Here is a 57671-nt window from a genome sequence, read left to right on the forward strand (position 1 = left end):
CGGTGACTCCTTCTTCAAATTTTAATAATCATTATCAATACCTTGTCCATTTCCTGTAGGTTGGGTTAAGCGACAGCGCAACCCAACGCATTTGTTGGGTTTCATGCTTCAACCCACGCTACAAATCAAGGCTTTTTTTAATTTGGACAAGGTATTGATTATGCTACCCATTTACAAAATACTATATCAGCAGGTATATTGGAAAGTTAAGCCTGAAATATAAAATTACGAACTCAGAATCAAATTAATAAAAAATGAATTCCAGCCCCCTATTGTCCAACATTTTAAACCCGCCAGTGTTATTCTTCTTTTTAGGAATGCTGGCGATTTTTCTGCAATCTGATTTGGAAATTCCCCAACCATTACCCAAATTATTTTCTCTTTACCTGCTACTCGCAATTGGTTTTAAGGGTGGATATGAAATTGAAGAAAGTGCCATTAATCCAGAAATTGTCCTCACTCTTTTAGCGGCTATATTCATGGCTAGTGTTGTTCCTATTTACTCATTTTTCATTTTAAAACTGAAACTAGATACCTATAATGCAGCCGCTATTGCTGCAACTTATGGCTCTATTAGTGCCGTTACTTTTATTACGGCTCAATCTTTTCTCAAAGTTCTCAATATTGATTCTAGTGGACACATGGTAGCTGCTTTAGCACTCATGGAATCTCCAGCAATTATTGTGGGAATTGTCTTAGTGAGATTCTTTGCTAAAAGTCAGTTAGAAGCAGGAGAAGGAGAAGGAAAAGCAGAAAAGTTTTCTTGGGGTGAAGTATTAAGAGAAGCCTTTTTAAATGGTTCTGTATTTCTCCTCATTGGTAGTGTAATAGTGGGAATTATCACAGGAGAAAAGGGTTGGGAAAAATTACATCCATTTACCCAAGATATATTCTATGGAGTGCTATCATTCTTTTTACTAGATATGGGTATGGTAGCTGCTAGAAGAATCAAAGACTTGAGAAATACAGGTCTTTTCTTAATTGCTTTTGGCATTTTTATGCCTGTATTTAATGCCATTATTGGTATCTTTATTAGTAAATTAATTGGGATGTCTGAAGGAAATGCTCTTTTGTTTGCCGTACTTTGTGCTAGTGCTTCTTATATTGCCGTACCGGCAGCAATGCGAATGACTGTTCCTGAAGCTAACCCCAGTTTATATGTATCTATGGCTTTAGCTATCACTTTTCCGTTTAATATTATTGTTGGTATACCTTTGTATTTCAACATTATTAAGACAATAGGAGTATAATCAGGTGCAAGTTTTCAAAAAAGTCGAAATAATTATCAATTCTTTAGAACTACAAAAGGTGTTAAAAATTCTAGATTATATAGGTGTTTCTGGATATACAATTATTGAGGATGTCACAGGTAAGGGATACAGAGGTCGAGTTATTGACGATTTAGAAGGTCATGCACTTACCAATGGTTATATAATGACTATTTGCAATGAAGAACAAGAACGGCAAATAGCTGAAGCTGTTCGACCAATCATCAAAAAATATGGTGGTGTATGTATTGCTGCTGATGTTAAATCAATCGTAGATTAATTAACTTTTGTAAATAACAATTAGCAAATAAAATCTAATTTTTCGATGAATTTTGGCGAATGCTCCGGTACAAAGGAAATAGATGCAGGATTACCCGGTAATAGGTTATAATCCTACATTACTATAATCATTGTACAGATTAGAGAATAATCTCTGGAGTGTACAAAATGAAATCTTTAATTGCAACTTTCACTCAAAATTTAGATTTTTCGGAATCGGAAATAGAAGCAATACTTTCCACACCCTTAAATGAGGTGCTGAATTCACCGGCTTTAAAACAAGAATTAGACAGTTTAGATATTAGCTTACTCAAAAAAACCTTACCCACAGCCGGTGCAGTTTTATCTGAACATTTACCACTTTTTTATGATTGGCTAAAAAATGAATTAGGTGTTCAGAATGTTCCTGATAGTCCAGACCATACAACAAAATGGGTAGTTGGTTTTCTTAATAATCAGGAAAGTATCAATCATTTGGTTGAATTACACCGTCCCGTTCCTCACGCAGCTTTAGAAAAAGCTGTTCCCCGGTTGGTAGGTTTGTTTGATGGTGTGGAAGATGAAAAGGTGCGTGAAGAATGGGAAAAAGCAGTTGCAGCACTTTGTTTAGTTTTGGTTGTTGATGCTCGTGAACAGGCAAAACTGGCTAGTTAAAATGTCTGAATCAGGATGCTCAGGATTGAAGGATTAACAGGATTGAATATGGAAATATTTGCCAACTTTCTGTTTTTTGAGATTATTTTATGGATAAGAGGATGTTTGAAAAGTCGTATCCCGTAATTTTCATCACATTGTTACCCCCCTTTCCCCTTACAAAGCTACGGTGTACACACAAGTTATCGAATCACCATTATTCCTCAATTTACCCCGGGGTAAAAAATATTTGATACATCAACCATAACTTTTCAAACACCCTCTAACAATCCTGTAAATCTTTAAATCCTGTAAATCTTTAAATCCTGTAAATCCTGATTCTGACTTAAGTAGGTGAACACAATAAAACCAAACTGTGTAAAGAAACGTAAAATCGCCCAAACCCTCTTCACTCTTGCCTCTTGCCTTTTGCCTTGCCATAACGACAATTTTCAACGCCAACCTACTTAAAGTGATGGCTGGTGTTGAATCCAAGGGTTAGCGGCTTCTAATTGGGCTGCTAGACTAATGAGGGTAGACTCAGCCGCAGGTTTACCAATTAGCTGTACACTCAGGGGTAAACCATTGCTATCAAAACCGACGGGAAGAGCGATCGCAGGTAATCCGGTAGCATTTGCGACAGGACAAGGCGCGACCCAGTGGACAATTTTGGCGAATGTCTCTTCTGGACTCAAATCTGCCCATTCACCGACGCGAATGGGAGAATGTAAATAAACTGGTAATACCAATACATCTACAGTATCAAAAAAGGTGATAATTTGCCGAGAGACAATTTGCATTTGGGAAAGTGCTTGCAGATATTCAGCCACAGAACCGGTTTTGGCGAATAACCATTGGTTCAAAGGTTGCAAAGCTGGTGACGGGATTCCCGCTGCTGCGATTCCCGCTTGCCAAACTACTTTAAATGGTTCGATTAAATTGCTAAAATCTGGGTATTTTTCCTCAATTTGATGTCCAAATTGTGCTAATAACTCGACGGTTTTAAATACTCCCTGTTGACAGTTAGCGTCAGCTTCTCCAAAGGGGAGAATATTGGTACTAAAAGCGATTTTTAAAGGATCTAATTTAACTTGAGTTGCAGACAGAAATGATGGTTGGGGATCTGGTAGCCAATAAGGATCACCAGTGACATAGCCAGAGATTACATCTAACATAGCGGCTGCATCCGCCACCGTGCGGGCAAGGGGACCATCAACAGCGATGCCCCCCAAGCGATCGCCTACAGGGGCTTTAGAGACCCTTCCCCTGGCTGGTTTGATGCCAACAACACCACAACAAGCCGCCGGACCACGCACCGAACCACCACCATCTGAACCTTGAGCGATCGCACTTAATCCTGCTGCTACCGATGCCGCTGCACCACCACTAGAACCACCTGGAGTATATGCCAAATTCCAAGGGTTTCTTGCTGGGGGAAATCCCATAGGTTCGCTGTAAGGATAAGAACCTAATTCAGAAGTTGCGGTTTTACCCAGAATAATAAATCCCGCTTGTTTAATTTTCGTCACCACGCCATCATCATGATTGGCAATATTGTTTAACAGTGCTGGATTTCCATAAGTACAAGTAACACCTGCAACTGCACTTAAGTCTTTAATAGAAATTGGCACACCAAAAAACGGCGGTAATTCTGAAGTTGTAGTTAGTAATTCTGTTTTATTTGTAGCATCAGCGATCGCTAAATCTGCCGTAACTGTAAAATAACTCCCCAATTGAGGATTCAAGCGTTCAATTCTTTCCAAATATACTTCCACCAACTCCAGCGGCGACACTTCCCGTAGACGGATTAATTGTGCTAACTCTAAAGCCGGAGTAAAAGCTAAATCATTGTTACTCATTTTAACTTGTTGCAAAAAAGGGAACAGGTAATGGGTAATGGGTAATAAACACTCATTTTCACCAGTTTAGAGCTTCAGTCAAAAAAAAGATGCTTAGTCTGAAAAAACAGTGCCATTATTTCCATCTTTTCAAAAACATGAGTTTTTTCTGTTCCCTCTGAATTTAGCAGGATTTTTGGGCGTTGCTGATTAAGGGTATGAATTTTAGTCTCACGCAAAGGCGCAAAGACGCAAAGGTAAGATTTTTAAAGTTTCAATTTGGAAATTTCATACCTCGATTCAGCAACGCCGATTTTTGAAGCTTTTGTTGCATCAACTTCATAGCAATAGGTGAAGGTTGAAAATGCCTATTTTCCCAACGGTTAACTGTTTGGCTCTGATGTATGGGCGATCGCTCAATTAAAATTAAGTAATTGGACAAAAATATTTACAGTCATTGCGAGCGAAGGGAAGCAATCACAACCCTGGCGATTGCTTCATTTCACTTCGTTCCCTTCCCAATGACATTGTGTAATTAATTCTGTCTCACTACGTATTGGTTAAATTGTATCTTCTAAGTATTGCAATCCCCATTGATACAAAGAGCGCATTAATAAATTATTCAAATTAGGAGGAGTGCTAATTTCTTTGAGTACATCTATCATCAAGTTTTTAATAATTGTTGGTGTTTCTGGCATTTTTACAGGAAAGTCATTATTAGCCCACAGATAACTAATACCTTTCAAAGTAATAAATTCACCTTCATGAATAATTTTGTTGCGCTTCTTTTTAATAGCATATATCAATTTTGACCGTTTATTATCTCTGTTAAAATTCTTGTATGAACACCAAGCTTGTATAAGTTCATCCAGTGATGGTTCATCATTTCTCTGCGTTACTCTCCAACTTTGTGCTATTGATTGAATGTATAGTAATTGTTCTAAAATTTGGACAAACTGAATAAATGCTGTTGTATAATTTTCCCGTTTCAAAGCTAATTCTAATATTAGTGTTGATTCCCAAAGTTTGGTAATATAATTATCTTGCATTTGTTGAAGTTGGGTTTTCCAAGTTCCAATTTGTGCAGAATCAACTACTTTACTAACATCATTAGAACCTACCCATTGTTTAAGCTTTCGATAAAAATCATCATTAGATTCCCAATTACTATATTTTGCTAAAAATCCAGCTAGTTTAAATAAAACAGGATGACGATGTTGATGAACTGCTAACCAAATTTGTGCTTCTGAAAAATCGCCTCTTTCCCAGGCTGAGACAATGCGTAAACGTTCCAGTGACCAAAAATATTCAGCCATAGAAATTAAACTGAAAGTTTGGGAATGATTAGCAGTAACTAAACCATTTTCTAAAGTAGTAAAAAATTCCTTTGGTTCATTAGGACTAGCATTAAATACTTGATATTGACGTACTAAAGCGGCTGCACAAATTTCTACATTAGAAGCAATGACAGGGGTACATCCTTTAGTTTGAATCCAGAGAATAAATTCTTGATTTTCGTTAATACTTATAGCTTCTTTTAAAACCAGTTGTTCTAATTCTTCTCGGATTTCATCACTATTACCAGCATTAATTTTTGGTGAGTGAATATCAACTCTAATATCAGGAAATAAACTTTTAATTTTTCCTTTCATTAATTCTGCTAACCATAAAGTATCTAATCGGCGAAAATTCCAAGTAATACTTTCTGGTTGGTCTGTTCCCCAAAGAATAATATGTTTTAAACCTTGTTTTACTCCTCCTTCAATGACAGTTTTATCTAACAATAATTCAACATTACTAAAATCACCACCTAACCATTCTTGACAGTAATCATAATATCTTTTACCTAAATCTCGACCACTCCAAGGATAGGTTTTACCATCTTCATCTTGATGTTTACCCCGTTCTATTCCTAGTTCTTGATAGAGTTCGTTAATATGTGGAGGATAACTAATATTACCATCTGCACCAAAGGAACGAATGATACCATCTTTACACCGCCATCCTATTTGTCGAGTTCCTACGGTGATGATGAGGGTGCTAACTTGATTTGTGTTATTTGTTGTTTTCATAGTGGGAAGATTTGAACTTTATTTTGTAATGTTTCTAAATATTTTTGACGAGGATCTGCATTAGCACCAAATACTGTTACTACTTGGTAATCACCTAAGTCTGTAATCCATATAGGCGAAGGTTTAACTTCTCTACCTACTTTTCCGCAAAGATTACCATCATAATTACCATTAAATTTGAATTGATCACTATGTAAAACTGATAAAGCATAAGGTTTACCAAAATCTTCGTTTCCAGAACAGACAATAATTCGAGAATTAGCATCAATAGCTTCTATCCATTGATTATTTCTAACTGTTCCACAATTTTTTAGTTGGCGATAATTGAAATTAACACCTAATGCTTTTAATGCTTGATAAAAAGCTTCTAATTTTTGTCTAAATAGTTGCTGAAATTCTTTAGAAGTTTCTGGTAATTTCCAAAATGAATCTTCACGATCAGGTATTAGTGTAGAACCACGCCACCAGGGTGCATATTGACGGTTTTTACGAGAATAATAGGGTCTTCTTGCACCTTGACCTATACCACCTAAATGAAACATTAACCAAGTGAGATTTTTGATTAGTTTTTGCAAATGATCTTTTTTATCAATGGTTATTTCTGGTGAGTAATTTAATGTTAAAATTCCTTCTTGTTTACCAACATTATCATTTCTGTTTTGGGCTTCCGGTTGGGTAATTCGACCTTCTAAAACTCTGAGCATCAACCAACCATATTCTTTACTAGGATTAATCCCTCCAAAGATTTTATTTTCCCATTCTTGAACTTGTGTAGGTTCTAAAATTCCCAATGTAAAGGTTCTAAACCAATAACGTAACATTGATTTAAAAGCAACTGGTCTAACTTCTCCATGATTAATTGTATCTGGTTTTAAATTTCCATTTTTAATTTTATAAGGATGATTAACATTTTGAAACTTTTGACGACCATGAATTAATTGACCTTTAACAATAAATTCAACTCGGAAAAATTCACTTTCAGGTTTATGATTACCTATACCTGCGGGATTTAATTGACCATAACCAGTGTTAACCTGAGAACCTACACCAGCTTGTAAACCCTTGATTAACCACTGTTTTACTTGTTCTAATATCTCTTTATCTTGACAGTTACTAGCTAACCGTAACCCAATCATAAACATGGATTTTTCTAAACTGAGAAACGGGTTAGGATTGGGGCTATATTTGGGTGAATTATTATCCCACTGCCAAATATTATTAGCCATGTCTACAGCTAGTATATTTTGATCACCTAAAGGATAAGCGTCTAGAAATACTACTTTACCTGCTTGATCTTTTTTATTATTAGTTTCTACTGAACCAAACCAAGCAGCAATTTGTTTTTCTGCATTTTTCCAGTCAGTATTTTGCTGTGCCATGATTTCCCGGATAGCTTGGGTTCTGGCCACACCACGCAGGGTGCTAGAAGGAATATAAGGAATACCCAAAGCATCAAAAGCAGGTAATAAAATACTTTCTGGTCCTCTATGTCCTCCCACTCTAATTCTCCAAGGACATTGCACTTTGAAACTATTTTGGGCGATTAATTCGGTGCGTCTTGTGAGTTCTTGTAATCGCTTGGAATAGTTTGCCCCCTGTTCTGCCATTTGCAATATTTGGACTTTGGTGGGGTCTTTGTATTTATTATCGGTATCTGGCGATAGCGAAGCGCTGCTGCAAGCAGTTCGCATCCAACGCAGATATTCTACAAAACTGGCTTCTGAATGTGGTTGAGGTGGGTTATCTGGGTTTAACCAGGGAGACGGGATAGGAGGTTGATTATTACCACCACCAGGATTACCATTACCACCACCATTACCACCATTACCACCATTACCACCATTACCACCATTACCACCCACAGGAACGTTAATTACTCTTCTGGGTCTGTTTACATCTGGTGTGGTAGGTGCAGGTGGTTGAGGTCTTCTAGGTTGATTGGTTTGAGGTCTTTCAAATACCATAATTTTAGTCTCCTTGAATATCTGAATAAACAGCAGTAGCCCAAAAACTAAACTCTTGGGATAAAGCTAGTCCTAAACCTGTGATACCTAAATATTCATCTGTACCAAGATTTTTTAGGGTTGTTAAACCTTGTTGACCTGATAAGTTTGGTATTCCTGATACTGCTTGTAAACATTCAAAGAATTTTTCCACCACTTGTTTTTTACCGAACATCCCATTAGGTAATGCCATTTCTTCAGCTTTTAATCGCATCATTCCCCAAGTAGAAAGATAAGTATATAGTTCTACCGCTTGACTTTTTTGTTGTTTTAAACGAGTGTCATCTTGATTGGGTAGTGAACGCAAATTATGTAAAGCTTCATAAATTGGTGTGGCAATTGTTCTAGGGTCAAAGCTCATATTGATTCATTCCTGTACTATTAATAATTACATCCATTGTTGGACAAATCCACGTCCTAAACTTTCTTGTCCACCAATCTGTAAGATTTCATTAGCGGCTAATAAACTTTTGAAATCATCGTAAGATTTTTGTGATGTACCATTAGCTTGTGATGTAATTCCCCAAGGTAAATACATGAGTGTATCTGGTGGAATTGCTTCTTCATAACGGAAACCCCCATCTACTGATTTATGTTCATCAAGTTTAATTTTTACTTGTCGCCATAAACTCATTTGAATTAATGTGGCACAATGTTTATCTGGTAAAACTAATAAACGATTTATAGAAGTTGTTGCTGATGATTGGGGTACAAATTCTTCTGAGTTTGTCCAAGATTTTAATTCATTACTTTTAATAATTGCATCTTTGAGATAAACAGCAGAACCATTAGCAAAGTTACAGCTATATTCAGGAGGTATAGTTAATTTACTACTTTGTAAACGTTGCCAACGTTGTAATAAGAGAGGACAACTAACCCAAACTATACTATGACTTAATGAAGGCACTGGCAACCATAATATAGAAGCATCACCAATCCAAATATTACCTTGTTCTAATTTGCCATCTTTTAAGTCATTGCCAAATAGTTGATATTGTGTATCTTTGTCTGTAACAGTTGACCGAACTTTACCACGAACTGTACTAGAAGGAATATAAGGTAAATTAGTATGTGATTCACGGGCAATTCCTAGCAAATTACCTTCTTGAGTTGTGCCGCCTGTATGTAATGGTGACAATAGATATAAATAGATGTATTCAATCATGAATTTTCCTCACTTTTTTCTTGATATTTAATCCACAACATTTCCGAATAACCCAGTTGTCTCCAGTTATTGATCCGAGAACCAGTATTATCCTGAAATAATCCTTGAGGTTTATTCAAATAGTATAAACTCCCCGGTGGTGCTGCAAAAACCTGGGGTGCAGGAATACTTTTTACATCATCTTTATCCCTGATTCTACAACTGATTGGGACTGGTCTATCTGTGGACATACTCACAAAATTACCATCTTTGATTTTCCATTCCCAAGGATAAGGACGACATAAATTCATTCTTTGTTGGTGCTTATCTGTATGTGGTCTTTCAAAAACCCCTGGGGTAACTAAATAAGCAATTGATTTATCATGATGATTAAAATTATCACTGGAAATCTTCTGTAATTCTTGCCATTGCTCCCCCAATTCTGGACAAGATTCTACAATTACTCTGTGTCCTTCTCCTCCTAATCTGATTGTAGCAGGTGTTGTAATTTCGTGATTAATTCCTATAGCAAAACTCCAATTTTGATGTAAACGAATGGCATTTTCTACAAAGTAACCATCGGCATCTTTGACTTGTTTAGTTCCGGGTTCGATACTATTATGAGAACGGGTTTCTATTGTCCAGGGTTTGTCTTCGTGAGTACCATCAACTACCTTCCAATTGTCTTTATTAATTTCTCCTGTTTCTAAATAGTTCTTAACAACACAATAAGGTAAATATTGTCTAAATTTTACCTCAGAACTTTCTTCACATTTCTGTAAACTATTTATTTTCTCCTCATCTTTCTCATCTTCCCCATCTTCATCTTTAGCATTATGAGGTTTAACTAAAGGACAAGGTTGAGTTTCATCCCACAAGGCATTATTTATATGAGATTTGGTTTCCCATTTCAAAGGGACAAGGGCTGTAGATTTCACAAACCCCAACGGACGCGGAAGATATAAGGTGTTTTCTGTATTTTCATAGCAGAGGAACGGACCAATTATATTAAATGTTTCTTTTCCTAATAAACCCCGTAATGCCCCAGCAATAGTATGACCATTGGGAGGAAATACACTACCTGCCCAAGCCCTTTCTTGTGGTGAAAATGGTTTGGCATCTCGTAACATCAATATATCTAGTGGTGTGAGTTTGTACCAGTGCATTAATTATCACCTCTTAGTTTGATATCACGGTTACGTTTCACAAATGCCGCAAGTTTCAGCCAACTTTGAATTTCGTTGTCTAGTTCTTTGCTTTGGGTGGTCAGGAATAACGCTTTGAGAAAATTAGCTAGGTTTTCTTGAAACTGTGTTTTCGCGGGTTTGTTGTTTTGGAATTGGTCACGGCGATCGCAAAATACTTGCGTCCAAGTTAGAATTGCCCCAAAAATCGGCGCTGGATGTTGACTCCACAGACTCGCTGCTTGTTCAAATATGGCGCTGTCTGATTCACACATGATTAATTGTTGCCACTGATAGAAAACATCGAATTTAGCGGTAGATTTTAAAGTATTACCGTTACCATATAATACCCGCACCTGTACAGCATCTTTTTTGTTAAAACAATCTTTTTGACCACAGTTTTCAATTGGTAATTCGCAACCATGATAATATTCGTGTTTTTTGGCTGCGTCTTCTGCTTCCCAGAGGCTTTCCAATGCGATCGCCAACGGTACTGAATGATGGGCAATTACGATACCAAAACTAATTGTAGCTGCGCTACCCATTGTAAATAATGGACGATCAACTAAACCAACTTTTTTACCATCATCTTTTAAATATTGCCAATAATCACCCTTATTACTAAACTCTTCATGGGGGTCTTTTGCACCTCTAAAACATTGGCGGATATCCCACAACCATTTATCCCATTCCCAGAGGTTCGTATAGGCTAAAACATCATCACCACCACCGTAAATTAGTTTACCTGCATAGCGGGTTTGAGTGAGGTAAGGAACTAATTGATTAGAGAAGTCTAATAATGCCCGACTTAATGCACTGTGGGTACTTGGTCCCATTCTTTTAGTGAGTTTTAGAAACTCTGGGAAGTTAGTTAATGGTAAATTAGCTGTTCTGACTTTTTCCTCAAAACCATCAGGAATATATTCCCGGTAGGGTTTCATTTTTGTCCCTTTTAACCATTCACTCATACTATCACCATCACCTGCTGCTAATACATACCAATCTGATGGGTTATTGTTGGGATAGCATTGACTGAGAATTTGATTAATTCCTTGGGTGTATTCTGCTTTTAATGCTTCACTATTTGGTAGATCTTCTAATATCCAACCTGCATTAAGTAAGCGGGGATGGTATTTTTTAAGATTCTGTTTTTTATCCATCCAAGGAATACCCCATTTACCTCTCATTTCTGTGAGTGTATTCTCGATATCAGGGTATTTCTCAATTATGGCTTGACAAGCTTTTTCAAAATTACGTTTATGTTCAGGATTACTTTGATTAACTTTCAAATATCCTGCAACTCCAGAAGTTAAATCTGGATAGGATATTTCTAAATCTACTCCTAATAATTCTGGTAAAACCTTATGTAAACCCCGCTTTAATACTTCCGTAGCATTTAACTGTTCTCTACCATCAAAAAACCCTGCTTTATGCTTCCAAAAATGTTGGGTTTCACCTTCCGTTATCCAGTCTTTTTTATCTTTATCTTTATTGCCAGGACTGACAACTGGACCAATACCAGAAATTGTCGAACGCGGTCCAAAGGCTGTGGGAAGTTCCCAATTTCTAGCATTTTTAACTGCTGCTAAACTAGCGCGGGTTGCGTCGAAAATATAACCCCACCATGAACCTATATTAGCACTAAATCCCCTTTTATATATCTGTTGACGAATTTTATAAGATTCTTGTAATAAATCTTTTTCTTGTTCTTTGAAAAGCCGATTTTCATTGTTGCTTAAATTGTAAGTTTCATTTTGTACTTTTGACCAGGTTTCAAATTCTTGATTTTTGTTTTCGTTAGCAGAACATTTAAATTCTTCTTCTGGTTTACCAATGGGTAATGCTGTCCAGTAGGTTTGCCACTGGGATTTTAACCAACCTTGCCATGTGGTATGATTGGGGTCTAAACTTTTCATCCAATAACGTTCTTTTTGTAATTCTTTTAATACCAATTCCCCCACTTTTAACCATTCTTCTAACAAGGTTTGTTGGGCTGTTTGCATTGCTGCTTGTACTTTAGCTTCAGGCAATACCAATACTATGACATTAGGAAAACCAGCAGTTAATAATGATTCTGGTGATGGTTGGTTTATATATGGCGAAAAATCTCGATATTGTTGTAATAACCAATGGTCAATTAATGGTTGTTCATATAAACTAGGATAAAGTAAGGTATCTGGTCCATATTGATTGGCTAGTTTCCAACAAACTCTAGCTGATAAATAATGTAATAACCAAGAACCCGCCCAAAAATCCCGCATTTTGCGACTAGATTTAATTAATTCCTGTACTGGGGTAAAGCTAAATACTGCTAAATAAGGATGAGAAACTGCTTTACCTCTTGGCCAGTTTTTAATTTCATCTAATGTTAAATCATATCCAGCAAAACCACCAGCTAAGGCTGATGTCATACTTACATGACTCCAAATTGAAGCATCAGGAATCCTGGTTTCTGCTGGCATTAACATTAAAGAACTATCTTCAAAGATATCACAGGTTACTTTAGGTAAACAACGCCATAGCCACCAATATAATTCTTTAATTTTGGGAATATTATCTTGAATTTCATCTTGAAATTTTTGTGGTGCTGTTTCTAGTATTTCTAATAATTTCTCTTCTTTTCTAGATAAAAAATCCGCACGTTTACCATTGATTAATTCTTTGTGAAAACTAACTTTAAAATCCTGTTTCGCACCAGATAGTAAATGTCTAATTTCTAATCCCTTTTCAGGGTCATAGTTTATAAATTCTGTAGTACCACCAATGGCGGATCTATCACTTGCTGAAGCTACATAGTCTGCTAATAGTATATTTGCTAATGCTTTACCACGAGAATCATCGGGGGTTTTGCCAATTTCAACCCAAGCTTTCATTACTTCTAGTTGTTTATAGAAGCTATTTTTACCCCGTCCTGTGTTGTCATGTAATGCCTTTAATACAGGGTCATGTAGTAACCCCCAAATCTTAGCCCGCCAATATTCTGCCGTCATCGGTAGATCCCCTGTGTAGCTTATAGATGAATTATAAGAGCGCGATTCAGTATTTGTCTAGGAATCTAAAATATCTCAAGATTTTTGTAAGGTTTTCTCTAACTCTTACTCTGTAAGCTTTTCCTCACTTTGAGAGTTTTATTACAAATATTTTCTTGTCTTTGACATGGGTTATTGTTTATGCAGCTATCAAGTTACAGCGTTTCCCTTACCAAACATTGATAGTTACAATTTACTGATTCTCAAAATATCAGTAAATATTTTATTATGTATTTATATATACTCCTGATGATCGCCTCCCTCCCCTGTTTCTATTCGATTAATATCCCCAGCGAGTGGGAATATATTTACAAAAACAGCAAGGTTTTAGTCGTGGTGGCGTTGTTTCCATTCAATTAATATCCCCGGCGAGTGGGAATAGTTTTAGTGTTTGGTTTTAGTTATGAAAGTAGTAAGTTTCCATTCAATTAATATCCCCAGCGAGTGGGAATTAATATGGACTTTGTGTTTTTGAAGTTCAGCCCTCACGTTTCCATTCAATTAATATCCCCAGCGAGTGGGAATTCCCCATTTTCATCCTGGACGGCAAGAAATACCATTAAGTTTCCATTCAATTAATATCCCCAGCGAGTGGGAATAATTATTTTATAAAAACATTTGACATTAAATATTGGACAGGTTTCCATTCAATTAATATCCCCAGCGAGTGGGAATTAAATTTTGGATCTGCTCCTACACTACAGACCACAAGTTTCCATTCAATTAATATCCCCAGCGAGTGGGAATATAATAATCGCTGCTTTTTGGCGTTTTGCATCAATTAAAGTTTCCATTCAATTAATATCCCCAGCGAGTGGGAATTGGATAGGTGAAGCAATAGAAGCTGGCTTGGATTTTGATTACTTAAGTTTCCATTCAATTAATATCCCCAGCGAGTGGGAATTGGTAGGCTACTGCATGGCAAATTTCCATATAGCGATCGTTTCCATTCAATTAATATCCCCAGCGAGTGGGAATAAAAACGTGGTTCACTCACTGTAGGTGAAGCATCCGCAATGTTTCCATTCAATTAATATCCCCAGCGAGTGGGAATGTAAAAGCAGGTGATGCAATCACAGGTACAGGTATTGTTTCCATTCAATTAATATCCCCAGCGAGTGGGAATCAATACCTGTCTTTGGTCAACATTCAAATTCTTCAGTTTCCATTCAATTAATATCCCCAGCGAGTGGGAATATAAACCACTTCTAATAGATGATAGTGCTGAATATCGTTTCCATTCAATTAATATCCCCAGCGAGTGGGAATTTAATCCTGCTGCATCTGAACCCGACAATGACGATGGCATTGACTGTTTCCATTCAATTAATATCCCCAGCGAGTGGGAATTACCGCAGGGATTTAAAGACTGGATTAGAAGTGGCGTTTCCATTCAATTAATATCCCCAGCGAGTGGGAATTCCAGATGACCGAGTCGGTGGCTGTCACTACGAGTTTCCATTCAATTAATATCCCCAGCGAGTGGGAATACCACCTCTCTGGTAAAGACCAGCCTTCCAGCGTTTCCATTCAATTAATATCCCCAGCGAGTGGGAATAGTCTCTACAACTCTTTGGGGAGAAACAAATCTACCGTTTCCATTCAATTAATATCCCCAGCGAGTGGGAATCTTAGAGGTAACAGACATTGATGCAGTATTTAGCGATGTTTCCATTCAATTAATATCCCCAGCGAGTGGGAATGATCATGAAGAGTTTGTGGCACAACTAGCAGCACATCTAGGTTTCCATTCAATTAATATCCCCAGCGAGTGGGAATTAGTAAATCATAATTTATATAAAACGTCAAATTTGTCTTGTTTCCATTCAATTAATATCCCCAGCGAGTGGGAATAATACTGGAACAGATAAAGCTAATTGTTGGTATCTCTGGTTTCCATTCAATTAATATCCCCAGCGAGTGGGAATATGAGGCTGGCAGAGAACTGGGATGTAGTAGAAGGTTTCCATTCAATTAATATCCCCAGCGAGTGGGAATGCAATGTATGTAGATCCTCCATACCAGCTTATGGTAACTGGTTTCCATTCAATTAATATCCCCAGCGAGTGGGAATACTCTGAGTTGCTACAGCTAACCTTAGCCTACAGAGGTTTCCATTCAATTAATATCCCCAGCGAGTGGGAATCCTCGATATGCCCGCTATTTTCACCACTCAACTAGAGAGTTTCCATTCAATTAATATCCCCAGCGAGTGGGAATTCTAGAACACTTCTCAAATATATTGTGCTGTTGGAGGTTTCCATTCAATTAATATCCCCAGCGAGTGGGAATCGGTCATCTGGAAGATGACATACAACGCTCCCACCTTTAAGTTTCCATTCAATTAATATCCCCAGCGAGTGGGAATATCAGGTGTACAGATAATTGAAGAAGTTAAAGGTCTGGTTTCCATTCAATTAATATCCCCAGCGAGTGGGAATAAGTTATTACCGTCTGCATCTACTAGACCATATTTAATAACTGTTTCCATTCAATTAATATCCCCAGCGAGTGGGAATCGGAATGGGAGGGTATGACTGGGGGTGAATTTTTAGTTTCCATTCAATTAATATCCCCAGCGAGTGGGAATTCATCAGATATAGACCTTGTGGTATGAAGGATGCCGGGACAGTTTCCATTCAATTAATATCCCCAGCGAGTGGGAATAACAAATTACGACAAACCAAAAGGTAACGGCACTTGTTTCCATTCAATTAATATCCCCAGCGAGTGGGAATCATATCTACCGGCGTGACCTGAAAACAGGTCTTGAGGTGGGTTTCCATTCAATTAATATCCCCAGCGAGTGGGAATAAAACCGTACAAACTGAATCAGGAAACTTCGTATTAGTAAGTTTCCATTCAATTAATATCCCCAGCGAGTGGGAATTCTACATTAGGCATTTTCTATCTCCTCATCTGACGTTTCCATTCAATTAATATCCCCAGCGAGTGGGAATGAAATTTACAGTTATTTCTGGCTTAGAAAATCTTTACCTGTTTCCATTCAATTAATATCCCCAGCGAGTGGGAATTCACTGCGTTCCACAGAGCCTTTGCAGAAGAAGGTTTAGGGTTTCCATTCAATTAATATCCCCAGCGAGTGGGAATCTATTCAAATTAAGAACTCACAGGGTAAAGCCTACGAGAACTGTTTCCATTCAATTAATATCCCCAGCGAGTGGGAATTTTAGTTGATGATCTCTGGTATGGCACGTTCCAAGATGACGTTTCCATTCAATTAATATCCCCAGCGAGTGGGAATGCGATACCAGTAAACTGGTTCAAGCTAAACCCTTACCTAAAAAGTTTCCATTCAATTAATATCCCCAGCGAGTGGGAATATTGTATAAAGTCAAGAAAAAACTATGGTAAGCGTAAAGTTTCCATTCAATTAATATCCCCAGCGAGTGGGAATTCTTCCCTCTCCCTAACTCATGGAGGTGAAAGACTTCGTTTCCATTCAATTAATATCCCCAGCGAGTGGGAATTCCCAGCATCAATCGCGTGTAGTCGCATGGGAGAAAGCCTACGAAGGTTTCCATTCAATTAATATCCCCAGCGAGTGGGAATCAGGATATGAAACGGGTGACATCTTTGATTATGTATTTGGTAGGTTTCCATTCAATTAATATCCCCAGCGAGTGGGAATCTGATAACCCCGCACCCTTGCGATTATGTTCAAATTGCGTTTCCATTCAATTAATATCCCCAGCGAGTGGGAATAGCTAAATACAGCAAAAAAGATGGCGCAAGCTGGTTCTAGAGTTTCCATTCAATTAATATCCCCAGCGAGTGGGAATTACAGATAAATTACAGCAAAGACAGCAGACATTAGTTTCCATTCAATTAATATCCCCAGCGAGTGGGAATAATCTAGATATTAACGCGATCGCTGATCTATGTTCGTTTCCATTCAATTAATATCCCCAGCGAGTGGGAATTTCAGCTATTCAGGTTTACTTCGAGTCTTAAAAGTTGAAGGTTTCCATTCAATTAATATCCCCAGCGAGTGGGAATAAAAGGCGTTATCACCACATCAGTTGATCCTGATTCGTTTCCATTCAATTAATATCCCCAGCGAGTGGGAATTGTCTTAGCTATTGTTTGTCTGACAGTATTTCTTATGTTTCCATTCAATTAATATCCCCAGCGAGTGGGAATAATTCGTAACAGCAGCAGGTGGTGATAACGGCGGATGTTTCCATTCAATTAATATCCCCAGCGAGTGGGAATCTCAGAAAACTCAACGACTTTGTACAAATTAATATGACACCGTTTCCATTCAATTAATATCCCCAGCGAGTGGGAATCGTAACATCTAATGAGGAAACAACTGTTAATGAGGGTTTCCATTCAATTAATATCCCCAGCGAGTGGGAATGTCTTAAAAGTTGAAGTCGTCACCGAGCAATGGGTGGGAGGTTTCCATTCAATTAATATCCCCAGCGAGTGGGAATGTTATTTGGATGATATCGAATATTTCTATGCCCGTCAGTTTCCATTCAATTAATATCCCCAGCGAGTGGGAATATTGACTCTGATGCTGACAGATTGTTTGAGTGTGTATGTTTCCATTCAATTAATATCCCCAGCGAGTGGGAATGAAATCTTATGAGGCAAGTGGGTTAAAGATTGTGTGCGAGTTTCCATTCAATTAATATCCCCAGCGAGTGGGAATGAAACTACACCCACAGCAGAAATTGTAGGATATTGCGAAGTTTCCATTCAATTAATATCCCCAGCGAGTGGGAATTAAAAGTTCATCTGCTTCAGATTCATAAACCTTTTGCTGGGTTTCCATTCAATTAATATCCCCAGCGAGTGGGAATCGTGGGCATTAGCCGGAGACGAAGAATTAAACGAAACAGTTTCCATTCAATTAATATCCCCAGCGAGTGGGAATGCGTTGTATTTAAAGTAATGGGTACTTTAGTGTCAGCTACTTTGTTTCCATTCAATTAATATCCCCAGCGAGTGGGAATCCAACCCTAACAATCACAAGTATGGAAAGAATGTTTGCAGGTTTCCATTCAATTAATATCCCCAGCGAGTGGGAATAAATCAAAAAAGTTGTGTCAGAAATAGCTTCTGAAGTTTCCATTCAATTAATATCCCCAGCGAGTGGGAATAAGAAATATTTGAATTGAGTCTTTTAGCCGATGCTTCTAGCAGTTTCCATTCAATTAATATCCCCAGCGAGTGGGAATCCGCGATCGCTTCATACCATCCAATCCAAGGCTTCATGTTTCCATTCAATTAATATCCCCAGCGAGTGGGAATTCCTATCATTGCTGATAAGACACAACCGCTAGATGCGATCGCTTGTTTCCATTCAATTAATATCCCCAGCGAGTGGGAATGACTGCCGTTGAAACTGAGATCGCCCATTCAGTTAACCGCGTGTTTCCATTCAATTAATATCCCCAGCGAGTGGGAATGCAGAAACGGGGCTTTTAACTTTGGGGCTAACGCCATAGTTTCCATTCAATTAATATCCCCAGCGAGTGGGAATCTATAACTTCCCGCCAAGCGTGTTGTACCGTGAGCTATGCCAGTTTCCATTCAATTAATATCCCCAGCGAGTGGGAATCTTTGGGGCTAACGCCATAGGATTAGTCTTAATATTGTTTCCATTCAATTAATATCCCCAGCGAGTGGGAATATAGGTGTGAGAAAGTTCGCAAAGCGCAAACTAAGGTTTCCATTCAATTAATATCCCCAGCGAGTGGGAATGAACAAGACATTCTTGACAGGCTCAACTCAACTATTGTGGTTTCCATTCAATTAATATCCCCAGCGAGTGGGAATAGATTCCAAGACTTTCTCACACCCCTATCTTTAGTGTTTCCATTCAATTAATATCCCCAGCGAGTGGGAATTATAGGAACTAAAGAGAATAAAGCTACACAGAAATGATATAGCCAGTTTCCATTCAATTAATATCCCCAGCGAGTGGGAATAGAATCATTAAGGATGCAGAGAACCTAGCAAGTTTCCATTCAATTAATATCCCCAGCGAGTGGGAATTCTGGTTAAAACTCGCGTTTGGGACGTTTACACCAACAGGTTTCCATTCAATTAATATCCCCAGCGAGTGGGAATCACGTAAATCATTTGAATCTAACCCAATTGGGTTCTTGAAGTTTCCATTCAATTAATATCCCCAGCGAGTGGGAATGTGTCAAGGCTGAGGTGCGGGGCTTTTGTAGTGCTAGTTTCCATTCAATTAATATCCCCAGCGAGTGGGAATGATATATGATTTACCAAGAGACAGGCTAGACGGAATAACAGAAGTTTCCATTCAATTAATATCCCCAGCGAGTGGGAATAAGCTGTCAGCATAAAGTATCCTAATCACCAGATAGCCGTTTCCATTCAATTAATATCCCCAGCGAGTGGGAATAAGCCAAGGTTGAGTAAGTTCTTCTGTGTCCAAGGTAAGTTTCCATTCAATTAATATCCCCAGCGAGTGGGAATTACCGTGCTAGTACCTTTAGAAGGTTGATGTTTAATGTTTCCATTCAATTAATATCCCCAGCGAGTGGGAATATTCTTTGTCATACCAGCAAACCCACCTTTTTGATGTTTCCATTCAATTAATATCCCCAGCGAGTGGGAATCCCTTCATTTTAACCCCTTGCTGTGCAAAGAGTCTAGACCCACTTTCCGAAGGTCAGCAAAAATCACCGCCAACCAGCCTACAAAACTACCATTAAAAACCGCGTAACCCTTATCCAATAAGCAACCGAAGTTCACAACCATAAAATCAACACTTCAGCTATTTTTCCCAAACATCGGCAACAACTAAATGATAATTGAACTAGGTGGTTCAATCACAGGTATTCCCACACCCCAAGTTTCCACTTGAGATAGAGTATGTCGAGACAAAGGATAAAACCTGACATTATCTTCTTCTAACTTCAGCTTTTTCCTCAACTGACGACGTAAATCTTGATATTTTTCTGTACTCAATTGACATTCAAACACAGAATACTGTACACGCTGTCCATAACCTTCCAATAAATCAGCTACTTTTTTGCGCCGTTTATTACAGGGAATATCATAAGCAATCACATACAAAAACATAAGTAGGTTAGCATTGAAAATTGTCGTTATGGCAAGGCAAGAGGCAAGAGGCAAGAGGCAAGAGTGAAGAAGCTTTGGGCGATTTTACTTTTCTTTACACACTTTGGTTTTATTGTGTTCACCTACTTAACATAATTTTAGTCAATTCGATAGGGTTGATAATGATGACTAGGATTGTAAACAAACTGCTTAAAAGCCCTCACCTGTTTAGTTAATAAATCCCATTTTGGTTGTTTAATTCCCTCATCAGTTTGTATTTCTTCAGACATCCGTTGTAAAAACGCCCGTAGAAATTTCTTCCTTCCCGCATTATTCAAATAACAGCCACCATTTTTAAACTCAAAATCAGCTTCAGCACTAACAATTTTGCGATTAATTAACCACATCACTAAAGAATCTATAAATGGGGCGCGAAACTCCTCAATTAAATCAGAAGCTAATGCTGCATGACCATCATGAGCTTGATGTAAACAGGCATAATAAGGGTCTAATCCTTGAATTTCAATTAACGCTAATAAATGATTCCAAAGAACTTGATAACCAAAACTTAGCATGGCATTCACTGGGTTTCCTGGAGGACGACGACTCCGACCAGAAAACACAAAATCAGGGTTTGTTAAACATTCACTAAAAGCCGAAAAATATTGAGCCGCACCCGCACCTTCAAACCCCATTAACCGTTCTAAATTATCAGCCTGTGCTACTTGGTCAGCTAGATAATCTAAACTTTGTAAAACCCGTTCTAAAAGCTCCGATTCCTTTTTTTTCCTTTGTCTTCGCAACAACACCCTACTATTTTTTAACTTACCTTTAATCATAGCCCTAGCAGTAATCAACTTTTCTACGGGAGATAATTGTTGTTGATAACGTGATAACTGCCGATATCCCCTAGAAATTGGTAAAATTCTGCCATAGCAATAACCCATGCGTGATAAGTAAGCAATGGGAATATCTCGCCATAAACAAGCACGAATAACTTGGGTGGTTAATTGGGATTTCCCAAAGATCAGAATTTGCTCTAACAGAGGTAACTGGACTTCAGCATATACAGTTTCCCCTTGCTTAACTAGCAAAGTTTCTTTTTGTAAACACACATAGCAATTCTGCTCAGAAACATAAAGAGTTTGCATGAAATTATCAATTATTAACTCAAGTTGCTAGTTATCTCGTTGAAGCTGGTAATGGGTAATTGGTAATAGGTAATTGGTGATGAAAACAGAAATTTCATCCTGTTCATCCTTTAATCCTGGACATTATCTCGACTTACTTCGACTTCGCTCAGTACAAGTCGCTCGATAACCACCTGGTTCTGACAATTTACCTAACTAGCAACTTACATTATTAACGCCACCAACGTTGTAAATTAGATTTCTTGGGAGAACGATATTCACCGTTTCCAGAAGATGTTAATTCTGCATTCTGTTCCGGTTCTAACCACAAAACAACTCTATCGGCTGCACTGGCAACTATATAAGTAGCAACAGCGACTAACATAGTATTAATAATTACTGCTGCTAAACCTAAAGGTGCAATCAACAAAATCACTAAAGTAATACCACCATTAACAGTAGATATAGAAACATTTCTGACAGTGGCAGAACGTCGGGAAATATACATGGTGCTAAAAAGACTGACTTCAAAGTAATGATATTGACTACCATAACCGCAGAATTAGCCAAAAGCTAGAAAAAGGTTATAAACTAAATTATTATAGTTATCTTCCCTAAAGCAATATTGACAATGCTTACAGCCAATTTTTATTAGCATTCTAAATATTTTCTTTTTGCACTGAGATTAATTTACTATAAATTCCTGCCAGTGATTCCTTTACCATGCCTAAAAAACCTACTCATCCTTACACAGAACGGTTAGCGTTTGAACGCTTACTGCTGTTAATTGCTACATTATTAAAACATCCAGGTATAGGTAGTCCTGATTTTTTTGATCTCAGTAACAATGAGAATCATGATGCAATTAGTTCTGTGAAAGTATATCTGCAAAAATTAGCAGCAGAATTGGATATAGAATTACCCGCAGAATATCCAGCAATTCCGACATTACGCAAAGATTTAGAAACCCTCAGACGTTACGCTATCCTTGATCGGCGGATGTATCGTTGGGGATATTATTTAGGTACTGGTGCGCTTTCTATCGCAGAATTAAAAGTAGCATTTAATGCTTTAGCCTCTCAAGCTCAATATCAAGGTGATGCCCAAGCTAGACGCATTCATGAAACTCTTAGTAAAAGATTACGTGGGTTAGATATGGAACTCAAGGGTGATTTTTTTTATCCTACTCGGCAACATCTTAACCGGGCTATTATTCATACCGACCCAGAGGAAATGGTAATTCAGGGAGAAACCCGCGATACACTATTTCATAAATTACCATTATTAGAAAAAGCTATTAGTAAGGGAGAAGCCATTGAAATTTCTCGGAGTAATGACTTTTATGGTTTTAATCGGATTGGACGGATACAGATTTTTCCCCTACAATTAATTTACCATGATATTGCTTGGTATTTACTGTATGAATATTGTGAAAATGGACATTTAGCCATAGGAAGATTAAACCGTTTTAATAATCATTGTATTTTTATTAAAATCCTGCCCAGGGGTTTAGAAAAACAAAAAGAAAGTTTAGTTAAAGCATATAAGTTACTAGAAAATGGCTGGGGTTTAAATTTAGGTGAACCAGAACCGCAAAAATTAGAATTAGATGGAACTCTCAACTTAATTAATGTGAAAGTCCGGTTTTTTCCGCCAGTATCAGCATTTATTTTGGAAGGAGAGCGTCGTCATCCTCATCAAAAAATCACCACTGGATTGATTGATAAAACTGGGCAACATACTTATATAGAATATGCTGTAGATTTACCACCTCGGTCTTTAAATGAATTTAGCCGCTGGGTTTATCGTTATATGGACAAAGCAGAAATGTTGTCCCCTCCTCAATTAGTGGAACAACACCGCCAATCTGCACAAGCTTTATTTGACCGCTATTTTCATGGAGATAGGTAGGTTGGCGTTGAAAATTGTCGTTATAGCAAGGCAAGAGGCAAGAGTAAAGAAGTTTGCAGCGATTTTACGTTTCTTTACACAGTTTGGTTTTATTGTGTTCACCTACTTAGAGAACTCCACAAAAAAGATAATCCAATCTCGTGGGATGGGCATCTTGCCCGTTCTTGTATTATTAGCGGGCAAGATGCCCGCACCACAATAAATTTTGGGATATTTTTTTAATTGGAGAACTCTTAGGTAAATCTCTTAGGGATCACCAAAAAATAAATTACCCAATTTTGTGGGATGGGCATCCTGCCTGTCCTTGGTAATTAGCGGGCAAGATGCCCGCACCACAAGAAACTTTTGGGGATTTTTTTAATTGGAAGTCCCTTAAGTAGATAAACCGGAAAAAACTGAAATATGTAACAAAAAGTAAAGTTGCCCAAAACCTCTTCCTTCTTCCTGATTGTGCTAAAAATATGGTTAATTATGGATGTCACCATTAAAACCCTGCTCGTTTAAAAATTTATGGTTAATTCTAGTCTTGTTGCCACACTCTATGTTAATCCTGTGACAGGAAACGATGCTAATACTGGTTCTCGTTCTGATCCCCTCAAAACCATTACCCGCGCCCTTAAACAAGCGAAAACATCAACAATTATTCAGTTAGCCAGTGGAACTTACAGCACAGCCAATGGTGAAGTATTTCCCTTAGTCATTGCACCGGGAGTATTAGTAGTAGGAAATGAAGCAAATAAAGGTCAGGAAACGATTATTGCCGGCAGTGGGGAATATCAAAGCTCTAGTTTTGGAATACAGAATATTACATTACTCTTACTAGGTGATGCTAGTCTTTTAGGTATGACAGTGATGAATCCTGCCGCTAAAGGGACTGGGGCGTGGATTGAATCATCAATACCGACTGTAGCTAATAGTACATTTAAGGACTGTACCAGAGAAGGCATCTTCATTACCGGCAATAGCAAACCGGGGATTGTGGATAATTTATTTATTAATAACAAAGTCTGTGGGTTGGTCATAGCCAAGAATAGCAAAGGAGAAGTGCTGCGGAATGTATTTCAAAATAATGCTTTAGGCATAGCCATTAGTGACTTTGCCGCCCCTTTAGTCGCCAATAACCAACTTTTAGCCAATGGGACAGCGATCGCCCTATCTCGTGATGCTAAACCAGTATTACGGCGAAATCTGATCACCAGCAATACCCAAGGCGGTCTGTTAATCGCCGGTAATGCCACTCCCGATTTAGGCAGTCCCCAAGACCCAGCCGACAACATTTTTCGAGAACAGGGTAAATTCGATTTACAAAATGTCACAGATCAAAAAATTATCTCCGTCGGTAATCAATTAAGTGTTCCCCAGGTAATTGGGGCGATAGATTTCATCGCTGCTACCGCTGATACCCCCAGTCAAATTGGAGTTAGCAGTAGATTTGCTGATTTAGAAGGAAATTGGGCGGCAGCCTTCGTCGAAGCCTTAGTCAGTAAAGATATTATTAACGGGTTTCCCGACGGCACTTTTCAACCAGCCACACCTGTTAACCGCGCCCAATACGCAGCTTTAATCACCAAAACATTCCAACTACCAGAAAGTAATCAACTAGATAAATTCAAAGATGTCAAATCCGACTTTTGGGCTGCCAAAGCCATAGCCAGTGCGTCCGATAGAGGCTTTTTGAAAGGCTTTCCCGATGGTACATTTCGACCCGGAAATAACATCACCAAAATTCAAGCAATAGTCTCCATTGTCAACGGTTTAAACTTGAGTGGTGGTAATCCTAACGTCTTAATGGTATACCGCGATCGCGCCCAAATTCCCAGCTATGCTACCAATGCCACCACCGTAGCTACGCAAAAACTATTAGTCGTCAATTATCCCCAACCAGATCAATTAGAACCACTGCGGGAAATTACCCGCGCGGAAATCGCAGTCCTAATTTATCAGGCATTAGTCGCCACCGGTCAAGAAAATCCCCTACCCTCCGCCTATATTGTCAAACCAGAGACAGAGATTCCCTCTTTTTCCGATATTGTTGGTCATTGGGCAGAACCATTTATTCGGGCATTAGTTAGTATGAACTTAACCCAGGGTTTTGCTGATGGCACATACCAACCAGATCAAGCCATGAGCCGCGCTCAATATACAGCTTTAATTGCTGCCGCCTTTAATCCCCCAGCCAAACGTCCGTCCCCAGAATTTACAGATATAGCCAAGGATTTTTGGGCAGCTAACGCCATTGAAATCGCAGCCAGAGGCGGTTTTGTGGGCGGATTTAGCGATCGCACCTTCCGTCCTACCCAAAACGTCCAACGGCTGCAAGTCATCGTCTCCCTAGTCAACGGACTGGGACTTGTGGCAAGTGATCAAAAAACCTTAACCTACATTGACCAAGAGAAAATTCCCGAATACGCCCGCACAGCCGTTACCATCGCCACCCAGCAAAAAATTATTCTTAATTATCCCGACCCCAATTTACTAGCACCAACCAGAGAAGCCACCCGTGCCGAAGTTGCTGCAATGGTGTATCAGGCATTAGTCACCAGTCAACGCACAAAAGTTATTAACTCACCTTATATTGTTTTGCATATCAGCAATTGACAAGTAGAATGGAAAACACTGCCTATGACTTTTGCTGCTGGTGAAAAAAAACACTAATGTAGCCAAAAGTACGTTAGACTAGATGCGATGGGTGCAATGTTTATACCTATTGCCTATAACTCACAGCCCATGTTAACAACAGCCCCGGTCACTCAAACTTTCGCACCTCCTGCGGAACTAGCAGCTAAGTTATTAACTCACTACAGCTTTGATCTCAACGGATACAATGCCAGTGAGTTGATTAACCAATGGCAATCTGAATATCCCCTGCATTGGTTACACTTAGCAGTTATCGAAGCTTTGTATCAAGGTCGTTATAAAGCCGTATCTGTACAGCAAATCTTGAACTTTTGGCGACGAAAGGGCGAGACAACCTACCATTTCAATATGGAATTTGAGCGCATGATTTGTAGCAAATTCCCTGAACGTCTCACTTCTGGGTCTCTACAAGTTTTACCACCCACTAAACAGGAAATCAGGATGGAAGAATATAAAAATCTTCGTTTATTACCTGCTCCAGTGAGTTATAAGTATCAAATAAATAAGAATTTACAGCCAATAGAAGAAAACCGAGACTATGCTCCAAAAAGCCTAGCCCCAGTGCCTTCTTTTGGGCAATTAACCGGAAATATCAGACAAAAGCAAGTTATTGAGGAAATTTCACCCCCACCCGCCCAACAGTTAATGCTCACAGCAACAGCCAATCATCCTCCTATTGGTCAGTTTATGCCCCAAAAGAGCGATCGCACCGAATCCTTCACCTCCAAACTCAAATCCATGACCAGTGAAAGATTGGAGTTGGCATTTTAGTCAGTTGTCAGTTGTCAGTTGTCAGTTGTCAGTTGTCAGTTGTCAGTGGTCAGTGGTCAGTTGTTACCCATTACCCATTACCCATTACCCATTACCCATTACCCATTACCCATTACTTCACAGTCTCAACCACTGATTTTAACCCTTTGCTATTAAAGAGGTTTACTGCTTTAGCGGCACTTTCTTGACTATTGAAAATTCCCACCTGCATCACCCTACGACCTTGCCAAACCTTGGGAAAAGCATCATTAACTAGAGAAACGACTAAATTCTCTTGCTGCTTATTGGCAACCATCACTAACACCCGGTAACTGACATTTTGACCAGTAGCCGTAGGCATTTCGGGGTTTGATACAATAGCTGCTTGAGGGGCGACAAATTCAATAGCGCCCGAATCAAGTTGGGTATAATTAAACCGAGGGGAATCCGCTAAATTATTGGGTAATGATGGTAATTGATTGGGATTGGCAACAGGTTGAACTTTTAAGGGTGTTACCGTTCTTTGAGGGGGAGTAAAAGTGATAGGTTTGCGGACTGAACTTGGTGTTAATGAAGGATTAGTACCAGAAATTCTGTCTGTAGATGCGGTTGTACCTTTCAAATCCACTTTACCGCTGATGCGATCGCTAACCAAATTATTTCCAGCCGCAGAAATTACCAACTTAGCAGCTTTGGCATTGATGTCAAGACGACCATTATTGCGAAAGATATTCTTGCCTGGGTCATAACTACTACCTAAATCTGGTTTAGCTTGGGCAATTACGACTAGACCATCTTCTCTGTTATTTTGAATAAAATTATTCCTTAACATCGGTGTAGCATTGGCTTGGATAATAATCCCTGATCTATTATTCTGAATTTGGTTAGCTACCACCACCGGAGACGCATTTTGGGCAATATTAATCCCAAAACCAGTTTCTTGAAAGATATTTTCCCTGATTTCGGGGCGAGCATTCCCAGAAATAGTTATGCCATTAGCACCATTGCGAACAAAAACATTTTTACTTACACTGGGTGTGCCATCACCAGCGATCGCAATTCCATCTTGGGTATTATTAGTAAAGGTACTTTCCCGAACTACAATGTTACTGGATTCAATCCATAGTCCATAACCACGAGGATTGGTATTAGTAACGGTGACACCACTCAAACTAGCTTGGTTAGCACCAACAATAGCCACATTTTGACCACCAAACTTGCGACTGAGAAATTCGCCACCACCAGTAATTGTCACAGTTTGGCCTTTATTGTTAATATTGCCCTGAATGGCTATACCTGGTTTCAAAATTAAAGGAAATACTTCTCCACTTTGGGCGCTATATGTACCAGAAGAGAGGATAATTACACTATTGGATGGTGATGCTTCCAAGGCTTGGCTAATTGTCCGCCAAGGTGCGCTGATACTACCATTACCTGTTTTGTCATTTCCTGTACTGGGGTTGACAAATGACTGGTTAATCTGAGAAATTGTTTTTTCACCTTGAAGTATTTGTTCGCCGACCGTCGGAACTTGAGCAAATACACTACTTACACTTGTCATCAAGAGTATTGTACTCGTCACTCCTAAACCAACTGTTAAACTCAGAATTGAGCAACTCAGGGAGTTATGCAGGGTGTTCACAGATTTTTGGGGGATTATCATTGTTTCTAAAACTCCTCTGAAACTTATAGTAACAACACTGAAAGTCTATTTGGATCTGAGACTGGATATCAACAGCTATCTGGCAACTGCTATACAATCAATTTTTATACTATTTATATAGTAGTATGTCCATGATGTTACTTATATCTTGACAAATTGACCGCGATTAGTTAGCAAATATTTAATAATCAAAATATTAAAATATGAATCAAGCTGGCTATTACTATAAAAACATTAAAAATGAGGTTTTGTAATGGTTTCAGCCCATAGTCACACACAACAAACTGTTTATCGCATTTTAGATGCTAATTTGGATCGCGCTCGTGAGGGTTTGCGAATTATTGAAGAATGGTGTCGGTTTGGTTTAAATAATGCCCAGTTTTCAGGTATATGTAAACACTTGCGCCAAGAGTTGGGCACTTGGCATACGGCAGAAATCCGCGCAGCCCGCGATACACCGGGTGATGCAGGAACAGATTTAACTCACCCCCAAGAGGAACAACGGGCTGATATTACATCGCTATTACAGGCTAATTTTTGCCGTGTGCAAGAAGCATTGCGTGTATTAGAAGAATATGGCAAACTTTATCATGGAAATATGGGGATAGCTTGTAAACAAATGCGTTATCAGGTTTATACCCTAGAAAGTAATTTGATGGGTTATCAGCGTCATCAGTTATTATGGCGATCGCATTTATATCTAGTAACATCTCCCACAGATAACTTATTCGCCATTGCCGAAGCGGCTCTTCAAGGTGGTTTAACTCTGTTACAGTATCGGGAAAAGACTGCTGATGATTTAGTCCGCCTAGAACGGGCGACAAGACTGCGGGAATTATGTCACCATTACGGTGCTTTATTCATTATTAATGATCGGGTGGATTTGGCTTTGGCTGTGGACGCTGATGGTGTCCATTTGGGACAACAGGATATGCCCATTGCTATAGCGCGTCAATTACTAGGAACTCAGCGTATTATCGGACGCTCTACCACAAATCCTCAAGAAATGCAAGGGGCAATTGCCGAAGGTGCGGATTATATTGGTGTGGGACCTGTGTATGAAACACCGACGAAAGCGGGTAAAGCCGCAGCAGGTTTAGAGTATGTGAAATATGTATCCCAAAATTGTCAAATTCCCTGGTTTGCGATTGGGGGAATAGATATGAGTAATTTGAATGATGTGATGAATGCAGGAGCGCAACGGGTAGCTGTAGTGCGATCGCTTATCGAATCAGATCAACCTACATTGTCAACTCAGTATTTTCTTTCGCAACTGCACCGAATTAAATAAATCAATAGAACCCCGACGATTAGAAATTGCGGCTATACAAACAAATTCCGCCTTCGTGGACTGGTTCTGAAACCCACGAAGGTGGGTTTTGCCTGTGTAGCTGCGAATTCCATTCGCTGTAGTGCTACGATCATATTTTCCTTGCACCTCATTTACCTTTCATACCTCTTCATGCGTTTGGGTTTTAGGTTTATATGGCTAACGCCACGCTATGCTATCAGCAAACCCTAAATAAAACTTGTATAAAAAAAGGAATACTATTAAGATATAATTGTCTTTGAGGATCACTCACCTAAAAAATTGAACTTCAAACCATGAAAATAAAAGTCATTATTCACAAAGAAGAAGCAGGTTATTGGGCAGAAGTTCCTGCTATTCCCGGTTGTGCTACTCAAGGTGATACTTTTGAAGAATTACTACAAAATATATATGAAGCCGTTGAAGGTTGTTTACTCGTTGATGTTGATTCATTAGAACTTGATGAATCTGCTCAAATATTAGAAATTGCCGTATGAAATCAATTTCAGGGAAAAATTTTGCTAAAGTATTAGAGTCTCACGGATGGCAACTTCTCCGCATTAATGGTAGCCATCATATCTACGGTAAATCCGATAATCCAGCCCGAATTTCTGTTCCTATTCATGGGAATCAATCACTAAAAACTGGACTATTACGGCATTTTCTAAAAGTGGCTAATCTCAGTGAAGATGATATTTAATATTCTAAGTAATGTAAGTTGCTAGTTAGGTAAATTGTCAGAAATGGCTAACGCCACGCTGCGCTATCAGGGTATCCAGGATTAAAGGATGAACAGGATGAAACCAGAGCTTTTATTATCAATTACCTATTACCAATTACCAGCCTTAACGAGATAACTAGCAACTTGAGTTAAGTAGGGCTTGCTGAAAAAGTTGTCTGTGAGGGCTAGAAGTATGGCTAACGCCACGCTGCGCTATCAGAAGGTAGGGGCGCAGGCCCTGCGCCCATTCGGGAGTATTGACAATTGGTGATACAATCCCTATTTTATCCTGTTTATCCTGGACATCCTGATTCTGACTACATTATTATTTTTATAAGTCCTAAATTCAAAATTTCTCGCAGCTTTATGTCAAATCAAATTAATCTCCAAGTCAACGGAGAAACGCGCAATTGTGTATCCCCAACTGCTTTACCAGAATTACTGCAACAGTTGGGTTTTAATCTTCGCTTAATCGCAGTAGAATACAACGGTGAAATCTTACATCGTCAATTTTGGACGGAAACCCACATCAAAAATGGCGATCGCTTGGAAGTAGTCACAATAGTTGGTGGTGGTTAATTCAACAAGCAGGAATAGATTCAGGACTATATAACCAGCAATGATAGGTTTTCCGTATTTTAAGGATTACAAATCGGCATATTCTCAGCTAATTAGTTCTTATTTGCGGGACACTCAATATTACAAAACAAAGTGCATAATGTGACAGACAAAAAATTGTTATGGGTAGGAATTGGTTGTCAAAAGGGAGTTTCTCAGAACCTAATTAATACTGCAATTAAACAAGTTTTTCAAGAATACCAACTTATATATAGTGAAATATCTGGAATTGCAACTATTGATAAAAAAGCCTCAGAAATTGGTTTAGTAGAATTTTGTAACTCAGAACAGTTACTTTTGAAAGTCTTTAGTGCTGAACTTTTAAATAGTGTCCTTGTTCCCCATCCTAATCATAGTATTACTAAGTTTGTGGAAACATCTAGCGTAGCTGAGGCTTCGGCTATGCTTGCAGTCTCGAAAATCACATCTGCGAAAATAATATTATTAGTTCCTAAACAGATTTTTCGATTATCAGGGGAAATAGGAGCAGTCACAGTAGCTGTGGCTAAAAGTGATTAGAGACTAAATATTTAGTCAAGCATATTAACTATTTGATTAATAATACCAGAGACAATTGATAAAACAATTGAACCTAAAAAAGCAGGAATAAAACCCCGAATTTCAAAACCATAACCGGGAGTTATCGCACTAGCAAACCATAGAGTTAAACCATTAATTACAAGGGTAAATAAACCTAAAGTTATTAAGGTGATGGGAAATGCTAAAATCTGCAAAATTGGCCGGACAATGGCATTTACTAAACCAATGACAACAGCGGCAATTAAGGCAGCAGTAAAACTCGTGAGAATAATTCCCGGGACAATTTTAGAGGTAATTAACAATGCTACCGCAGTACCAAGCCAAGTTAAAATAAAGTGCTTCATAGTTTAATGTTAAGTAGGTTGGCGTTGAAAATTGTCGTTATGGCAAGGCAAAAGGCAAGAGGCAAGAGGGTTTGGGCGATTTTACGTTTCTTTACACAGTTTGTTTTTATTGTGTTCACCTACTTATTGGGAAGTGCGTTTTAAGAAAACTTTCCATGTACCACCACCGACTACACCGTCAGGTTTTAAGCCATAACGAACTTGTGCAGCTTTAACTGCGGTTTCTGTGGATAGTCCGAAATATCCGTCTATTTTACCATTTAAGAACCCCAAGTTTTGTAGTTGTTTTTGCAATTTAATCACTTCTGTACCACTCATGGGTAAACGCAAAATTGGCCATCCTTCGTCAGTATATTGGATACCGGGCATTTGTTGATGGGGAGGAGTGGGTTGAATGCTGGTATTTTGTGGATTTTTGGTGGTTGGGCGTTTGGTAATTTGTGGTTTTGTAACTCTTACCGGTTGGGTGGGAACAGTTGTAAAACTACTGGCAGGTTTGGCTGTGGTAGCGGTAATAGTTGATGGGCTGGGAAATAGTTTTTGCCATGTGATATTATCTACATTACCAGTGGGGTTTAAACCGGCAGCTTGTTGAAATTGGGCAACAGCAATAACTGTACTTTGTTGATATTTACCATCTACAGCGCCCGCATAAAATCCTAAAAGCTTTAAAGCGGCTTGAAGTTCGGTAACTCCTTCACCTTGACTACCCATGTTCAGGGACGGACGATTAATTTTAATGTCTGTGTTAACTTGGACAATTTTGAGTGGTGTGGCTGTGGAAATGAACCCAGTAGAAGTAATTAAGGCGGGTGTTGTGGTTAACAAGATTAAGCAATACCAATGATTTGCGCTCATGTTGGGAATACTAGCTATCAAAGTATTTTTCATACAACTTTTGTATAATTTTCTGATGCTGATCTTACACCTATTGCGATCGCTTTGTTAGTTGTTAATTTTTTGGGGTTCTTTTTAGGAACTACGGTCAGAAACGGTAAGTTCTACCGAGATTGCCTGTGGAGCGGGCAAACAAGATTGGAAGTCATTCTAAGACCGCGATGAAGCAGGAAATAAACACTAAGATTATTGCTGTCCAGATGTGTCTAGACTTTGGTAATTTTGGGTAAGTTTTATAGAACGGATGAAGATCAAACATCACCGCATATTTCCAGGATTTTACTAGGTTGGGTTTTCTTGTGTCAACCCAACCTAGTAGTTCGTCAAATTTATTTTGACGGGTAATGATCGGAAAAAACTTCTGTTCTTCCCTCCCCTGCCCCCCCTGCCTCTCTTCTCCCCCTGCTTGCCTTCACCCGTCATTTTCGGGTTGACAGACTACTAGTAAATTTAAGGTTTCACAAAATAGCTGTCTGAATAGCTTCTTCTGGTCCAACTAAAGATAGGTATGGTGTTTGCAAATATTTACAAGCGGATGTAATTGCTTCCGTTGCAGTGACATTATTAATTAATTCGGGAAATTGTTGATCAAATTCAATCCCTAAACCCAAAATTTCATACCAACCATATATTTGAGCAATATGTCCATTAGTTTGTTTACCCAAAGCATATTGACCAATGATTTTATTTTTAGCAGTTTGTAATGCTTCTGCTGACAATTCGGTGCTACACAATAGTTCTACTTCCTGGCGAAGTCCATTAAAAGCAACTTTGGTATTTTCCGGTGCAGTGCCAATATAAACTACAAAGGCAGCGGGAAAAAGTCGAGTTGAATAAATAGCAGATACGTCATAAGCTAAACCTTGCTTTTCCCGTAATTCTACAAATAAACGACTAGAAAGACCATTGCCTAAATAGGTAGCAAGTAACTTGAGGGCTGCATATTCTGGGTTAGTTACTGATGGTCCTAAATAACCCAGCATGATAATTGATTGTTGTGTATTTAAGGGTTTGAGGCAAGGTTTAGGTGATACAGTAATTGGTGGTAAATTCAGGGTAGGTTGGGCGGAATTTGGTATTTCCCAATCACCAAAAATCTTTGTTACTAATTTCTCAGCTTCTGCTGGGGTAATGCGTCCAGCAATGCTAATGACAATATTATCAGGACGGAAATGAGTTTGGTGATATTCTACTAAGTCAGACCGGGTAATGCTGCTCATCGTTGTTTCATCACCTAAAACTGACATAGAATAGGGATGATTTGGGTACATTACCTGACGCAATTGTTCAAAAGCCAGACCAAAAGGTTGCTCTTTTTGGGAACGAATATCTTGGATTGCTAACCGCTTTTCTAGTTCTACCTGATTTTCAGGAAAAGTAGGCGATCGCAATAATTGTCCAGCTAATGATAAAATGTCAATAAAATCAGCAGTGACAGTTTTCAAAGATAGCAAAAAATAGTCTGTAGCCGCATCTGTGCTTAAACTAGCTCCCACAGATTCAACTTTTTCGGCAATTTCTAAACTCGATAAACCATCACATCCCTTTGTCATCACCGCTGACAACAAATGAGCTAACCCTGCTTTTTCTCGCTGTTCATGACAACTACCAGCGCGAATAAAAATCCGTCCAGCAATAATATCAGCAGCTTGATTTTCTGATACTAACAAAACAATGCCATTACTTAATACGGTGCGATGAATCAGAGAGCGACTATTAATAGTTTGCATTTTCAGTTAATAATTAACAAGGTTTGAGCATGGTGACCGCATAATTAGCTGATGAAAGATACTGTTGAGCTAATTTTTGCAGTTCTTGAGGATTGAAAGACTGGATTTCTTGAGGATAGGTAACAGCTAATTCAGCGTTAGCAATAGTATGATAATAACCATAAAAATTAGTTAGCTGATTTGGTGTTTCCGTAGAAAAGGCATAATCATTACATAAAAACCTTTGAATACGATTTAGTTCTGACGTGCTAATTTCTTCATCTTGTAATTCTTGTAAATGATCACAAATCAAATCCTCAACTCGTTCTAGATATTCTGATTCTAACCAAGCCGTAATTGTCAATAAACTTGATTCTTGTTGGAGAGAAAAATTGCAGCAAATGTCTTGAACAAGTTGCTTTTCTTCCCGCAAATCAGATACTAACCGAGAAATTCTCCCTTCTCCTAACAACGCTGATAATAATTCTAAACCATGAACAGCCCGAATTTCTTCTACTCCCGGTACTTTCCACGCCATCATTAACCGCGCTTGTTCTATTCTGGGTAAGATTAACTCATGACGACGAATTCCGTTAATTAGCGGCGCTGGAACTTTGGTAAATTGGGGACAATTATCCCGTTGCGGAAAATCTACAAATGTCCGGTTTACCAAGTCCCTCGCAGCTTTTTCACCAATTCCCCCCACCACAACCACAGTCATATTTTCTGGTTGGTAATAACTGCGATAAAAACAGCGCATAGCTTCGGGGGAATGCTGCATTAATTCTTCCTCAGTTCCCAATACAGAACGTCCGTAAGGATGCTGTTGGTAAACATTTTTGGCAAGAGATTGAAAACCAACCCAGTCAGGATCATCATTGTAAGAACGGATTTCTTCTAGCACCACATCCCGTTCTCTGATAAATTCATCGTCAGGAATGGCTGCATTCAGGAGTAATTCTCCTAAATGTGGTAGAGTATGCTCTAGGTAATTAGCAGCGGTTGTAATGGAATAATGGGCGTAATCGTGGCTTGTTGCGGCATTACTCACCCCGCCAATTTTTTCGATGTGATAATCAAATTCTCCGGGAAGCAGGTTTGATGTCCCTTTGAAAATCATGTGTTCTAGAAAATGTGCCATTCCAAACCAAGGTTCTGGTTCTAGGTTAGTTCCCGCACGCACCCAAACGTCAGCTACCACTACGGGTGTAGTGGATATCTCTTGGTGAATGAGTGTTAAACCATTATCTAGTTTGACAACAGAACCGGGAAACACATTGTTAGTTAGTTGTTTTGACAATTTTTATAGGTTTAACCATAATTTAATTTTGTTATTCTAACCTTGATTTTCAGGTCTTATACCAATTTTATGCGAGGCTGCACATAATAATCACCCGTATTTATCTGCGTTTATCTGCGTTTATCTGCGGTCAATAATTCCTGAAATCTTATTCTATGTAGCTTTATTTTAGTGAAAATCCGACAAAACTAAGGAATGTGAATTAAATAAGGTGCAAAAGTAGGGTGTGTTAGCGACAGCGTAACGCACCATTCCAGGTTACATCAGAATTGCAGGTTATTACAGCAAATTGTCATCAAACCCGGAACAAGAACCCCACCCCCAACCCCCTCCCCGCAAGCGATGAGGGGGCTAAGATGTACCTCATAAGATTGGAAATTGCTGTAAATTTGCGTTCCTAAGAACGAACCGCAGAGGACACAGAGAAATCATGGTTTGAGAGGTTCTTTGCTTCAGTCCTAAATTTGATGATCTGGACGTTCCAGGGAACGTCTCTACATTATTTATCACCAAATGTCTCATTTAAACGGCTAAATTTTCCGTTTTCCAAGTTGCCAAATCTGCCAAGGATCTATCCCGATAACGTCCATATTTTTCCGGTTTGCTTTTTATTTTTACACCCAAATCTGGAACAATACCAAAGTTAGGAGCCATCGGTTGAAAATGCTTTGGTGCGGCGGATCTGATAAACTCAAATAATGCCCCCATCATGGTTGTAATAGGTAAAATTAGGGGTTCTTTTCCTAAAGCTAATCTAGCAGCATTTGTTCCCGCTAACCAACCTCCAGCAGATGCAGCAGTATAACCTTCTGTTCCTATTAATTGTCCCGCAGCCAATAACGTTGGACGTTCTTTAAATTGTAAACTTGCAGACATCAACTGTGGTGCATTTAAAAAAGTATTGCGGTGCATGACTCCTAATCTGACAAACTCGGCTTTTTCTAAACCGGGAATCATTTGAAATACTCTTTTTTGTTCACCCCAACGTAAATTAGTTTGAAAACCTACCATATTCCAAAGTTGACCGGCTTTATCTTCTTGTCGTAATTGAATTACCGCATAATTACGTTCTCCATTGCGAGGATCAGATAAACCCACTGGTTTGAGCGGTCCATAACGCATGGTATCTTCTCCCCGTCTTGCCATTTCTTCAATTGGTAAACAAGCTTCAAAAAATTTCGCTGTTTCTTTTTCAAAGTCTTTTAATTCTGTTTGTTCCGCTTGACAAAGTGCTTCTCGAAATTGTAAATACTGCTCTTTATTCATCGGACAATTTAGATAAGCTGCCTCACCTTTGTCATAGCGAGAAGCCATAAAAGCAATATCTTTATTGATAGAATCTCCCGTAATAATGGGACTCGCAGCATCAAAAAAGTTGAGATATTCCATCCCCGTAAATCGCTGTAAATCTGCGCCTAAATCGGGACTGGTTAAAGGACCAGAAGCTAAAACAACAATACCTTCAGGAATTGCGGTAACTTCCCCGCGACGGAAATCAATTAAAGGGTGATTTGCTAAGGTTTGGGTTAGATCTTCCCCAAATTGTCCTCTGTCTACCGCTAAAGCCCCACCAGCGGGGACTGCGTGTTCATCTGCTTTGGAAATGACAATAGAACCGAGTTGGCGTAATTCTTCGTGTAAGAGACCGGCAGCGCGATCGCTCGCCATAGCCCCGAAAGAGTTACTACAGACCAATTCTGCCAAATTTTCGGTATGATGGGCAGGACTGAAGCGTTTAGGGCGCATCTCGTGGAGAATCACAGGCACGCCGGCTTGGGCTATTTGCCATGCTGCTTCTGTTCCTGCGAGTCCGCCGCCAATTACTTGTATCGGTTGTTGTGTCATAGCTGTTTTTTATACTATCAATCATTAGAAGGATGCCAACCACTTATTACCCACCGTTTACGAGCAAATATAATCACTGGGTTGTTCATGCGTAGCCTAATTATTGTAGCGCGACCGATAGCAGTTATACCTTCCACTCTTGTACCGTCAGGACTCCAGGTAAAATGTTCTGACCATTTCTGTTTGCGAGGGTGAAAAAGTGATCTTGTTTCGCCAGTTAAAGGATCTATAGACTCAGTTAAGATCCCATTTATCAGCAGGGTCTGAGGGCTGTGATGCTTGTCTAACAATCTCTTTATCTCCTTTGTCACCCCTCAATGCTTGGTGTTAGCGGAGCAGCGCGTTAGCGCGGGTAAAGTTGTTGGACTCCTTATCCAAATAATAGGAATTATTGTCCTGGTTAGCGATAGCGAAGCGCTCCGCAGGAATCGCACCTTCCCCCCTATCATACCCCAATTCAGCAACGCCCTAATTCCAATAATAGCCCAGGATTTTCCCAATGAGAAATTGCTTGTACTGCAATACGCACATCTTCGTCTCTATATTTATCTAGCCATGCCCATAAAAAAGCTTTGTGACCTCCACTGAAACGGCTACGCAGATTTTGTGCTTTACCAATGTAAAGTAATCCTTCAGTTTTGTGTCTAATAGCGTAAATGCCAGGACTTCGAGATATGTTATCAAACCTGCGGTTTAAGGGTTGACATTGCTCAAAGGAAGTAAAAGCTATTGCATCTAATAAGTAATTGGACAAAAATATTTACAGTCATTGCGAGCGAAGGGAAGCAATCACAACCCTTGGAATTGCTTCATTTCACTTCGTTCCATATGGCTAACGCCACGCTGCGCTTACGCAATGAGATTGTGTAATTAATTCTGTATCACTACTTATTACTTGAGCCTGAATTTTTAGATCAGATTCTTTTGCGGACATAAAAACAATTAGGGTAATTCCACAAGAATTATTCCACAGTTTAACGTTAGTTACGAAAGTAAAAAATGATAAAATCTTGTTTCAATTATCTTCAGTTTTTAGGGAATATGCGAGAAATTCTTCTAAAGTTGACAATCATCAAGTTTAGAAGAATAAGCTCTAAGTAGGTGAACACAATAAAACCAAACTGTGTAAAGAAACGTAAAATCGCCCAAACCCTCTTCACTCTTGCCTCTTGCCTTTTGCCTTGCCATAACGACAATTTTCAACGCCAACCTACTTAGTTTGTTAAAGCGATTTGAGGTAAAACCTGATTTAATTTACCACTACGATAACCTTCTAAATCTAAGGTGACATAGATAAATCCCCAATTTTGAAATGCGGATACTAAAGTTGGTAAATCTGTAGTTGAGACAAAATCTTTAATTTTATCTGGTGATAATTCAATTCTGGCTGTGTCACCTTCGGAACGGACTCGTAAATTTTGCCAACCTAAATTTCGCAAATAAATTTCGGCTCTACCTACTCGCTGTAATTTAGCAATGGTAATTTCTTCACCGTAGGGAAAGCGCGAACTTAAACAGGGTTGAGCGGGTTTATCCCACCAAGATAAACCTAATTGTTGGGAAATTTGCCGAACTTCGGCTTTAGTCACCCCAATTTCTGCTAAAGGCGATCGCGCACCTCTTTCTTTTGCGGCTTGAATTCCCGGACGATAATCATGTAAATCGTCTGCATTTACACCATCTACTACATAAGGATAACCCAACTCTAAAGCCAAAGGTTTAAGGGTGTCGTGTAGTTCACTTTTGCAAAAATAACAACGATTGACTGGGTTAGAGGTGTAATTCGGGTTGTCCATTTCCTGTGTTCGGACAATTTTATGAGATATTCCGATAGTTGCGGCTTGAATTTTTGCGTCTTCTAATTCTTCTGGTAATAGAGAAGGAGAAACCGCAGTTACAGCCAAAGCGCGATCGCCTAACACATCATAAGCAATCTTAGCCACCAATGTACTGTCAACCCCCCCCGAATAGGCTATTAAAGCCTGATCCATTTCTGTAAATAACTCTTTTAACTGCTCTAGTTTTTCTGTCCAACTCATTCTACTAAAACCCCATAACGCCTAATCACTTCTATTTTAGTCATTGATTATTGACTTCATCATTTTCGGTTCTTCCTGCCAAATATGAGTTTATTTACCCCATAACCCATATAAATAAAGGGTTTCATTGTTTTTAATACCAAATTTGTAGTTATTCTTATTCACTCCCCCCTCTAAAATTATCGAAACCCTTGATCTCTCGTTAAAGATAGGAGGGGAGTGTGAACAGTTACGTCTAATCAAATTTTCAGAGCTTTTAATAGTCATACTATTTACGCCAACCTGTAAGTAATTGGACAAAAATATTTACAGTCATTGCGAGGGAAGGGAAGCAATCACAACCCTTGGAATTGCTTCATTTCACTTCGTTCCATATGGCTAACGCCACGCTGCGCTAACGCAATGACATTGTGTAATTAATTCTGTCTCACTACTTAGCAAATTGGGATTAACAGGCTTAATTATTGACTGGTATTAACTAATAATCAATAAAAAGTATACTTTCGCGCTTATTCTGCGGCACAGTTAATATTACCAAATGAACAATTTGCAGGAACAGCGCGTCAAGATGATGTTACCCAACGACGAATTGAAATCCGATTTACACGGTTAGGAGAAGTGCAAGAACACTGTTTAAGCTAAAGTTCAAGCTGCTTTATTTCCACACCCGCACCCTGTTCTTGATCTAATTCTGGTAACTTTTTACCCAAAATTAGAACTGCAACCATCATTAATAAACTTGTCACCATAATCACACTTATCACATTAGGATCATCAAAATTGCTCGTACCTATTAACAATGCTGCGGCAAAATTACGTTGTGCAGTTCCTACTCCTAAAACTCTTTGAGTATCAATACCAGGCCCACCCAATAAATAACCCACAGTAAAAGAGAAGATAATAAAAATAGCACAAACAAAGATCACACCAGTTTTCAATAAAACAAGAATTTCATTGAAGTGTACTATCAACCTCACTCCTAAACCTAAAAGCAATCCAAAGTTAGATATCTTGAAAGTAATTGTTTGGAGATTTAAAGCGATATCTTGATATGTTGCCTTAATTAATAACCCAATTCCCAATGGTGTTATCATCATCAATATTAAAGGTTTGGCAATATCCCAAGAATTGACTTCTACACCTTGCAAAACTAATGGTAATACAATCGGCATATAAAAAACAGTGCCGAACATTAACATCATCATTAACCCTGTAGAAAAAGCTAAATTACCCTTAACTATTTGGGCAAGTTTAGGTAAGGCTGGAGGACCCGATGCTAATGCCATAATGATCAAACCATCTTTCACAGGTTCATTAACAGGTATTACTTGCAGCAGCAAATATACAAAAAGTGGCACTAAAACAAAATTTGTTAATAGCGATAAAAAAACCAAACGGATATTACGAAGAGGTTGCCAAATCTGTTGTAAAGTTAACTTTAAACCTGTACCAAACATAGTAGCAACAACAAAAGCCAAAAATGCAATTTTGTCAAGAATGGGGATAATTTCGTTCATAAATTTCTTATTTCGCGCCAACAGGCAAAGAAGAAAGGAATATTCAATATGATTCTGTTAAGCCTGAAACTCTTTTCTTAACGAACCACAGAGGCACAGAGGACACAGAGAGAAGAAAATAATTGAGTATGACTTTTAAAATATCCTCTCAATCTTTCTCTCTGCGCCTCTGCGTGAGACAACAATTACTTCAAATTCAAAGTAAGCTTCTGTAAATTACCTGTGAATGCAAAGGGTACTTGATAGGTTTCCACAATCGGAGTACCTGTATCTCGACCGACATCAAAAGTTTCATTTAAAGCCAAACGGTAGGGTAAAGTTTTTTTAATTCGACCCTCAGCTACCTGTTGATCATTAATGAATAACTTCCCATTTCCACCAGCACCAACTTCACCACATTCCCAAACGTTGCCGGTCATGTCGTAAAGTCCATAACCATTGGCTGGAAAAGATCCTACTTTTGCCGTTCCTACATAACCGTCAGTTTTGGTATTAAAAAAGGGAAAGATTCCCTGCCAAGTATTAGCTTTTTTGGCAGAATATTGATTACCCCAGGTATAAGTTGCCCCATTCAAGCCACCACGAGCAGCGTATTCCCACTGTGCTTCTGTTGGTAGGGATTTTCCTGCCCATTGGGCGTAGGCTAGGGCATCTTTGTAAGCAATATGCACAACTGGATGGTTTTCTTTACCTACAATTGTGCTATCACTGCCAAAGGGATGCCGCCAATTAGCACCCGGTGTCCAATGCCACCAACTGAGAAGCTGAATTTGCTTAACTCCTGGTTTTGGCATTTGAAAAACTAGAGAACCGGGTAATCTTTCTTTATCTGATAAGTCGGGAAACTGCTCTTTTGATAAAGGTCGTTCTGCAACTGTTACATACTTTGTGGCTTTGACAAACTCAGCAAATTGGGCGTTTGTTACCTCGTATTTATCAATGCAGAAGGAGCTAACTGTGACGTTTTCTCCTGTTCTCTCTTCCACAAAACCAGAATCACCCGCTCCCATTTTGAATGTGCCTCCAGAAATCAGTATCATTCCTGGAGGACAGGGATTAACGGTAACTGCTAATACGGATGAATTGGTGAATAGTGATATGAGTGCAAATACTTGAATCAGCAGTAATATTAAGAACTGCATTTTATGCTGTTGAAACTTTTAAACCAAGAATTTTGTCCAATCTCTCTACATAAAGTTCTGTAGAATTAGCTACTACTTGGATGGATAATCCCATAGATAACTAAGCTCCTGAGCGATCGCCTGTAGAATCACTGGGAGGTTCGTCTTTACTACTTCTACAACTGACCAAGTTATCTTGATCGAGATTATTAGCAGCAAATACATATACTGGACTAAAGATGAAAATTGAAGCAGTGATTAGCAAAATTACTTGCATATCTCATGGATTTATTTTTCAAAAATTTGTTCGCGTAGCGTCCCAAAGGGAAAGGAGGCAGGAGTTAACATAGACTATGAGTTCATGACAGAAATACTGGAAAAGACTTTTAACTTGTGTTTTTCTAAGTTAGTTTTTCCTCTCCTGTAGCCACTGGTAAATCTTTTTGAGTGCTATATTCTGTCCAAGAACCTTCATAAATTCTGACTTTGGGATAATTAAGCAGATGCTTTAAAACCACATATTGTAATGTAGCTTCTCGTCCTGTACTACAAGAAACAATAATGTCGTTTCCAGGAGTAATCTTTTTATCTGCCAGAATTTTCTTAATCTCATCTAATGACTTTAATTTGTGAGGATTTTTAGCATCTGTAAATGTTACCCAAGGAATATTCCGCGCACCAGGAATATGTCCATTGCGTATCCAAATATTTTCTTCACCCCGGAACAATTTTTCTGGTCTAGGATCAATAAAGGTAACTCCTGGCTTACCAATAAATTTTCTCACATCATTTAAACTCACACGCACTGAAGGTTTATCCCGAACTGTGAATTTACTGACTGAGTATTTAGGAAATTCTTTTGTGACAACTTGATCAGTTTTATAACCAGTATAACCACCATCTAATACGGCAATATCTTTCAATCCAGAACGTTCTAGTAAATAAGCAACCATTGTCGCACCTAAAACATCTCTACCATCTGAATATACGAGTACACGACTATTATTTGTTACTCCTGAATTGGCAAATATTTCCCCTAGTTTTTGATTGTCCCAATATTGTACTGGTAATCCTTCTTTTGGACCTCTAAAAGCCGTATCAGCAATGTTTACAGCATTGGGAAGATGTCCTTCTATATAGTCGAGAGGAAAATTACGTACATCTAAAATTCTGAGGTTGGGATCTTTGGTGTTTTCAGCTACCCAATTTGATGAAACAAACTGAATGTTAGCGCGAGAATCAACTGATAATACTGGCAAAGGTAATAAGGGAATACTTACTACAAAGGCAAAAAACACTGTCACCAAAGCAAATAACTTAGGTTTTTTCAAACTTTTGAAAGAGAAACTTTTAAACGTCATTTTTACCCTTCTTTGTATTTAATCAAACTATTCATTATTAGTGAACTTACTTTAATTAACAGTAATATTAAAGTAATTTCAAAAACTGCATTTTACGCCGTTATGACTGTTAAACCAAGAATTTTAGCAAATCTCTCTGCATAAAATTCTGTAGGATTAGCAACTTGTTGAATGGATTCCCGTTGTCGTAAATTCTCCCACCATTGATGCAAACGGGGTGTTTCTGACGGCAGTTTAAAATTACGGAACTTTTCTAAAACTGGTAATCTTTCAAACCAAGGATAGAAACTAATATCAACTAAACTCAAATTTTCCCCTAACCAGTAAGGACAATTACCAGATAGCTTACCTAATCCTTCTTCCTCAATATACAAAAGAGACTCTAAAAACTCTCTCCGTCCCAGTTCTTGTTCCTGTGTATCTTTACCACGCAGCAATTTATTAAAGGCTGGGACTAAACGAGTATTAGCATAGTCAATCCAAATTCTCGCAACTGCTTTTTGAGCAGGATCATGAGGTAATAAAGCGGGTTCGGGGAATACTTCCTCTAAATATTCATTGATAATTGCAGACTCATATATTTCTACATCTCCATGCTTGATTGCTGGAACTTTACCATAGCGAGAAATATCCGTAAAACCTTCTGGTTTGTGCTGTAAATCAATTTCAATTGGTGTAAAATCAATTCCTTTTTCCAGTAAAACTACACGAGTTCTTTGGGAGAACGTAGAACCTTTAGTGTAATAAATTTGAATGTTACTCATTTTGTTGATTAGGATTTGTGGGAATTTTTAGTTAATTACAAAAATTGCCAGTTGCATGACAGCGGAACGTAGAAGTGAAGCAATTTCACTCCTACAATTTACATTTTTTGACTGGTAAACTACCAGGACTTGACTTTAACTACGGTTTATTGGTCGAATTGACGTAGTATAATAAGAGTATTCCATAGTTTTTACTAAAAAACAAGTCTTTTAGCAAACATTCTTCTCGAAATTTAGAGCCAAAATGCCCAACAATTTAACACTTGTCCATAGCTTGCTTCTCTTCAGTACCGCGTTCATTGCCGGGTCACTTAATGCTGTAGCGGGCGGTGGTAGTTTTATTACATTCCCCACTTTGATATTTACTGGTATATCGCCAATTACCGCCAATGCTACAAATAATACTGCTTTATGGATTGCAGCTATGGCCAGTGCAGGAGCATATCGTCACAATTTACACATCCCACGACGACAGCTTTTAATACTATGTATTACCAGTTTAATTGGTGGGGGAATTGGCTCTGTTATTTTGCTATATACATCAGCGGATATGTTTAAACAGCTACTTCCTTATCTATTACTTTCAGCAACGCTGATATTTACATTTAGCGAACCCTTGAAAATGTGGTTACAATTTCAAAGCAAGAAATCATCAGAATCTCAATCTCCACCTTTATTAATTCTCGTGATTGCACAATTAGCAATATCTATCTATGGTGGTTTCTTTGGTGCAGGTTTAGGAATTTTAATGTTAGCAACTTTAAGCTTTTTAGGTATTAAAAATATTCACACCATGAATGCTTTTAAATCTTTTCTTGGTAGTTGTATCAACGGCATCGCTATTTTTCCTTTTATGTTCGCTGGTTTAATTGCTTGGCATCAGGCTATTTTAATGGCTGTGGGTGGTTCTCTTGGTGGTTATTTGTGCGCTCATTATGCACGGAAATTAGATCCTCGTTTTGTGCGGATATTTGTAATTGTTGTTGGTTTTAGTATGACTACTTACTTTTTTATTCGGGGCTAAAACTAATAACATCTTCGGCTATTTACAGCACTTTGCGTAACGGTTAGGTACAATAATTAAGGAAATAAATTGAAAAATCAAGATGAATCCTGGTCCTGCAAAGTGCTATCCAAGAGGTAATTTTAGCAAAAACCGTACTTTCAGTTCGTTCTTATTAGCGAATGCCCTTTATAAGATGTGAGACGTACTATTAGTTCGTTTTAATTTTTATGAGCTTTGAAAAATATAAAGAAGCTAAACAACTTTTTGGTGATAGAGTTCAAGCCCTTCGTAAGGAAAGAGGTATTACACAGGAGCAGTTGGCAGAACATATTTATAAATCCGTTGAGCATATTAGCTATATAGAACGAGGTGAACGCGCTCCATCTTTTGAAACAATTTTAGATATTGCTGAAGCTCTTAAAGTGTCAGTACCATACTTAATGAATGTCACACCCCAAACAGATATCAGTACAAACTTTCTCACTGAATTACAAACTCCGGCAGTTCCTCCTTCTCTTGTTGAACCTGTTGACGAACCAGTTAACACAACTAAAGAACGGCGTTCGGATTTAGAACGATTACAGACAGCACTTGAAGCTATTCAAGAATTACAAAGTCTGGCAAACGAGTACGGTATCAATGATGTTTTTCAAGACAATGGAGGAAAAGTTCTTCAAGTTTTAATCTTGCTTGGGTTGCGGATATCTCCTGGACGTGAAGGAAATGATGCAATTGATGCCGAACAAAATGAATATGAATTAAAAACAATTAATAAACTTTTAAGTAAAAGTGTAACTACAAATCATCATCTTAACCTTGATATCCTAGCTAAATATCGTGCTGTAAAAGCTTGGTACATTGCTGTGTATGAAGGAATAGTGTTAAAAGCTATATACAGAGTTGACCCTACTTCACTTGAGACTAAGTTCAGTTATTGGGAATCTAGAATACGTGGAGGAATGGAATCTATTAATAATCCTAAAATCGCTTTAAGTTTAATAGAAAAAGAAGGTGAGTTAGTTTATCCTAAACAAAATTAACAAACAATTCAAGGAAATTTGCTACTTTGAAATAACCTTCATAATTTTAGAGATAATTGCTTTGAAGTAGTTAAACAAACTGATTGTTTTTGAGCAAGAAGAGATTCATAAAGAGTCATAGTATCCTGCAAATTTTGAGATTTATCTAAAAAACGAAAAGCTGAAGATGCTAAATAAGATGGCTCTTTTTCAAAAGCAATCCAACTTCTTTCTAGCTGTTCAGCGGCAAAACCTGTAGTATTTGATCCTGCAAATATATCTAGAACTTTATCTCCAGTATCAGTCAAAAATTTAATGAAAAACATGGGCAACTTTTGAGGAAATCTGGCTGGATGAGGAGGTATAGAAATAGATTTACATAATTGAAGATAACTAGAGTTACTTTCAGTATTTGCAATTTCTAACAAATTTGATGGTATAGCACCACCGTTATCAGTAGCAAAATTCTTACTAATATCATGACCTGAAGGTCTTTCTTTCGGTGTATAGTATTTTTGAGGATTTGCCTGTAGTTTCTTCATTCGCTCAGAGTAAGGCACTAAAACATTACTAACATTTGCTTTAGGATGATCAGTTTTTGAGAGCCACCAGACGGTATTTACAGAGTCCTTTGCCCGAATTTTTCGCTTATTAACCCACTCAATTGGTGAAGGTAGTTTAGCTGGGTTATACCAAAAAAATTCTTCAGCCAGCCTAAATCCCAATTCATCACAAAGTTTAATTAACACTCGATAGTTATAGAGAGACCGAACTGGACGTTTACTTTCATAAGCTCCACCTAAATCAAGTACGAAACTACCAGTTGAATTCAGAACCCGATAAACTTTTTTAGAAAACTCAAGCAACCAATCAACATAATCTTCCTGCTCTACGTTGCCATAAGTCTTCTGACGTTGCAAGGCAAAAGGTGGTGATGTTAGCACTAAATCTATTGAGTCAGATTCTAGTTGATCTAGCAATTGAAGGGAATCACCAAGATAAGCTGCACCGCAGTCTGTAGTATATAGTGGATTTGGAAGAATCATTGTCAGACGCACTAAGAGTTAGTTATATAAATATACAATACTACAGTACCCAAGAGATATATTTTTTATATTAGTCTTTGTAAAGAGTTATGAGTAATGTGATGGATGAAGCTAAGAAAGAACGTTTAGAATCTAAAGGCTGGAAAATTGGCACAGTTTCCGATTTTTTGGAGTTAACAACCGAAGAAAGTATCTTTGTGGAAATTAAACTAGCTCTCAGTAAAAACTTGAAGGAACGTCGCCAAAAATTGATGACTCAAAGTGAACTTGCTACTAAAATTAGCTCCAGCCAACCTCGAATTGCTAAAGCTGAAAATGGCGATGCTTCAGTTTCAATTGAATTATTGGTTCGGGCAATTTTAGCCACTGCTGCAACTCCTCAAGATATTGGCAAGGTTATTTCAGGTGTGAAGTAAAAGAAATCATGAAAATGTGTTGGTTTGTGTTTCTTAACTCAAGCAACAAGATGAGCGATCGCCATTTTAAAACTTTATGGGAAAATAGAATAAGCGATCTATCTCTTAACCCCACAGCAGATGCAGTAGGCAATTTTATTGTATTCAACATCAAAGGTAATTCTTATCGTTTAATTGTTAGTATTGATTATGCCATCCAAACAGTCTACTACAAATATTTTTTAACCCATGCTGAGTATGATAAAGAAAAATGGAAAAATGATCCTTTCTTTTAACAGGAGTTAATCATGACTATTTCCTTAGATAAAACCACCTACAGTAAATTATTAGTAGAATATCAACCCAAAGTCATCACAACCGAAGCAGAATATGATCAAGCATTAGAAACTGTGGAAAAATTAATGGCTGATCAACAACGTACACCAGAACAAACTGCGATTCTACAATTGTTAGTCACTCTCATTGAAGAATTTGAAACTAAACACTACCCTATCGAACCATCATCACCCCATGCAATGCTAGAACATTTAATGGATGCAAGGGGAATTAAACAATCTGATTTAGTAGGAATTATTGGTTCTAAAGGTGTGGTTTCTGAAGTTGTAAATAGTAAAAGAGCAATTAGTAAAGCTCAAGCAAAAGCTTTAGGAGAATTTTTTAATGTTTCTCCAGCATTGTTTATTTAATAGTAAAACTCGCTATTATTAGTTGCTCTAATCTGTCTAGTTGAAGCTGGTAATTTGTAATTGGCATTAGTTATTTATTAATTAAGGCTTGTTCCTGTGGTAAAAATCCACCAGCTTGCATTTGCCATAATCTGTAATAAGCTCCACCCTTAGCCAATAGTTTGGCGTGAGTACCATCTTCAATAATGCAACCATGATCAAACACCAAAATCCGGTCTAAATGAGCGATAGTAGATAAACGATGAGCTACTACAATGACAGTTTTTCCATTCATTGCTGTGTCTAAAGTATCTTGAATCGCTTTTTCGGTAATGGAATCAAGGCTAGAAGTTGCTTCATCTAAGATTAAGATAGGTGCATTTTTGAGGAACTCACGGTCATGCCAATAACGCTCCTGATAACGTTCTGCGGCTGCACCCAATGTAAAACGAGTACCTGTGGTGGGTCCTTCAGTCAGATTATGTTTACCTGTCAGCAGTCCACCTGCTAAAGGATTGTAGGGAATTACAGCCTGTCCTTCTTCTTGCGCTAGGGGTAATAATTCTCGCTCAATTTCCCGGAATAAGAGATTATAGCGGGGTTGAATGGAAACAAAACGAGTCAGATGACGCACATCTGCACGACCTAAAGCGCGGGCTAGTCGGTAAGCTAAGAAATTGGAAACTCCGATATAGCGGACTTTACCAGCATGAACTATTGTATCCAGAGCTTCTAGGGTTTCATCCAGAGGAGTTGAAGCATCATCAGAATGCAATTGATACAGGTCAACATAATCAGTTCCCAGTCGTCTGAGGGAAGCATCAATAGCATCTAAGATATGTTTGCGTGAAGATCCCTGGTCCCAAGGTGCAGGACCAACTTTACCGACGGCTTTAGTGGCAACAATAAAATGTTCGCGTTTACCTTTTAACCAGCGGCCAATAATTTCCTCTGTTCGTCCAGCAGTGGGTAATCCACCACCAAGGGGATAAACATCGGCTGTATCGAGAAAGTTGATTCCAGCTTCGGCTGCGGTATCGAGGATTTTTATAGAAGTTTCTTCATCGGTTTGTAGTCCGAAGGTCATTGTCCCGAGAACGAGTCGGGAAACGGTGAGTCCGGTTTGACCGAGTTTGGTGGTTGGTAATAATGTCATAGAAATGTTAGTTGTAGAATTTTTATCTCACGCAGAGGCGCTCCAGGCACGGAGAAATAGAGATGCAAGAGTATGGTCTAAATATATGTACCAAATTAATTTGAAGCTGCATAAAATAAGATATCAATAATAATTGACCGCAGATAAACGCAGATGAACACAGATAAAGAGGGATAAATTTATTGATTTCATAATTCTGTGCAGCCTCATATAATATTTGGTATAAGGGTGTTGCTCTTACAATTCTCTGATTCAACTTACTACAGCCGGCTGGCGACTACTTTGTGAAACTAGCCATTGTTGCAATGTTGGGTTACTGTAAACTTCATCAGCAATAAAATGATCGCCTTGAGGCAATATAGTAAAATCTACTTTTGTTCCTGCTTCGCGTAGGGTATCAACAACATTTTGTGTACCCTCAATTGAAAGTTTTTCGTCTTTTGCACCTTGGAATATTTGGATGGAAATTTCTTTGAGTGCAGCTAGTTGGGTTGCTTCTAATGTTTGGGGTATACACGACCTGATATAGCTACCAAACCAGCAAAGCGTCCAGGATAGGAAGCGGCGATATGCCAAGCTCCAGCAGTGCCTAAGCTGAATCCAGATATGATCACACGGGATGGATCTATGGAATGGGTGGCAATGATATGATCAAGTAAAGCAATTACATCTTCGGCTCTATCTACCCAAGTTTGTCCTTCAGGAAGTTGAGGAGCAACAAAGACGTAGGGTAAGGATGCTGATGAATCTACGAAAAGAGGGAAACCCCATTTTAGTAAAACATTAATATCTGTTCCTCTGTCTTTTGCTCCATGCAGAAATAATACTAGAGGGGCGGGTTTATTGGTGTTAGCAGGGGAGAAAATATAAGGTAATGAACTATTGCTGGTGTCGTGGGATCTTTTTTCAACTGACATAGTTTTAAATCCTCAAATGTGGGTTCGCAAATACCTGACAATAAACATCTGGTGAAAATTAAATCTACATTTTCCAGAAGCCTTGTAAAGAAGTTACAGCGATTTCCAATCTTATGAGGTACATCTTAGCCCCCTCATCGCTTGCGGGGAGGGGGTTGGGGGTGGGGTTCTTGTTCCAGGTTTGATGACAATTTGCTGTAAGTGGAACGTCTACGATCTAATCTTCTCTCTTCTTAATTTCTCCGTGTCCTCTGTGCCTCTGTGGTTCGTTTTCTTCATTATCTATTGATGTAGAGGCGTTCCATGGAACGTCTCTACCCTAGTGGTTTACAAGGTCATTTACACAGCTACTAATTCCTTTTCTACTGGTTGAGATTCGGTTTTAGGTAGTTTGGATTCTACTGCTGTACCTTTGAAGAAATCAGGGTTAGCTTGGGTGTAGAATTTATAAGGATTGCCGAATACATAAGCCTTGAAGTCATCTTCGGAAATCACGCCTTCTCTGACCAAATCCCAGCTTTCAGCTAAAGGTGCGGTGAGATCGGGTACATCCCAGTGACCAACATCGGAGGAGTAAATGGCGTTAAGCTTGACTCCCAATGGGTTGGCTTTGTCATTGAATGCGGCTGCAATGGTACGATCATCGGACTCAGAACCAAAGAAGAAACTGTTCACCCAGCGATCGCGGATATCTTCAATTGACTGAATACCTGCTGCACCAAAATCTTCCAATTCACTACCCACGGGTGAACGGCTATGACGGTTGAAGGAAGAACCCAATACACTCTTGGTTAACTCTTCTTTGCTGAGAGAATATCCTTGAGTAATTTCTCTACCATACTCTGCAAACAACTCGAACAACTCATCAGCGTTAGTGAGGTCTGGATTGTAGTTTTGCAATCCTTCTAAACTCCTTTTGGAGAAACGATCTACCAAATGAATGTAGACGTGAGCGCCCCAATCTGCACCACCTTCTAACATACCAACACGCAATTGTGGGAATCTTCTAGTTACACCACCAAAGAACAATGCTTTCGCAAATGCTTGTGAACCATCACCAAAGTGACCGATATGGTTGTTCATGTAGTTACTGATGGAGGAACGTCCTGTCCATCCTTGGCTACCATAATGGGTGGTGATGGGTACACCTAATTCAACGGCTTTAGCCCAGAAGGGATCATAGTCGTATTCGCTGTCCAGACCGTAAAAGTCAATGTAAGAAGCATATTTGCCGATTTCAGGAAATTGCTCGGCTGGGTATTTATCAGCGATCGCCTTAATTGGACGTTTCACACCACCAGGAATATTTGCAACTTTCAAACCTAGTGTATTTACCGCAAATTCTAACTCTTCAATCGCTTCTTGGGGAGTAGTCATGGGGATACCAGCTACTACAGTCAAGCGATCGCTATATGGGCGGTAAATATCAGCATGATAGTGATTAATCGCCCGTTGCAATAATTGACGATTCTCTTTACTTGCACCAGCCGCAGCTAAGGCATTATTAGGAAATAGTACAGAATAGTCTGAGCCTTGCTCTGCTTGCCGTTCATAGAGTAATGCCGGGAGGGTATAGGTAGCTAAATCTAAGGTATTACGAGTTACTCTAGCCCACCAAGGGGAGCGAATTGTGCGGTTGTTCTGACGTTCTTCTGGAGTTTGTTGATACCAGTCTTTACCTTCAGTCTTGGAATTGAGACGGGAAGATTCAGCCTTACGTAATTCATCTACCAGCTTCACACCGCCGTAGTGAGCAATATAATCCTCAAGGGCAGGAGTAAAGTCATTAGTGTGAACATCAGTATCAATGACAGGATAATCAAGATTGGCTCTGACTGCGGCGGAGGGAGAGCTTTTCAATTTGCTATATTTAGTCATATTTTCCTTAGAAAAGTTACAGGACAATTTAGATCCCTGACTTCTAAAAGTTATGAATTTTCAAAAAATCGGGAATCTGTGGGAGTGTTGCTGATTTTGACTTGAGTTTTAAACGTGAGATTCTTGCCTTTTGGACAAGCCTAACTTTCCGATAGTCTGCATAGACTCCGGTAGGCTTTTAACGTCTGTGCTGACGGTCTCTTGTAGGGTGCGTCAGATACGATAAATTGTTTATTGTGAACAAAATTTCGACTGACGCACCAGACTTTTTTTGTTTACGCAAATGCCAATGTTTTTTCCTGTTGTTTAATAGCAAAACGATTAACTGGACGACGTAAACCAAGGTTTTCACGCAAGGTGCTACCCTCGTATTCAGTACGAAAGAGTCCGCGTTTTTGCAGAACAGGAACGACTAAATTCACAAACTCATCCAACCCTGTAGGTAGGATCGGTGGCATAATATTAAAACCATCCGCCGCACCATTGATAAACCATTCTTCTAATTGATCAGCAATAGTTTCAGGAGTACCCAAAATGGTACGATGACCCCGTGCAGTCGCCAAAGATAGATACAATTGGCGTAGTGTGAGAGTACCACGAGTAGCTAGATCACTTACCAGCTTCAAGCGACTCTTATTATTGTTAGTATCACTAGGCAATTCCGGTGCTAAATCATCAAAAGAGTATTGTGATAAATCCACGCCTTTGTAATAATTTTTGAGAATGCCCCAAGCTACATCGGGATGAATTAAAGATTGCAAAAACTCATATTTTTCCTGAGCTTCTTCTTCCGTTCGCCCTATGATGGGAAAAGCACCAGGCATGATTTTAAGATCGTCTGGAGAACGTCCATATTTCGCCAACCGCCCTTTAACATCCGCGTAAAATTCCTGAGCATCGGCTAAAGTTTGATTAGCTGTAAAAATTACCTCGGCAGTACGGGCGGCTAAATCTCTGCCTGGTTCAGAAGCACCAGCTTGAACAATAACTGGATAACCTTGGGGTGGACGGCTAACATTTAACGGACCCCTAACAGAAAAATGTTTGCCCTTGTGATTCAATGTGTGCAGTTTGTCGGCATCGAAATAAACACCAGATTCTCTATCTTTGATAAAGGCATCATCCTCCCAACTATCCCACAATCCTTGCACCACTTGTACAAACTCTTCAGCCCGTTCATAACGTTGGCTGTGTTCTGGATGATGTTCCAGTCCGAAATTAGCCGCCGCATTTTCATTACCTGTGGTGACTACATTCCATCCTGCACGGCCGTTACTTAAATGGTCTAGGGAAGCAAACTTCCGTGCCAATGTGTAAGGATCTTCGTAGGTAGTGGAAGCAGTGGAAATAAAACCGATGTTTTTGGTAACGGAGGATAAAGCAGAAAATAAAGTAACAGGCTCAAAATGAGCTATTTTCCCATTACGACTTTGAGTTTCAGGAGAACCACCCCAAATTCCTGGACTATCTGCTAAAAAAACAGCATCAAATAACCCCCGTTCCGCAGTTTGAGTAATTTCCTTGTAATGCTCAAAATTCAAACCTGCATCTATTTGTGTATTGGGGTGTCGCCAAGCAGAAATATGATGACCAGTAGCTTGAATAAGTAGGTGAACAAAATAAAAATGAGGGGTATTGCGTTTTGTAAAATGGCTGAAACTCAATCAGAATCTCGCATTGAGACAACTTTACATACCGTTATATACCTTTAAATTTTTCTGTTCACCTACTTAAATGCACCTAATCGAAACTGACGTTTTGCGCTCATATATTTTTATCTTTGTATGGTGTAATTGCAATCCCAAATCCGCAACTGAAAGTTAAAAATTCTATATCCCGAACTCTCTGTGTCTCTGTGTCTCTGCGCCTCTGCGTGAGAAAAAAAATTATTTAAACTGCTGCTAATACCTTTTGATATTGATTAACTGGACGAGATAAACCCAGATTTTCACGCAGAGTTGTTCCTTCATACTCAGTACGAAATAAGCCCCGCCGTTGTAATTCAGGAATTACCAAGTCAACAAAATCATCTAGTCCACCAGGAAGATAAGGAGGCATAATGTTGAAGCCATCAGCAGCATCATTGACAAACCAGCTTTCCAGTTGATCTGCAATCTGCACAGGTGTACCAATAATTGTCCAGTGACCACGCGCTCCCGCAATCCATTGATAAAGCTCACGAATGGTAAAATTGTGTTTACGAGCAATATCAATTAATAATGCTTGGCGGCTTTTGTTATCATTGGTTTCTGGTAAATCTGGCAGTGGTTCATCAAGGGGATAAGAGGAAAGATCCGTGCCTATAAGTCCTTGTAATAAAGCCAAACCAACCTGGGGATGAATTAAATCTTGCAGTTCTTGATACTTGGCTTTTGCTTCTGCCTCTGTAATGCCAACTACGGGAAAGACACCGGGCATAACTTTGAGTTCGTCTGGTGTGCGGCCATATTTTGCTAATCTACCTTTAACATCTGCATAGAAGGCTTGAGCATCTTCTAGAGTTTGTTGAGCAGTAAATATAACTTCGGCGGTTCTACCAGCCAGTTCTTTTCCATCTTCAGAAGAACCTGCTTGGACAATTACAGGATAACCTTGGGGCGGACGGGCAATATTCAATGGTCCGCGCACGGAGAAGAATCTACCTTTATGGTTCAGTTCATGTATTTTATTAGGGTCGTAGTAAAAAGCTGTTTCCTGATCACGAACAAAAGCGTCGTCTTCCCAACTATCCCACAAACCTTTGACTACATCAATAAATTCATGGGCGCGAATATAGCGATCTGCGTGAATAGGATGGTTTTCCAAACCGAAATTACCGGCTGTTTCACTACTACCAGTTGTGACTACATTCCAGCCTGCTCTTCCTCCAGAAATATGATCTAAGGAAGCAAATTTGCGTGCGAGAATATACGGGTCTTCATAAGTGGTAGAGGCAGTGGCGATAAAACCAATTTTTTCTGTCACCGCAGACAAAGCTGAAAATAGGGTGACAGGTTCAAAGTCCCCACCGAAGGCTGTGCGTCCTTCCGCACCACGGCGTTGTTGCAAGGCTAAACCGTCGGCGAGAAAAAATGCGTCGAATTTACCGCGCTCGGCTGTCTGGGCTATCTGTTTATAATGCTCAAAGTTGAGAGCGCCATTACTTTGTGCTTGGGGATGTCTCCAAGCTGCAACGTGCTGACCTGCACCGGGTAAAAATGCACCTAGTCTCAGTTGTTTTTGTTGTTTGCTCATATTAGACTCCAAGTAATATTTTTTACTAAATGAATATAGGATGATAATGATTTTCTGGGATAGCAGTTGTCAGCTATGCCATTGTAACTGCTGCATATTTAGTTGTTAGCAAAGCTTTTTCAACTCCTTAGCCATAGCTGTACGCATTAGCGTTAGTGGTGGGTTATTAATAAACTACTGTATCTCGACTGATTTATCGTACATTAATAGTAGAATCTCACAACTCTCATGAAAAAGCAAGTACCTTTTAAGAAAAAATTGATTAACTAAATTTGTTAGCAGCTAATTGTTAGATATTCTAAGTATTTGATGGCTCTAAAGTGTGCAGGGTGTGCGATAGCGAAACGCTGCTGCAAGCAGGTCGCTCAATTTGAATACAACGTATAGTTCAATTGCACTACGTAACTACTGAGTGCAAATACAGTAGAGTTTGGGAGGTGTTGAATCACTTCTTTGCTATCCCAGCAAAATGACTCATGGTTCACTTCCAGAAACAGAAAGACTTAAAAGGGGTATTAGAGACTTCCAAGAAATAAATTATCCTAAGAAACGAACCACAGAGGCACAGAGTACACAGAGAGAGAATTTCTGCATCAGTTTTGGGACATTTTTTTATTTGGAAGTCTCTTAAGGATAATTTGGTCAGGTTGTCAGTAGGAATTGAACATTATCTAGATTTGCAAACTGATTTAGAAAATTCTCTATCTTGATAATCAGCAATAAGATAGAGAGAAAAAAGGCAGAAGTGTATTAGTAAAAGTTAATAATTTCTGCTTTTATAGAAAAAATTAACGCTGTTTTTCGTCTTATATTAAGAAATAATAATATTAATTTTTTGTAATAAGTCAATATGGATAGATATATCTAATTGAAAAGCTGATAACTTTACTAAATCATAAAATTTAAAATAAAGTTTGTAAACCTTATTTAATCAGAACTTCATCAAAAAAATATCATTAATTTATCTAGGAATGCTACACAAACTCCGGTAATTCTATCGGAATTATCAATTTTAATTCAGGGTTGCATCTCCTATTGATTTTAAAAAAAATTGAATTAGCGTTGTAATTAGTCCGGCTCAGGACTGAAGATACATATCAAAAAATCAAGGAGTATTTAGTATGATGATGGTGATGACTAAATCTATGACTAATGAAATGCAAATATGCGTGAACGCTTGCATGGAATGTCATAAAATGTGCATGGAAACTATGACTTACTGTATGACTAAAGGTGGTAAGTACATGGATATAACCATGATGACAATGCTGCGAGATTGTGCAGAAATGTGCATGATGTGTACAAATATGATGATGGCTGGTTCTGAGTTCAGCGATCGCACTTGTATGTTATGTGCAGAAATGTGCGATCGTTGTGCAATAACCTGCGAAAAAATGAGCGATGATAGCAAAATGATGGAATGTGCTGCTGCTTGTCGTAAATGTGCAGAATCGTGTAGATCCATGCAAATGATGCCTGTTTAATTATTTTTTACTTGCAGAAGTTTATCTGCGACCCAATGGTCAAACGCTTAGGCTATAATCAGTCTGGGCGTTTGTGGCTTTTTGTTCAATGTCTGACACTTTCTATACAGTTATCGAGCGCTTACCATATTCCTTACACAGTCAGAGCAAAGATAT

The 57671-nt window shown here is 38.8% G+C and carries 48 protein-coding genes, 1 pseudogene and 1 CRISPR repeat array; of the genes and pseudogenes, 18 read left to right on the top strand and 31 right to left on the bottom strand.

Annotation, left to right across the window (positions count from 1 at the left end; genetic code table 11):
* Positions 1-254: 254 nt before the first annotated feature.
* The 3 genes from FJR37_RS02400 to FJR37_RS02410 all read left to right on the top strand — a co-directional run bounded on the left by FJR37_RS02400 (position 255) and on the right by FJR37_RS02410 (position 2201).
* A complete protein-coding gene (locus FJR37_RS02400; protein ID WP_168465197.1) occupies positions 255-1250 on the top strand; it encodes a sodium-dependent bicarbonate transport family permease in 996 nt (331 codons plus the stop codon).
* Between the two features lie 4 nt (positions 1251-1254).
* Complete coding sequence (locus tag FJR37_RS02405) at positions 1255-1548, top strand: P-II family nitrogen regulator (RefSeq protein WP_039203869.1); 294 nt, start codon at positions 1255-1257, stop codon at positions 1546-1548.
* A 167-nt stretch (positions 1549-1715) separates the two neighbouring features.
* Positions 1716-2201 carry a hypothetical protein gene (locus FJR37_RS02410; RefSeq protein ID WP_039203871.1) on the top strand — a complete coding sequence of 162 codons (486 nt, stop codon included), beginning with the start codon at positions 1716-1718 and terminating at the stop codon, positions 2199-2201.
* Between the two features lie 446 nt (positions 2202-2647).
* Here FJR37_RS02410 and FJR37_RS02415 read toward each other — a convergent pair whose 3' ends face one another.
* From FJR37_RS02415 to csx18, 11 genes are all read right to left on the bottom strand, one after another.
* Positions 2648-4039: an amidase gene (locus FJR37_RS02415; RefSeq protein WP_168465198.1), complete on the bottom strand. Its 1392-nt coding sequence runs from the start codon at positions 4037-4039 to the stop codon at positions 2648-2650.
* 253 nt (positions 4040-4292) lie between these two features.
* Complete coding sequence (locus tag FJR37_RS02420) at positions 4293-4460, bottom strand: hypothetical protein (protein WP_160290034.1); 168 nt, start codon at positions 4458-4460, stop codon at positions 4293-4295.
* Positions 4461-4578: 118 nt separating this feature from the next.
* On the bottom strand, positions 4579-6090 hold the full coding sequence (locus tag FJR37_RS02425) for a hypothetical protein (protein ID WP_168465199.1): 1512 nt from the start codon (positions 6088-6090) through the stop codon (positions 4579-4581).
* Entirely contained in the window at positions 6087-8054 is a 1968-nt protein-coding gene (cmr6, locus tag FJR37_RS02430; protein WP_168465200.1) for a type III-B CRISPR module RAMP protein Cmr6, read from the bottom strand. Before cmr6 ends, FJR37_RS02425 begins: the two co-directional genes overlap by 4 nt.
* Before the next feature lie 4 nt (positions 8055-8058).
* Positions 8059-8454, bottom strand: coding sequence for a hypothetical protein (locus FJR37_RS02435; protein WP_168465201.1), 396 nt, complete (start codon positions 8452-8454; stop codon positions 8059-8061).
* A 27-nt stretch (positions 8455-8481) separates the two neighbouring features.
* Positions 8482-9258: a type III-B CRISPR module RAMP protein Cmr4 gene (cmr4, locus tag FJR37_RS02440; protein WP_168465202.1), complete on the bottom strand. Its 777-nt coding sequence runs from the start codon at positions 9256-9258 to the stop codon at positions 8482-8484.
* Entirely contained in the window at positions 9255-10403 is a 1149-nt protein-coding gene (locus FJR37_RS02445; RefSeq protein WP_168465203.1) for a type III-B CRISPR module-associated Cmr3 family protein, read from the bottom strand. The genes cmr4 and FJR37_RS02445 overlap by 4 nt, the downstream gene beginning before the upstream one ends.
* Entirely contained in the window at positions 10403-13411 is a 3009-nt protein-coding gene (gene cas10 / locus FJR37_RS02450; RefSeq protein ID WP_168465204.1) for a type III-B CRISPR-associated protein Cas10/Cmr2, read from the bottom strand. Before cas10 ends, FJR37_RS02445 begins: the two co-directional genes overlap by 1 nt.
* A 307-nt stretch (positions 13412-13718) precedes the next feature.
* A CRISPR array of direct repeats spans positions 13719-20073; the repeat unit is 36 nt; unit sequence GTTTCCATTCAATTAATATCCCCAGCGAGTGGGAAT.
* 184 nt (positions 20074-20257) lie between these two features.
* Positions 20258-20539 carry a CRISPR-associated endonuclease Cas2 gene (gene cas2 / locus FJR37_RS02455; protein ID WP_039203883.1) on the bottom strand — a complete coding sequence of 94 codons (282 nt, stop codon included), beginning with the start codon at positions 20537-20539 and terminating at the stop codon, positions 20258-20260.
* A 137-nt stretch (positions 20540-20676) separates the two neighbouring features.
* Positions 20677-21669 (bottom strand): CRISPR-associated endonuclease Cas1, encoded by a 993-nt coding sequence (cas1, locus tag FJR37_RS02460; RefSeq protein WP_168465205.1) that lies wholly within the window; start codon positions 21667-21669, stop codon positions 20677-20679.
* Between the two features lie 211 nt (positions 21670-21880).
* Positions 21881-22156, bottom strand: coding sequence for a CRISPR-associated protein Csx18 (gene csx18, locus FJR37_RS02465; protein WP_039203886.1), 276 nt, complete (start codon positions 22154-22156; stop codon positions 21881-21883).
* A 215-nt stretch (positions 22157-22371) separates the two neighbouring features.
* Here csx18 and FJR37_RS02470 point away from each other — a divergent pair, with 215 nt between their 5' ends.
* From FJR37_RS02470 to FJR37_RS02480, 3 genes are all read left to right on the top strand, one after another.
* Positions 22372-23559 (top strand): YafY family protein, encoded by a 1188-nt coding sequence (locus tag FJR37_RS02470; protein WP_039203888.1) that lies wholly within the window; start codon positions 22372-22374, stop codon positions 23557-23559.
* 510 nt (positions 23560-24069) lie between these two features.
* Entirely contained in the window at positions 24070-26157 is a 2088-nt protein-coding gene (locus FJR37_RS02475) for an S-layer homology domain-containing protein (RefSeq protein WP_039203890.1), read from the top strand.
* A 96-nt stretch (positions 26158-26253) separates the two neighbouring features.
* Positions 26254-26967, top strand: a complete 714-nt coding sequence (locus tag FJR37_RS02480; protein ID WP_235335324.1) for a hypothetical protein — start codon at positions 26254-26256, stop codon at positions 26965-26967.
* A 112-nt stretch (positions 26968-27079) separates the two neighbouring features.
* Here FJR37_RS02480 and FJR37_RS02485 read toward each other — a convergent pair whose 3' ends face one another.
* Positions 27080-28609 carry a DUF1565 domain-containing protein gene (locus tag FJR37_RS02485; protein WP_039203892.1) on the bottom strand — a complete coding sequence of 510 codons (1530 nt, stop codon included), beginning with the start codon at positions 28607-28609 and terminating at the stop codon, positions 27080-27082.
* A 253-nt stretch (positions 28610-28862) separates the two neighbouring features.
* Here FJR37_RS02485 and FJR37_RS02490 point away from each other — a divergent pair, with 253 nt between their 5' ends.
* The 5 genes from FJR37_RS02490 to FJR37_RS02510 all read left to right on the top strand — a co-directional run bounded on the left by FJR37_RS02490 (position 28863) and on the right by FJR37_RS02510 (position 31776).
* Complete coding sequence (locus FJR37_RS02490) at positions 28863-29900, top strand: thiamine phosphate synthase (protein ID WP_168465206.1); 1038 nt, start codon at positions 28863-28865, stop codon at positions 29898-29900.
* Between the two features lie 314 nt (positions 29901-30214).
* Positions 30215-30415, top strand: coding sequence for a type II toxin-antitoxin system HicB family antitoxin (locus FJR37_RS02495; RefSeq protein WP_027404435.1), 201 nt, complete (start codon positions 30215-30217; stop codon positions 30413-30415).
* Complete coding sequence (locus FJR37_RS02500) at positions 30412-30618, top strand: type II toxin-antitoxin system HicA family toxin (RefSeq protein ID WP_039203894.1); 207 nt, start codon at positions 30412-30414, stop codon at positions 30616-30618. Before FJR37_RS02495 ends, FJR37_RS02500 begins: the two co-directional genes overlap by 4 nt.
* Positions 30619-31005: 387 nt before the next feature.
* Positions 31006-31218, top strand: coding sequence for a sulfur carrier protein ThiS (gene thiS, locus FJR37_RS02505; RefSeq protein ID WP_039203927.1), 213 nt, complete (start codon positions 31006-31008; stop codon positions 31216-31218).
* Positions 31219-31359: 141 nt separating this feature from the next.
* Complete coding sequence (locus FJR37_RS02510) at positions 31360-31776, top strand: cobalamin biosynthesis protein (RefSeq protein WP_235335326.1); 417 nt, start codon at positions 31360-31362, stop codon at positions 31774-31776.
* An 11-nt stretch (positions 31777-31787) separates the two neighbouring features.
* Here FJR37_RS02510 and FJR37_RS02515 read toward each other — a convergent pair whose 3' ends face one another.
* From FJR37_RS02515 to larE, 8 genes are all read right to left on the bottom strand, one after another.
* Positions 31788-32141: a phage holin family protein gene (locus tag FJR37_RS02515; protein ID WP_027404431.1), complete on the bottom strand. Its 354-nt coding sequence runs from the start codon at positions 32139-32141 to the stop codon at positions 31788-31790.
* Between the two features lie 123 nt (positions 32142-32264).
* Complete coding sequence (locus FJR37_RS02520) at positions 32265-33032, bottom strand: peptidoglycan-binding protein (RefSeq protein WP_168465207.1); 768 nt, start codon at positions 33030-33032, stop codon at positions 32265-32267.
* A 464-nt stretch (positions 33033-33496) separates the two neighbouring features.
* On the bottom strand, positions 33497-34768 hold the full coding sequence (locus FJR37_RS02525) for a pitrilysin family protein (RefSeq protein ID WP_039203898.1): 1272 nt from the start codon (positions 34766-34768) through the stop codon (positions 33497-33499).
* A 13-nt stretch (positions 34769-34781) separates the two neighbouring features.
* The gene (locus FJR37_RS02530; protein WP_039203900.1) at positions 34782-36023 is read right to left on the bottom strand and encodes a pitrilysin family protein; all 1242 of its coding nucleotides are present in this window, start codon (positions 36021-36023) and stop codon (positions 34782-34784) included.
* A gap of 546 nt (positions 36024-36569) precedes the next feature.
* Positions 36570-37892, bottom strand: coding sequence for an FADH(2)-oxidizing methylenetetrahydrofolate--tRNA-(uracil(54)-C(5))-methyltransferase TrmFO (gene trmFO, locus FJR37_RS02535; RefSeq protein WP_039203901.1), 1323 nt, complete (start codon positions 37890-37892; stop codon positions 36570-36572).
* 17 nt (positions 37893-37909) lie between these two features.
* A complete protein-coding gene (locus FJR37_RS02540; protein WP_235335329.1) occupies positions 37910-38182 on the bottom strand; it encodes a hypothetical protein in 273 nt (90 codons plus the stop codon).
* A 167-nt stretch (positions 38183-38349) separates the two neighbouring features.
* Positions 38350-38646, bottom strand: coding sequence for a GIY-YIG nuclease family protein (locus FJR37_RS02545; protein ID WP_217355162.1), 297 nt, complete (start codon positions 38644-38646; stop codon positions 38350-38352).
* 460 nt (positions 38647-39106) lie between these two features.
* The gene (larE, locus tag FJR37_RS02550) at positions 39107-39931 is read right to left on the bottom strand and encodes an ATP-dependent sacrificial sulfur transferase LarE (protein ID WP_039203902.1); all 825 of its coding nucleotides are present in this window, start codon (positions 39929-39931) and stop codon (positions 39107-39109) included.
* A 501-nt stretch (positions 39932-40432) separates the two neighbouring features.
* Here larE and FJR37_RS26745 point away from each other — a divergent pair.
* Positions 40433-40573 (top strand): annotated as a pseudogene (locus FJR37_RS26745) (flagellar motor protein); the annotation flags it as partial.
* Here the strand turns inward: FJR37_RS26745 and FJR37_RS02560 are convergent.
* The 5 genes from FJR37_RS02560 to FJR37_RS02580 form a co-directional block, all read right to left on the bottom strand.
* Positions 40570-41448 (bottom strand): bile acid:sodium symporter family protein, encoded by an 879-nt coding sequence (locus FJR37_RS02560; protein WP_039203904.1) that lies wholly within the window; start codon positions 41446-41448, stop codon positions 40570-40572. The pseudogene FJR37_RS26745 and the gene FJR37_RS02560 overlap by 4 nt on opposite strands.
* A gap of 185 nt (positions 41449-41633) precedes the next feature.
* Complete coding sequence (locus FJR37_RS02565; protein WP_081981521.1) at positions 41634-42590, bottom strand: formylglycine-generating enzyme family protein; 957 nt, start codon at positions 42588-42590, stop codon at positions 41634-41636.
* 100 nt (positions 42591-42690) lie between these two features.
* Entirely contained in the window at positions 42691-42846 is a 156-nt protein-coding gene (locus tag FJR37_RS02570; RefSeq protein ID WP_168465208.1) for a hypothetical protein, read from the bottom strand.
* Between the two features lie 124 nt (positions 42847-42970).
* Complete coding sequence (locus FJR37_RS02575) at positions 42971-43930, bottom strand: sulfurtransferase (protein WP_168465209.1); 960 nt, start codon at positions 43928-43930, stop codon at positions 42971-42973.
* A 92-nt stretch (positions 43931-44022) separates the two neighbouring features.
* Positions 44023-44694 (bottom strand): glutathione S-transferase family protein, encoded by a 672-nt coding sequence (locus FJR37_RS02580; RefSeq protein WP_039203907.1) that lies wholly within the window; start codon positions 44692-44694, stop codon positions 44023-44025.
* 244 nt (positions 44695-44938) lie between these two features.
* Here FJR37_RS02580 and FJR37_RS02585 point away from each other — a divergent pair, with 244 nt between their 5' ends.
* Both FJR37_RS02585 and FJR37_RS02590 read left to right on the top strand, forming a co-directional pair.
* Positions 44939-45718 carry a sulfite exporter TauE/SafE family protein gene (locus FJR37_RS02585; RefSeq protein WP_039203909.1) on the top strand — a complete coding sequence of 260 codons (780 nt, stop codon included), beginning with the start codon at positions 44939-44941 and terminating at the stop codon, positions 45716-45718.
* A 209-nt stretch (positions 45719-45927) separates the two neighbouring features.
* The gene (locus FJR37_RS02590) at positions 45928-46740 is read left to right on the top strand and encodes a helix-turn-helix domain-containing protein (protein ID WP_039203910.1); all 813 of its coding nucleotides are present in this window, start codon (positions 45928-45930) and stop codon (positions 46738-46740) included.
* A 38-nt stretch (positions 46741-46778) separates the two neighbouring features.
* Here FJR37_RS02590 and FJR37_RS02595 read toward each other — a convergent pair whose 3' ends face one another.
* A complete protein-coding gene (locus FJR37_RS02595) occupies positions 46779-47765 on the bottom strand; it encodes a site-specific DNA-methyltransferase (RefSeq protein ID WP_052150051.1) in 987 nt (328 codons plus the stop codon).
* Positions 47766-47854: 89 nt separating this feature from the next.
* Here FJR37_RS02595 and FJR37_RS02600 point away from each other — a divergent pair, with 89 nt between their 5' ends.
* From FJR37_RS02600 to FJR37_RS02610, 3 genes are read left to right on the top strand one after another with little or no spacing between them, the layout of a single operon-like run.
* Positions 47855-48181, top strand: coding sequence for a helix-turn-helix domain-containing protein (locus FJR37_RS02600; RefSeq protein WP_254434486.1), 327 nt, complete (start codon positions 47855-47857; stop codon positions 48179-48181).
* An 8-nt stretch (positions 48182-48189) separates the two neighbouring features.
* Positions 48190-48456, top strand: a complete 267-nt coding sequence (locus tag FJR37_RS02605) for a type II toxin-antitoxin system HigB family toxin (RefSeq protein WP_168465210.1) — start codon at positions 48190-48192, stop codon at positions 48454-48456.
* A 12-nt stretch (positions 48457-48468) separates the two neighbouring features.
* Positions 48469-48867, top strand: coding sequence for a type II toxin-antitoxin system HigA family antitoxin (locus FJR37_RS02610; protein WP_168465211.1), 399 nt, complete (start codon positions 48469-48471; stop codon positions 48865-48867).
* A gap of 70 nt (positions 48868-48937) precedes the next feature.
* Here FJR37_RS02610 and FJR37_RS27550 read toward each other — a convergent pair whose 3' ends face one another.
* The 5 genes from FJR37_RS27550 to FJR37_RS02635 all read right to left on the bottom strand — a co-directional run bounded on the left by FJR37_RS27550 (position 48938) and on the right by FJR37_RS02635 (position 56031).
* Positions 48938-50002, bottom strand: coding sequence for an aldo/keto reductase (locus FJR37_RS27550; protein WP_168465212.1), 1065 nt, complete (start codon positions 50000-50002; stop codon positions 48938-48940).
* A 497-nt stretch (positions 50003-50499) separates the two neighbouring features.
* On the bottom strand, positions 50500-50919 hold the full coding sequence (locus FJR37_RS26750) for a PHB depolymerase family esterase (protein ID WP_254434487.1): 420 nt from the start codon (positions 50917-50919) through the stop codon (positions 50500-50502).
* 339 nt (positions 50920-51258) lie between these two features.
* A complete protein-coding gene (locus FJR37_RS02625; protein ID WP_168465213.1) occupies positions 51259-52797 on the bottom strand; it encodes an amidohydrolase family protein in 1539 nt (512 codons plus the stop codon).
* Between the two features lie 275 nt (positions 52798-53072).
* Positions 53073-54461, bottom strand: a complete 1389-nt coding sequence (locus FJR37_RS02630; RefSeq protein ID WP_217355163.1) for an LLM class flavin-dependent oxidoreductase — start codon at positions 54459-54461, stop codon at positions 53073-53075.
* Positions 54462-54687: 226 nt separating this feature from the next.
* Positions 54688-56031, bottom strand: coding sequence for an LLM class flavin-dependent oxidoreductase (locus FJR37_RS02635; protein WP_168465214.1), 1344 nt, complete (start codon positions 56029-56031; stop codon positions 54688-54690).
* A gap of 1121 nt (positions 56032-57152) precedes the next feature.
* On the opposite strand from FJR37_RS02635, the gene FJR37_RS02645 reads away from it, so the two are divergent.
* The gene (locus FJR37_RS02645; protein WP_168465215.1) at positions 57153-57515 is read left to right on the top strand and encodes a four-helix bundle copper-binding protein; all 363 of its coding nucleotides are present in this window, start codon (positions 57153-57155) and stop codon (positions 57513-57515) included.
* Positions 57516-57671: the final 156 nt, after the last annotated feature.

Source organism: Aphanizomenon sp. UHCC 0183, assembly GCF_009712065.1.
Classification (GTDB): Bacteria; Cyanobacteriota; Cyanobacteriia; order Cyanobacteriales; family Nostocaceae; genus Dolichospermum; species Dolichospermum heterosporum.

Bases quoted from the DNA above. Each gene is read 5' to 3' on its own strand.
- FJR37_RS02400 (WP_168465197.1), top strand. From the start codon at position 255: ATGAATTCCAGCCCCCTATTGTCCAACATTTTAAACCCGCCAGTGTTA.
- FJR37_RS02410 (WP_039203871.1), top strand. From the start codon at position 1,716: ATGAAATCTTTAATTGCAACTTTCACTCAAAATTTAGATTTTTCGGAA.
- FJR37_RS02415 (WP_168465198.1), bottom strand. From the start codon at position 4,039: ATGAGTAACAATGATTTAGCTTTTACTCCGGCTTTAGAGTTAGCACAA.
- FJR37_RS02425 (WP_168465199.1), bottom strand. From the start codon at position 6,090: ATGAAAACAACAAATAACACAAATCAAGTTAGCACCCTCATCATCACC.
- cmr6 (WP_168465200.1), bottom strand. From the start codon at position 8,054: ATGGTATTTGAAAGACCTCAAACCAATCAACCTAGAAGACCTCAACCA.
- FJR37_RS02435 (WP_168465201.1), bottom strand. From the start codon at position 8,454: ATGAGCTTTGACCCTAGAACAATTGCCACACCAATTTATGAAGCTTTA.
- cmr4 (WP_168465202.1), bottom strand. From the start codon at position 9,258: ATGATTGAATACATCTATTTATATCTATTGTCACCATTACATACAGGC.
- FJR37_RS02445 (WP_168465203.1), bottom strand. From the start codon at position 10,403: ATGCACTGGTACAAACTCACACCACTAGATATATTGATGTTACGAGAT.
- cas10 (WP_168465204.1), bottom strand. From the start codon at position 13,411: ATGACGGCAGAATATTGGCGGGCTAAGATTTGGGGGTTACTACATGAC.
- cas2 (WP_039203883.1), bottom strand. From the start codon at position 20,539: ATGTTTTTGTATGTGATTGCTTATGATATTCCCTGTAATAAACGGCGC.
- cas1 (WP_168465205.1), bottom strand. From the start codon at position 21,669: ATGCAAACTCTTTATGTTTCTGAGCAGAATTGCTATGTGTGTTTACAA.
- csx18 (WP_039203886.1), bottom strand. From the start codon at position 22,156: ATGTATATTTCCCGACGTTCTGCCACTGTCAGAAATGTTTCTATATCT.
- FJR37_RS02470 (WP_039203888.1), top strand. From the start codon at position 22,372: ATGCCTAAAAAACCTACTCATCCTTACACAGAACGGTTAGCGTTTGAA.
- FJR37_RS02475 (WP_039203890.1), top strand. From the start codon at position 24,070: ATGGTTAATTCTAGTCTTGTTGCCACACTCTATGTTAATCCTGTGACA.
- FJR37_RS02480 (WP_235335324.1), top strand. From the start codon at position 26,254: ATGTTTATACCTATTGCCTATAACTCACAGCCCATGTTAACAACAGCC.
- FJR37_RS02485 (WP_039203892.1), bottom strand. From the start codon at position 28,609: ATGATAATCCCCCAAAAATCTGTGAACACCCTGCATAACTCCCTGAGT.
- FJR37_RS02490 (WP_168465206.1), top strand. From the start codon at position 28,863: ATGGTTTCAGCCCATAGTCACACACAACAAACTGTTTATCGCATTTTA.
- FJR37_RS02495 (WP_027404435.1), top strand. From the start codon at position 30,215: ATGAAAATAAAAGTCATTATTCACAAAGAAGAAGCAGGTTATTGGGCA.
- FJR37_RS02500 (WP_039203894.1), top strand. From the start codon at position 30,412: ATGAAATCAATTTCAGGGAAAAATTTTGCTAAAGTATTAGAGTCTCAC.
- thiS (WP_039203927.1), top strand. From the start codon at position 31,006: ATGTCAAATCAAATTAATCTCCAAGTCAACGGAGAAACGCGCAATTGT.
- FJR37_RS02515 (WP_027404431.1), bottom strand. From the start codon at position 32,141: ATGAAGCACTTTATTTTAACTTGGCTTGGTACTGCGGTAGCATTGTTA.
- FJR37_RS02520 (WP_168465207.1), bottom strand. From the start codon at position 33,032: ATGAAAAATACTTTGATAGCTAGTATTCCCAACATGAGCGCAAATCAT.
- FJR37_RS02525 (WP_039203898.1), bottom strand. From the start codon at position 34,768: ATGCAAACTATTAATAGTCGCTCTCTGATTCATCGCACCGTATTAAGT.
- trmFO (WP_039203901.1), bottom strand. From the start codon at position 37,892: ATGACACAACAACCGATACAAGTAATTGGCGGCGGACTCGCAGGAACA.
- larE (WP_039203902.1), bottom strand. From the start codon at position 39,931: ATGAGTTGGACAGAAAAACTAGAGCAGTTAAAAGAGTTATTTACAGAA.
- FJR37_RS02560 (WP_039203904.1), bottom strand. From the start codon at position 41,448: ATGAACGAAATTATCCCCATTCTTGACAAAATTGCATTTTTGGCTTTT.
- FJR37_RS02565 (WP_081981521.1), bottom strand. From the start codon at position 42,590: ATGCAGTTCTTAATATTACTGCTGATTCAAGTATTTGCACTCATATCA.
- FJR37_RS02570 (WP_168465208.1), bottom strand. From the start codon at position 42,846: ATGCAAGTAATTTTGCTAATCACTGCTTCAATTTTCATCTTTAGTCCA.
- FJR37_RS02575 (WP_168465209.1), bottom strand. From the start codon at position 43,930: ATGACGTTTAAAAGTTTCTCTTTCAAAAGTTTGAAAAAACCTAAGTTA.
- FJR37_RS02580 (WP_039203907.1), bottom strand. From the start codon at position 44,694: ATGAGTAACATTCAAATTTATTACACTAAAGGTTCTACGTTCTCCCAA.
- FJR37_RS02585 (WP_039203909.1), top strand. From the start codon at position 44,939: ATGCCCAACAATTTAACACTTGTCCATAGCTTGCTTCTCTTCAGTACC.
- FJR37_RS02590 (WP_039203910.1), top strand. From the start codon at position 45,928: ATGAGCTTTGAAAAATATAAAGAAGCTAAACAACTTTTTGGTGATAGA.
- FJR37_RS02595 (WP_052150051.1), bottom strand. From the start codon at position 47,765: ATGATTCTTCCAAATCCACTATATACTACAGACTGCGGTGCAGCTTAT.
- FJR37_RS02600 (WP_254434486.1), top strand. From the start codon at position 47,855: ATGAGTAATGTGATGGATGAAGCTAAGAAAGAACGTTTAGAATCTAAA.
- FJR37_RS02605 (WP_168465210.1), top strand. From the start codon at position 48,190: ATGAAAATGTGTTGGTTTGTGTTTCTTAACTCAAGCAACAAGATGAGC.
- FJR37_RS02610 (WP_168465211.1), top strand. From the start codon at position 48,469: ATGACTATTTCCTTAGATAAAACCACCTACAGTAAATTATTAGTAGAA.
- FJR37_RS27550 (WP_168465212.1), bottom strand. From the start codon at position 50,002: ATGACATTATTACCAACCACCAAACTCGGTCAAACCGGACTCACCGTT.
- FJR37_RS26750 (WP_254434487.1), bottom strand. From the start codon at position 50,919: ATGTCAGTTGAAAAAAGATCCCACGACACCAGCAATAGTTCATTACCT.
- FJR37_RS02625 (WP_168465213.1), bottom strand. From the start codon at position 52,797: ATGACTAAATATAGCAAATTGAAAAGCTCTCCCTCCGCCGCAGTCAGA.
- FJR37_RS02635 (WP_168465214.1), bottom strand. From the start codon at position 56,031: ATGAGCAAACAACAAAAACAACTGAGACTAGGTGCATTTTTACCCGGT.
- FJR37_RS02645 (WP_168465215.1), top strand. From the start codon at position 57,153: ATGATGATGGTGATGACTAAATCTATGACTAATGAAATGCAAATATGC.